General features: G+C 66.1%; 58 protein-coding genes (2 of these 58 running past the window's edge). 39 read left to right on the plus strand and 19 right to left on the minus strand.

Features of this window, described 5'->3' with window-relative positions; genetic code table 11:
- The 3 genes from hisN to AC5Y5O_RS21255 all read left to right on the plus strand — a co-directional run.
- Nucleotides 1–414, plus strand: the 3' portion of a protein-coding gene (gene hisN / locus AC5Y5O_RS21245; RefSeq protein WP_096285623.1) for a histidinol-phosphatase. Its footprint begins 369 nt before the window's first position; the window shows 414 of its 783 coding nt (coding positions 370–783); its start codon lies off the left edge, out of view; the stop codon is at nucleotides 412–414.
- Between the two features lie 77 nt (nucleotides 415–491).
- Complete coding sequence (locus tag AC5Y5O_RS21250) at nucleotides 492–1,889, plus strand: acyl-CoA dehydrogenase family protein (RefSeq protein WP_096285621.1); 1,398 nt, start codon at nucleotides 492–494, stop codon at nucleotides 1,887–1,889.
- A 25-nt stretch (nucleotides 1,890–1,914) separates the two neighbouring features.
- Nucleotides 1,915–3,123 (plus strand): acyl-CoA dehydrogenase family protein, encoded by a 1,209-nt coding sequence (locus AC5Y5O_RS21255; RefSeq protein WP_500027260.1) that lies wholly within the window; start codon nucleotides 1,915–1,917, stop codon nucleotides 3,121–3,123.
- A gap of 78 nt (nucleotides 3,124–3,201) precedes the next feature.
- On the opposite strand, the gene AC5Y5O_RS21260 is transcribed toward AC5Y5O_RS21255, so the two are convergent.
- Nucleotides 3,202–3,738, minus strand: coding sequence for a GNAT family N-acetyltransferase (locus AC5Y5O_RS21260; protein ID WP_500027262.1), 537 nt, complete (start codon nucleotides 3,736–3,738; stop codon nucleotides 3,202–3,204).
- The gene (locus AC5Y5O_RS21265) at nucleotides 3,738–4,595 is read right to left on the minus strand and encodes an oxidoreductase (protein ID WP_500027264.1); all 858 of its coding nucleotides are present in this window, start codon (nucleotides 4,593–4,595) and stop codon (nucleotides 3,738–3,740) included. Before AC5Y5O_RS21265 ends, AC5Y5O_RS21260 begins: the two co-directional genes overlap by 1 nt.
- 22 nt (nucleotides 4,596–4,617) lie before the next feature.
- Here AC5Y5O_RS21265 and AC5Y5O_RS21270 point away from each other — a divergent pair, with 22 nt between their 5' ends.
- The 27 genes from AC5Y5O_RS21270 to nuoN all read left to right on the plus strand — a co-directional run bounded on the left by AC5Y5O_RS21270 (nucleotide 4,618) and on the right by nuoN (nucleotide 31,608).
- Nucleotides 4,618–5,616, plus strand: coding sequence for an oxidoreductase (locus AC5Y5O_RS21270; RefSeq protein ID WP_500027266.1), 999 nt, complete (start codon nucleotides 4,618–4,620; stop codon nucleotides 5,614–5,616).
- A gap of 63 nt (nucleotides 5,617–5,679) precedes the next feature.
- Complete coding sequence (locus tag AC5Y5O_RS21275) at nucleotides 5,680–6,651, plus strand: NADPH:quinone oxidoreductase family protein (protein WP_096285612.1); 972 nt, start codon at nucleotides 5,680–5,682, stop codon at nucleotides 6,649–6,651.
- A gap of 145 nt (nucleotides 6,652–6,796) precedes the next feature.
- A complete protein-coding gene (locus tag AC5Y5O_RS21280; RefSeq protein WP_096285610.1) occupies nucleotides 6,797–7,912 on the plus strand; it encodes a homogentisate 1,2-dioxygenase in 1,116 nt (371 codons plus the stop codon).
- Entirely contained in the window at nucleotides 7,912–9,099 is a 1,188-nt protein-coding gene (locus AC5Y5O_RS21285) for an alpha/beta hydrolase family protein (protein WP_500027269.1), read from the plus strand. Before AC5Y5O_RS21280 ends, AC5Y5O_RS21285 begins: the two co-directional genes overlap by 1 nt.
- On the plus strand, nucleotides 9,096–10,295 hold the full coding sequence (locus AC5Y5O_RS21290) for a CaiB/BaiF CoA transferase family protein (protein ID WP_096285606.1): 1,200 nt from the start codon (nucleotides 9,096–9,098) through the stop codon (nucleotides 10,293–10,295). Before AC5Y5O_RS21285 ends, AC5Y5O_RS21290 begins: the two co-directional genes overlap by 4 nt.
- The gene (locus AC5Y5O_RS21295; protein ID WP_096285605.1) at nucleotides 10,292–11,200 is read left to right on the plus strand and encodes a hydroxymethylglutaryl-CoA lyase; all 909 of its coding nucleotides are present in this window, start codon (nucleotides 10,292–10,294) and stop codon (nucleotides 11,198–11,200) included. The genes AC5Y5O_RS21290 and AC5Y5O_RS21295 overlap by 4 nt, the downstream gene beginning before the upstream one ends.
- Nucleotides 11,200–11,829 (plus strand): TetR/AcrR family transcriptional regulator, encoded by a 630-nt coding sequence (locus AC5Y5O_RS21300; RefSeq protein WP_096285603.1) that lies wholly within the window; start codon nucleotides 11,200–11,202, stop codon nucleotides 11,827–11,829. Before AC5Y5O_RS21295 ends, AC5Y5O_RS21300 begins: the two co-directional genes overlap by 1 nt.
- 21 nt (nucleotides 11,830–11,850) lie before the next feature.
- Nucleotides 11,851–13,089 (plus strand): acyl-CoA dehydrogenase family protein, encoded by a 1,239-nt coding sequence (locus AC5Y5O_RS21305; RefSeq protein WP_096285601.1) that lies wholly within the window; start codon nucleotides 11,851–11,853, stop codon nucleotides 13,087–13,089.
- Nucleotides 13,086–14,159 carry a phosphotransferase family protein gene (locus AC5Y5O_RS21310; RefSeq protein WP_096285599.1) on the plus strand — a complete coding sequence of 358 codons (1,074 nt, stop codon included), beginning with the start codon at nucleotides 13,086–13,088 and terminating at the stop codon, nucleotides 14,157–14,159. Before AC5Y5O_RS21305 ends, AC5Y5O_RS21310 begins: the two co-directional genes overlap by 4 nt.
- The gene (locus tag AC5Y5O_RS21315; protein ID WP_096290926.1) at nucleotides 14,156–14,494 is read left to right on the plus strand and encodes a DUF6285 domain-containing protein; all 339 of its coding nucleotides are present in this window, start codon (nucleotides 14,156–14,158) and stop codon (nucleotides 14,492–14,494) included. The genes AC5Y5O_RS21310 and AC5Y5O_RS21315 overlap by 4 nt, the downstream gene beginning before the upstream one ends.
- Before the next feature lie 9 nt (nucleotides 14,495–14,503).
- Nucleotides 14,504–14,917 carry a nuclear transport factor 2 family protein gene (locus AC5Y5O_RS21320; protein WP_096285597.1) on the plus strand — a complete coding sequence of 138 codons (414 nt, stop codon included), beginning with the start codon at nucleotides 14,504–14,506 and terminating at the stop codon, nucleotides 14,915–14,917.
- 2 nt (nucleotides 14,918–14,919) lie between these two features.
- A complete protein-coding gene (locus AC5Y5O_RS21325; RefSeq protein WP_096285596.1) occupies nucleotides 14,920–15,456 on the plus strand; it encodes a YceI family protein in 537 nt (178 codons plus the stop codon).
- 30 nt (nucleotides 15,457–15,486) lie between these two features.
- Nucleotides 15,487–15,888, plus strand: a complete 402-nt coding sequence (locus AC5Y5O_RS21330; protein ID WP_085225798.1) for an Rv3143 family two-component system response regulator — start codon at nucleotides 15,487–15,489, stop codon at nucleotides 15,886–15,888.
- Nucleotides 15,889–16,123: 235 nt separating this feature from the next.
- Entirely contained in the window at nucleotides 16,124–16,501 is a 378-nt protein-coding gene (locus AC5Y5O_RS21335) for an NADH-quinone oxidoreductase subunit A (RefSeq protein ID WP_090600871.1), read from the plus strand.
- A gap of 8 nt (nucleotides 16,502–16,509) precedes the next feature.
- Nucleotides 16,510–17,064, plus strand: coding sequence for a NuoB/complex I 20 kDa subunit family protein (locus AC5Y5O_RS21340; protein ID WP_036467525.1), 555 nt, complete (start codon nucleotides 16,510–16,512; stop codon nucleotides 17,062–17,064).
- The gene (locus AC5Y5O_RS21345) at nucleotides 17,061–17,789 is read left to right on the plus strand and encodes an NADH-quinone oxidoreductase subunit C (RefSeq protein ID WP_500027281.1); all 729 of its coding nucleotides are present in this window, start codon (nucleotides 17,061–17,063) and stop codon (nucleotides 17,787–17,789) included. Before AC5Y5O_RS21340 ends, AC5Y5O_RS21345 begins: the two co-directional genes overlap by 4 nt.
- Nucleotides 17,789–19,114, plus strand: a complete 1,326-nt coding sequence (gene nuoD, locus AC5Y5O_RS21350; RefSeq protein WP_500027283.1) for an NADH dehydrogenase (quinone) subunit D — start codon at nucleotides 17,789–17,791, stop codon at nucleotides 19,112–19,114. Before AC5Y5O_RS21345 ends, nuoD begins: the two co-directional genes overlap by 1 nt.
- Nucleotides 19,111–19,884 (plus strand): NADH-quinone oxidoreductase subunit NuoE, encoded by a 774-nt coding sequence (nuoE, locus tag AC5Y5O_RS21355; RefSeq protein ID WP_500027285.1) that lies wholly within the window; start codon nucleotides 19,111–19,113, stop codon nucleotides 19,882–19,884. Before nuoD ends, nuoE begins: the two co-directional genes overlap by 4 nt.
- Nucleotides 19,881–21,227 carry an NADH-quinone oxidoreductase subunit NuoF gene (nuoF, locus tag AC5Y5O_RS21360; protein WP_500027287.1) on the plus strand — a complete coding sequence of 449 codons (1,347 nt, stop codon included), beginning with the start codon at nucleotides 19,881–19,883 and terminating at the stop codon, nucleotides 21,225–21,227. Before nuoE ends, nuoF begins: the two co-directional genes overlap by 4 nt.
- Nucleotides 21,227–23,644: an NADH-quinone oxidoreductase subunit G gene (locus AC5Y5O_RS21365; protein ID WP_500027289.1), complete on the plus strand. Its 2,418-nt coding sequence runs from the start codon at nucleotides 21,227–21,229 to the stop codon at nucleotides 23,642–23,644. Before nuoF ends, AC5Y5O_RS21365 begins: the two co-directional genes overlap by 1 nt.
- An 8-nt stretch (nucleotides 23,645–23,652) precedes the next feature.
- Nucleotides 23,653–24,912, plus strand: coding sequence for an NADH-quinone oxidoreductase subunit NuoH (nuoH, locus tag AC5Y5O_RS21370; RefSeq protein ID WP_500027340.1), 1,260 nt, complete (start codon nucleotides 23,653–23,655; stop codon nucleotides 24,910–24,912).
- Nucleotides 24,905–25,462 (plus strand): NADH-quinone oxidoreductase subunit NuoI, encoded by a 558-nt coding sequence (gene nuoI / locus AC5Y5O_RS21375; RefSeq protein ID WP_096285582.1) that lies wholly within the window; start codon nucleotides 24,905–24,907, stop codon nucleotides 25,460–25,462. Before nuoH ends, nuoI begins: the two co-directional genes overlap by 8 nt.
- A gap of 5 nt (nucleotides 25,463–25,467) precedes the next feature.
- Nucleotides 25,468–26,247, plus strand: a complete 780-nt coding sequence (locus AC5Y5O_RS21380) for an NADH-quinone oxidoreductase subunit J (protein WP_423790884.1) — start codon at nucleotides 25,468–25,470, stop codon at nucleotides 26,245–26,247.
- Nucleotides 26,244–26,543: an NADH-quinone oxidoreductase subunit NuoK gene (gene nuoK, locus AC5Y5O_RS21385; RefSeq protein WP_008259456.1), complete on the plus strand. Its 300-nt coding sequence runs from the start codon at nucleotides 26,244–26,246 to the stop codon at nucleotides 26,541–26,543. Before AC5Y5O_RS21380 ends, nuoK begins: the two co-directional genes overlap by 4 nt.
- 21 nt (nucleotides 26,544–26,564) lie before the next feature.
- Nucleotides 26,565–28,451 carry an NADH-quinone oxidoreductase subunit L gene (gene nuoL / locus AC5Y5O_RS21390; protein WP_500027343.1) on the plus strand — a complete coding sequence of 629 codons (1,887 nt, stop codon included), beginning with the start codon at nucleotides 26,565–26,567 and terminating at the stop codon, nucleotides 28,449–28,451.
- A complete protein-coding gene (locus AC5Y5O_RS21395) occupies nucleotides 28,448–30,019 on the plus strand; it encodes an NADH-quinone oxidoreductase subunit M (protein ID WP_500027293.1) in 1,572 nt (523 codons plus the stop codon). Before nuoL ends, AC5Y5O_RS21395 begins: the two co-directional genes overlap by 4 nt.
- Nucleotides 30,016–31,608 (plus strand): NADH-quinone oxidoreductase subunit NuoN, encoded by a 1,593-nt coding sequence (nuoN, locus tag AC5Y5O_RS21400; RefSeq protein ID WP_096285576.1) that lies wholly within the window; start codon nucleotides 30,016–30,018, stop codon nucleotides 31,606–31,608. Before AC5Y5O_RS21395 ends, nuoN begins: the two co-directional genes overlap by 4 nt.
- Nucleotides 31,609–31,672: 64 nt before the next feature.
- Here the strand turns inward: nuoN and AC5Y5O_RS21405 are convergent, their stop codons facing one another.
- The 7 genes from AC5Y5O_RS21405 to AC5Y5O_RS21435 form a co-directional block, all read right to left on the minus strand.
- On the minus strand, nucleotides 31,673–32,122 hold the full coding sequence (locus AC5Y5O_RS21405; RefSeq protein WP_096285574.1) for a hypothetical protein: 450 nt from the start codon (nucleotides 32,120–32,122) through the stop codon (nucleotides 31,673–31,675).
- 2 nt (nucleotides 32,123–32,124) lie between these two features.
- Nucleotides 32,125–33,384: a DUF58 domain-containing protein gene (locus AC5Y5O_RS21410; protein ID WP_096285572.1), complete on the minus strand. Its 1,260-nt coding sequence runs from the start codon at nucleotides 33,382–33,384 to the stop codon at nucleotides 32,125–32,127.
- 7 nt (nucleotides 33,385–33,391) lie between these two features.
- The gene (locus tag AC5Y5O_RS21415) at nucleotides 33,392–34,366 is read right to left on the minus strand and encodes an AAA family ATPase (protein ID WP_096290924.1); all 975 of its coding nucleotides are present in this window, start codon (nucleotides 34,364–34,366) and stop codon (nucleotides 33,392–33,394) included.
- 14 nt (nucleotides 34,367–34,380) lie between these two features.
- Nucleotides 34,381–34,863, minus strand: coding sequence for a hypothetical protein (locus AC5Y5O_RS21420; RefSeq protein WP_096285570.1), 483 nt, complete (start codon nucleotides 34,861–34,863; stop codon nucleotides 34,381–34,383).
- A complete protein-coding gene (locus tag AC5Y5O_RS21425; RefSeq protein WP_096285568.1) occupies nucleotides 34,860–35,786 on the minus strand; it encodes a DUF4129 domain-containing protein in 927 nt (308 codons plus the stop codon). The genes AC5Y5O_RS21420 and AC5Y5O_RS21425 overlap by 4 nt, the downstream gene beginning before the upstream one ends.
- Nucleotides 35,787–35,950: 164 nt before the next feature.
- Complete coding sequence (locus AC5Y5O_RS21430) at nucleotides 35,951–36,820, minus strand: SDR family NAD(P)-dependent oxidoreductase (RefSeq protein WP_096285566.1); 870 nt, start codon at nucleotides 36,818–36,820, stop codon at nucleotides 35,951–35,953.
- Nucleotides 36,817–37,419 (minus strand): TetR/AcrR family transcriptional regulator C-terminal ligand-binding domain-containing protein, encoded by a 603-nt coding sequence (locus AC5Y5O_RS21435; protein WP_096285564.1) that lies wholly within the window; start codon nucleotides 37,417–37,419, stop codon nucleotides 36,817–36,819. Before AC5Y5O_RS21435 ends, AC5Y5O_RS21430 begins: the two co-directional genes overlap by 4 nt.
- A gap of 57 nt (nucleotides 37,420–37,476) precedes the next feature.
- On the opposite strand from AC5Y5O_RS21435, the gene AC5Y5O_RS21440 reads away from it, so the two are divergent.
- Both AC5Y5O_RS21440 and AC5Y5O_RS21445 read left to right on the plus strand, forming a co-directional pair.
- Entirely contained in the window at nucleotides 37,477–38,610 is a 1,134-nt protein-coding gene (locus AC5Y5O_RS21440) for a phosphotransferase family protein (protein WP_500027298.1), read from the plus strand.
- On the plus strand, nucleotides 38,610–39,725 hold the full coding sequence (locus AC5Y5O_RS21445; protein WP_342929212.1) for an Rv3169 family protein: 1,116 nt from the start codon (nucleotides 38,610–38,612) through the stop codon (nucleotides 39,723–39,725). Before AC5Y5O_RS21440 ends, AC5Y5O_RS21445 begins: the two co-directional genes overlap by 1 nt.
- On the opposite strand, the gene AC5Y5O_RS21450 is transcribed toward AC5Y5O_RS21445, so the two are convergent.
- From AC5Y5O_RS21450 to AC5Y5O_RS21465, 4 genes are all read right to left on the minus strand, one after another.
- Nucleotides 39,708–40,394 (minus strand): GntR family transcriptional regulator, encoded by a 687-nt coding sequence (locus AC5Y5O_RS21450; protein WP_500027301.1) that lies wholly within the window; start codon nucleotides 40,392–40,394, stop codon nucleotides 39,708–39,710. The genes AC5Y5O_RS21445 and AC5Y5O_RS21450 overlap by 18 nt on opposite strands.
- Nucleotides 40,395–40,403: 9 nt before the next feature.
- Nucleotides 40,404–41,549 carry a 2-nitroimidazole nitrohydrolase gene (gene nnhA, locus AC5Y5O_RS21455; protein WP_500027345.1) on the minus strand — a complete coding sequence of 382 codons (1,146 nt, stop codon included), beginning with the start codon at nucleotides 41,547–41,549 and terminating at the stop codon, nucleotides 40,404–40,406.
- Between the two features lie 156 nt (nucleotides 41,550–41,705).
- Nucleotides 41,706–43,058 (minus strand): LLM class flavin-dependent oxidoreductase, encoded by a 1,353-nt coding sequence (locus tag AC5Y5O_RS21460; protein ID WP_500027302.1) that lies wholly within the window; start codon nucleotides 43,056–43,058, stop codon nucleotides 41,706–41,708.
- Nucleotides 43,055–44,302, minus strand: coding sequence for an MFS transporter (locus AC5Y5O_RS21465; protein WP_500027303.1), 1,248 nt, complete (start codon nucleotides 44,300–44,302; stop codon nucleotides 43,055–43,057). The genes AC5Y5O_RS21460 and AC5Y5O_RS21465 overlap by 4 nt, the downstream gene beginning before the upstream one ends.
- A gap of 174 nt (nucleotides 44,303–44,476) precedes the next feature.
- Here AC5Y5O_RS21465 and AC5Y5O_RS21470 point away from each other — a divergent pair, with 174 nt between their 5' ends.
- Nucleotides 44,477–45,823: a flavin monoamine oxidase family protein gene (locus tag AC5Y5O_RS21470; RefSeq protein ID WP_096285550.1), complete on the plus strand. Its 1,347-nt coding sequence runs from the start codon at nucleotides 44,477–44,479 to the stop codon at nucleotides 45,821–45,823.
- Here AC5Y5O_RS21470 and AC5Y5O_RS21475 read toward each other — a convergent pair.
- Nucleotides 45,818–46,777 carry an alpha/beta fold hydrolase gene (locus tag AC5Y5O_RS21475; protein ID WP_096285548.1) on the minus strand — a complete coding sequence of 320 codons (960 nt, stop codon included), beginning with the start codon at nucleotides 46,775–46,777 and terminating at the stop codon, nucleotides 45,818–45,820. The genes AC5Y5O_RS21470 and AC5Y5O_RS21475 overlap by 6 nt on opposite strands.
- A 191-nt stretch (nucleotides 46,778–46,968) precedes the next feature.
- Between AC5Y5O_RS21475 and AC5Y5O_RS21480 the strand changes: the two genes are divergently transcribed.
- Nucleotides 46,969–48,345 (plus strand): flavin monoamine oxidase family protein, encoded by a 1,377-nt coding sequence (locus AC5Y5O_RS21480; protein WP_500027304.1) that lies wholly within the window; start codon nucleotides 46,969–46,971, stop codon nucleotides 48,343–48,345.
- 26 nt (nucleotides 48,346–48,371) lie between these two features.
- Here AC5Y5O_RS21480 and AC5Y5O_RS21485 read toward each other — a convergent pair whose 3' ends face one another.
- A complete protein-coding gene (locus AC5Y5O_RS21485; protein ID WP_096285544.1) occupies nucleotides 48,372–49,244 on the minus strand; it encodes a helix-turn-helix transcriptional regulator in 873 nt (290 codons plus the stop codon).
- A gap of 107 nt (nucleotides 49,245–49,351) precedes the next feature.
- Between AC5Y5O_RS21485 and AC5Y5O_RS21490 the strand changes: the two genes are divergently transcribed.
- From AC5Y5O_RS21490 to AC5Y5O_RS21500, 3 genes are read left to right on the plus strand one after another with little or no spacing between them, the layout of a single operon-like run.
- The gene (locus tag AC5Y5O_RS21490) at nucleotides 49,352–49,804 is read left to right on the plus strand and encodes a hypothetical protein (RefSeq protein ID WP_500027305.1); all 453 of its coding nucleotides are present in this window, start codon (nucleotides 49,352–49,354) and stop codon (nucleotides 49,802–49,804) included.
- Nucleotides 49,788–50,492 (plus strand): TetR/AcrR family transcriptional regulator, encoded by a 705-nt coding sequence (locus AC5Y5O_RS21495; RefSeq protein ID WP_096285541.1) that lies wholly within the window; start codon nucleotides 49,788–49,790, stop codon nucleotides 50,490–50,492. Before AC5Y5O_RS21490 ends, AC5Y5O_RS21495 begins: the two co-directional genes overlap by 17 nt.
- A 25-nt stretch (nucleotides 50,493–50,517) precedes the next feature.
- Nucleotides 50,518–50,877, plus strand: coding sequence for a hypothetical protein (locus AC5Y5O_RS21500; RefSeq protein ID WP_096285539.1), 360 nt, complete (start codon nucleotides 50,518–50,520; stop codon nucleotides 50,875–50,877).
- Between the two features lie 40 nt (nucleotides 50,878–50,917).
- Here the strand turns inward: AC5Y5O_RS21500 and AC5Y5O_RS21505 are convergent, their stop codons facing one another.
- The gene (locus tag AC5Y5O_RS21505; protein WP_500027308.1) at nucleotides 50,918–51,352 is read right to left on the minus strand and encodes an SRPBCC family protein; all 435 of its coding nucleotides are present in this window, start codon (nucleotides 51,350–51,352) and stop codon (nucleotides 50,918–50,920) included.
- A gap of 365 nt (nucleotides 51,353–51,717) precedes the next feature.
- Here AC5Y5O_RS21505 and AC5Y5O_RS21510 point away from each other — a divergent pair, with 365 nt between their 5' ends.
- Nucleotides 51,718–52,116 carry a heme-binding protein gene (locus tag AC5Y5O_RS21510; RefSeq protein ID WP_096285535.1) on the plus strand — a complete coding sequence of 133 codons (399 nt, stop codon included), beginning with the start codon at nucleotides 51,718–51,720 and terminating at the stop codon, nucleotides 52,114–52,116.
- A gap of 118 nt (nucleotides 52,117–52,234) precedes the next feature.
- Nucleotides 52,235–53,287: a DNA topoisomerase IB gene (locus AC5Y5O_RS21515; protein WP_096290923.1), complete on the plus strand. Its 1,053-nt coding sequence runs from the start codon at nucleotides 52,235–52,237 to the stop codon at nucleotides 53,285–53,287.
- A gap of 6 nt (nucleotides 53,288–53,293) precedes the next feature.
- Here AC5Y5O_RS21515 and AC5Y5O_RS21520 read toward each other — a convergent pair whose 3' ends face one another.
- The 3 genes from AC5Y5O_RS21520 to AC5Y5O_RS21530 all read right to left on the minus strand — a co-directional run.
- Nucleotides 53,294–53,770: an STAS domain-containing protein gene (locus tag AC5Y5O_RS21520; RefSeq protein WP_096285533.1), complete on the minus strand. Its 477-nt coding sequence runs from the start codon at nucleotides 53,768–53,770 to the stop codon at nucleotides 53,294–53,296.
- A gap of 281 nt (nucleotides 53,771–54,051) precedes the next feature.
- Nucleotides 54,052–55,101, minus strand: coding sequence for a helix-turn-helix transcriptional regulator (locus AC5Y5O_RS21525; protein ID WP_500027311.1), 1,050 nt, complete (start codon nucleotides 55,099–55,101; stop codon nucleotides 54,052–54,054).
- Nucleotides 55,102–55,147: 46 nt separating this feature from the next.
- Nucleotides 55,148–55,707, minus strand: the 3' end of a protein-coding gene (locus AC5Y5O_RS21530) for a glycosyltransferase (RefSeq protein WP_500027313.1). Its footprint extends 631 nt past the window's final position; 560 of the gene's 1,191 nt are visible here — the last part of the coding sequence; its start codon lies beyond the right edge, outside the window — the gene reads right to left on this strand; its stop codon occupies nucleotides 55,148–55,150.

Consider the following 55,707-nt stretch of genomic DNA (forward strand, 5'->3'; position numbering starts at 1 on the left):
TGGTGGGCATCGGCCGGCCAGGGCGCATTCGCCTCGGTCGACGGCGCTGCGCCGCGGCGCTTGTCGGTTTCCTCGGTGGCACAACTGGATTCGGCGAGCCTGTCGTTTTCCAGCCTGTCGGGTTGGGCCGAACGCGGCCTGCGCGACCACCTCATCGAACTGACCGACGCCGTATGGCGGGTGCGGGCGTATGGAGATTTCTTCTCATATTGCCTCCTCGCGGAGGGTGCGGTGGATATCGCGGCCGAACCGGAAGTCTCGGTGTGGGATCTGGCCGCACTCGACATCCTGGTGCGCGAGGCCGGCGGGACATTCACCGGCCTGGATGGCATCGCGGGCCCTCATCGCGGCGACGCCGTGGCGACGAACGGCCTGTTGCACGAATATGTGCTGCGCCGCCTCGGTGTGAAGTAGCTAACAAGCACTCTTTATCTTACTCCGGAGTAAGATAGCCTCTTGACTGCATCGCCCCAACTACAGAGGCTGCTGAAATGACGGACACTGTCTCCGGCTCAAATACTTCCCATCCGCGCGGAAAACGGCGCGGACGCAACACCGGCGTCGGGATGCAACCGCACAGACGCACCGGGATCGACATCACCCTGGCGCTGCTTACCCCGCTGGTCGGCCAGGAATTTCTGGACAAATACCACCTGCGTGACCCGATGAACCGGGGCCTGCGCTACGGCACTAAGACGATCTTTTCCACCGCCGGTGCCGCTTCCCGCCAGTTCAAACGAGTCCAGAGCCTGCGCAGTGGACCCACCCGGCTGAAGTCCAGCGGCATGGACTACTACGACCTGCGGCCCGACGACGAACAGAAGATGATCGTCGAGACCCTCGAGGAATTCGCCGAAGAGGTGCTGCGGCCCGCGGCCCCCGAGGCCGACGAGGCGGCGAGCTACCGGCCCGACTTGATCGCCAAGGCGGCCGAACTCGGCATCACCGCGATCAACATCCCCGAGGACTTCGAGGGCATCGCCGCACACCGCTCGAGTGTCACCAACGTGCTGGTGGCCGAGGCATTGGCCTACGGCGACATGGGGTTGGCATTGCCCATCCTGGCGCCGGGTGGCGTGGCAGCCGCGCTGACCCACTGGGGCAGCGCGGACCAGCAAGCCAGCTATCTGCCCGAGTTCGCCGGCGAGAATGTCCCGCAGGCCTGCGTGGCCATTGCCGAACCCCAACCGCTGTTCGACCCCACCCGGTTGAAGACCACCGCTGTGCGCACACCGAGCGGGTACCGGCTCGACGGTGTGAAGTCGTTGGTCCCGGCCGCGGCCGATGCCGAGCTGTTCATCGTCGGCGCTCAATTGAACGGCAAGCCCGCACTGTTCATCGTCGAATCGGGCGCCAAAGGCCTTACCGTCAAGGCGGATCCAAGCATGGGTATCCGGGCCGCCGCGCTGGGTCAGCTCGAGCTCGCCGGGGTGTCGGTGCCGCTGAACGCCCGCCTCGGCGAGGAGGAAGCCACCGATGAGGACTACTCCGAGGCGATAGCGCTGTCCCGGCTGGGCTGGGCGGCGCTGGCGGTCGGCACCTCGCACGCGGTTCTCGACTATGTCATCCCGTACGTGAAGGAGCGCGAGGCGTTCGGCGAGCCCGTCGCTCGCCGTCAGGCCGTGGCGTTCATGTGCGCCAACATCGCCATCGAGCTGGACGGGCTGCGGCTGATCACCTGGCGCGGTGCCGCGCGTGCCGAACAAGGCCTTCCGTTCATCCGCGAGGCCGCGCTGGCCAAGCGGATCGGCGCCGACAAGGGCATGCAAATCGGCCTGGACGGCGTGCAACTACTCGGCGGCCACGGCTACACGAAAGAACACCCCGTCGAACGCTGGTACCGCGACCTGCGGGCCATCGGCGTCGCCGAGGGCGTCGTCGTTATCTGAGTCGTCCCCTAGCGAAAGATCAATCATGGCAATCAATCTGGAACTGCCCCGCAAGATGCAAGCGGTGATCGACAAGGCCCACCAAGGCGCCGCGGAGATGATGCGCCCGATCGCCCGCAAGTACGACGTCCACGAGCACGCCTATCCGGTGGAGCTGGACACCTTGTCCAACCTGTTCTCCGGCGCCGCCGAATCCAATGCCGTGGGACTCGCCGGCGCCGAGGCGTTCCGCAGCAGTGAGAGCAAGGAAGAAAACCGCAACGGCTCCAACATGGCGGCGGTGCTGCAGACGATGGAGGCCAGTTGGGGTGACGCGGCGATGATGCTGTCGATGCCCTATCAGGGTCTGGGCAACGCGGCGATCAGCGGCGTGGCCACCGACGAGCAGTTGCAGCGGCTGGGCCGAGTCTGGGCGGCGATGGCGATCACCGAACCCAGCTTCGGATCCGACTCGGCTGCCGTATCGACCACTGCCAAGCTGGACGGCGACGAGTACGTGATCAACGGCGAAAAGATCTACGTCACAGCGGGTTCGCGGGCCACCCATATCGTGGTGTGGGCGACCCTGGACAAGTCGCAGGGTCGCCCGGCGATCAAGTCGTTCATCGTGCCCCGCGAACATCCCGGTGTCACCGTCGAACGGCTGGAAAAGAAGCTCGGCATCAAGGGATCCGACACCGCCGCGATCCGGTTCGACAACGCGCGGATCCCGAAGGACAACCTGCTCGGCAACCCGGAAATCCAATCGGGCCAAGGATTTTCCGGTGTCATGGAGACCTTCGACAACACCCGGCCCGTGGTCGCCGGCATGGCCATCGGCATCGCCCGGGCCGCCCTGGAGGAGCTGCGCAAAATCCTGACCGAGGCCGGGGCCGAGATCTCCTATGACAGGCCCGCGCACGCCCAAAGCGCCGCTGCGGCCGAATTCCTGCGGATGGAGGCCGACTGGGAGTCGGCCTACCAGCTGACGCTGCGCGCGGCGTGGCAGGCCGACAACAAGATCCCCAACTCCAAAGAAGCGTCGATGGCCAAGGCCAAGGCTGGCCGAGTGGGCACCGACGTCACGCTGAAAGCGGTCGAATTAGCCGGCACCCCAGGCTATTCGGAGCAGTCGCTGCTGGAGAAGTGGGCGCGTGACTCGAAGATCATGGACATCTTCGAAGGCACCCAGCAAATCCAGCAGCTCGTGGTCGCACGCCGGCTCCTGGGCCTCTCCTCCGCCGAACTCAAGTAGCGAGTCCTCTTACGCCGAGCGTGAAGCCACTGCGAATTTCACGCCGTTTTTTCGCAGTGAGTGCACGTTCGGCGAGCGCTAACTGACGATCGGACGCGGCGGGTCGACCTCGTCCTCGGGCGCCAGCAGGTCGAGCTGCCACCACGTGACGTCGTGCCACGCGCCGAGTTTCCAGCCGACGCGCCGATAGTCACCGGCCGGGCGGAAGCCGAATGCCGCGTGCAGCGCGTTGCTGGCCTCGTTGGGTTGCGCGATGCCGGCGAACGCCCGCCGAAAGCCGCGCTGCGCCAACCGCTGTAGCAGTTCGGTGTAGAGCATCCGGCCACCCCCGGTGTGACGCCGGTCCTGGGCGACGTACACGCTCGTCTCAACCGACCATCGATAGGCGGCACGGGGATTGAACGTCTGCGCGTAGGCGTAGCCCGCGATGCACCCGTCGACCTCGAGCACCAGAAATTCATGCGTCGCAATCGCTTTGGCGATGCGCTCGGCGAACTCTGCTACCGTCGGCACCTCGGTCTCGAACGTGATCGCAGTGTCCAGCACGTACGGCCGGTAGAGGTCGGCGCACGCCGCGGCGTCGTCCGGAGTCGCGCGTCGAACGCGTGGCGGCATCAGGCAGCGACTGCGTTCAGCTGCTCGCGGGTGTCGTCGTCGAGTTCGATCGAGGCAACGTCGAGGTTCTCCTCGAGATGCCCCAGCGACGAGGTACCGGGGATCAGCAGCACGTTCGGCGCCACGCTCAGCGTCCATGCCAACGCGACCTGCGCGGGCGTGTGGCCGAGCCGTTGCGCCGCGCGCTGCACCAGCTCGTGACTGAGCACCGGGTTCGGCTGCACGAACGCCGCGCCCAACGGAAAGAACGGAACGAACGCGATTCCCCGCCTGGTGCACTCCTGAAGCACCGCTGCGGAGTCCCGGTCAATCAGATTGAAAGCGTTTTGCACACAGTCAATCTCGGTGCACTCCAGCGCATGCAGCAGGTGCTCGCGGTTGATGTTGCTCAGCCCGATGCCACCGATCAGCCCCTCGTCACGGGCATCGATCATCACCGAGAGCTGGTCATCGAAAAGCTGGCCGGGGCCGTCGCTTTCGAACAGTCGCAGATTGACCGCCGCCAGTTGGTCGACGCCGAGCGATCGCAAGTTCGTTTCGATGTCGCGGCGCAGCTCCGACGGCTCGTCGACCGGCAGCCAGGCGCCGGCGTCATCGCGGCGCCCGCCTACCTTGCTCACTAATGCCAGATCTTGCGGATACGGGTGCAGCGCCTCGCGGATCAACTCGTTGGCGACGTCGGGGCCGTAGAACTGGGCGGTGTCGATGTGGTTGACGCCGCGTTCGACGGCCCTGCGCAGCACCGCCAGCGCCTCGTCACGATCACGTGGCGGACCCATCACCCTGGGACCGGGCAGTTGCATAGCCCCGAAGCCGACGCGGGCTACCGAAAAGCGACCAAGGGGAAAGGGATCCATACGATGAGGCTAACGTCGTCGTATGGACACGTTTCAGGCGCTGGTAGCCCGTCAAGATGGTGATCGGATCACGGCGTCGGTCGAAACGCTCAGCCCGGCCGACCTGCCGCCCGGTGAGGTGACGATCCGGGTGTTGTATTCCAGCGTCAACTACAAGGACGCGCTGGCGCTGACGCCCAAGGGCGGCGTGGTGCGCGACTATCCGATCGTGCCGGGCATCGACCTCACCGGCGAAGTCGTCGAATCGCAGTCGCCGGACTTCAGCGTCGGAGACAGGGTGCTGGCCCACGGGTACGCGATCGGCACCGGCCATCACGGTGGCTACGCCGAGTACGCGCGACTGCCCGCCGACCAGGTGGTGGCGCTGGGAGCACTGAGCCCGCGTGAGGGTGCGGCCATCGGGACCGCCGGCTTCACCGCCGCGATGAGCGTGCAGGCCCTGATCGACTGGGGCATCGCGCTCGACGCCGGGCCCATCGTCGTCACCGGCGCCTCCGGTGGTGTCGGGTCGGTCAGCGTGGACCTACTCGCGGCGGCGGGCTATCAGGTGGTCGCGTCCACCGGTAAGGAAGCGGCCACCGCAATGCTGAAAGAGCTTGGCGCTGCTGAGGTTATCGGCCGGCTGCCCGCCGACCCCGATGCCAAGCCGCGACCGCTGGCCAAGGCGCGCTGGGCGGGCGCAGTGGATTGTGTCGGGGGCGCGACGCTCGCCGATGTGCTCAGCACGGTCGACTACGGCGGGGCGGTGGCGGCCAGCGGTCTCACCGGTGGGCCCGCGTTGCACACCACGGTGATGCCGTTCATCCTGCGCGGCGTCTCCCTGCTCGGCATGGACTCGGTGCTGATGCCCATTGCACGCCGACGCAAGTTGTGGGCGTTGCTGGGCCACTCGCTCAAGCCGCGGCACCTGGACACGGTCGCCAACGACGTCGATGTGAAAGACGTGGTCGAGATTTTGGATCAACTGCGCGCGGGCACCTACTCGGGCCGCGCGGTGGTACGTGTCGCCGGCGGATTCTGAGCTGGCAGTAGGCTATTCGAGCGCTGGGCGGAGGCGTCCGGCCCCATCGACAATGGAGGCAGCATGCGTGCAGCACGGGTGACGCGGCTAGACGGCCCAGACGCGATCGAGGTGGGCGAGGTCGACGAGCCCACCGGCGACGGGATCGTCGTCGAGGTGCATGCCGCCGGCGCCGCGTTCCCGGACGCACTGCTGACCCGCGGCCTCTACCAGTACCGGCCGGACCCGCCGTTCGTGCTGGGAGCCGAGATCGCCGGCGTCGTTCGTTCGGCTCCGGCGGGCGCTCACGTGGGTCCCGGCGACCGGGTCGTCGGCCTGACGATGCTGACCGGCGGTATGGCCGAGGTCGCGGTGCTCTCCCCCGACCGGGCGTTCAAGCTGCCGGACAACGTGAGCTTCGAGGCGGGCGCCGGACTGCTGTTCAACGACCTGACGGTGTACTTCGCACTGACGGTTCGTGGCCGCCTGCAACAGGGCGAAAGCGTGCTGGTGCACGGCGCGGCCGGCGGGATCGGAACCTCGACGCTGCGCTTGGCGCCGGCGCTCGGGGCCTCGCGCACGATCGCGGTGGTCAGCACGGAGGAGAAGGGCCGGATCGCCACCGCGGCCGGCGCGACCGACGTGGTACTGGCCGATAACTTCAAAGATGCGGTGAAGGAATTGACCGGCGGCCGCGGCGTCGACATGGTCGTCGACCCGGTCGGCGGTGACCGGTTCACCGATTCCCTACGCTCCCTTGTTCCGGGCGGACGGCTTCTGGTCGTCGGCTTTACCGGCGGCGAGATCCCCACGGTGAAGGTAAACCGACTGCTGCTCAATAACATTGACGTCGTCGGCGTCGGCTGGGGCGCATGGACGGCAACGCATCCCGGCGCGCTGGACGAACAGTGGGCCGGACTGGAGCGCCTGCTCACCTCGGGCAAGCTTGCGGCGCCGGAGCCGGAGGTTTACCCGCTGGACCAGGCCGCCGCGGCCGTCGCCTCGATGGAGAATCGCACCGCCAAAGGAAAAGTCGTCCTGCGCGTCCGCGACTAGCGGCGGCCGGTTCGAGGCGCGCCTGAGCGGGTCGCCCGGCTTTTGCGCGAAGCCAAGCCGGCAATAACGACGGCTCTTGTGCGTGGTCAAAAGAGAAAGTAATGTCACTTTCAGTTTTGGTCGCCTGACGTGCCCGGGAGTCGCCATGGAATCGTTCGTTCACCTGCGCAAAGGCAAGACGCCGCGCCGCCTGCACGCCGACCTTGACGGCCTCAAGGACGACGAGCTGGGCCGGGGCGGTTTCACCGGGCGCACGGCCAACATCTACCGCCGCCACGACCCCACCGCCTATCGAGCGTCCGGACCGCTGCGCCCGGTCGACGTGCTGTCCAGCGAGCTCAAGCCCAGCGATGCGACCGACGCCAACGGTGTGCCGCTGCTGATGTTCAGCAACGAGGACTGCCGCGTTCTGTTGAGCCGCCGCCGCGAGCCGATGCCCTACTTCGCCCGCTATGTCGACGGCGATCTGCTGTCGTTCGTCCACCACGGCACCGGACTGCTGGAGACCGAGTTCGGCCCGCTGCACTACCGCGAGGGTGACTGGGTCTACATCCCGAAGGCCTGCACCTGGCGTCAGGTGCCGGATCGCGAAACCACGCTGCTGATGATCGAGGCCACCGACGAGTTCCGGGTGCCGCCGCCCGGCCCGTTGGGCCGGCACTTCCCCTTCGATCCTTCGCAGGCCACCATTCCCGAGCCTGCTCCGATCGACGACCCCCCCGGGTTGGGGGCCCGCGACGAATACGAGGTCCAACTCTTCCACCGCGATGTTCTAGAAGGCGGCACGACCACGCTTGTCTACCAACATAATCCACTCGACGTCGAAGGATGGCGCGGCGACAACTTCGCGTTCACCTTCAACATCGACGACTACAACGTGATCACCTCCGACAGCGTTCACCTGCCGCCGACGGTGCACCTGTTCATGCAGGCGACCGGTGTCTACGTGATGAACTTCCTGCCCAAGCCCGCCGAGGGCGTTGCCGGCACCGAACGCACTCCCTGGTATCACCGCAACGTCGACTACGACGAAATCGCGTTCTTCCACGGCGGCTCGCTCTACGGCATCCCGATGCCGCCGGGCCTGATCACCCATGCGCCGCAAGGGGTTCACCACGGCGCGCCGGAGAAGGCCCGCGAACGAGCCCGCCGCAAGTTCGACGAGCACTCGCGGGTCGACTGGCAGGTTATCGCCGTCGACACCCGCAAGCGCCTGACACCCTCACCCGAAGTACTGGCCAACGATTTAGGACAACACTGATGAGTCAAGCCGTCAAGCACGACTACGACCGGATCCCGTATCTTGTTGCCTTCCAGAACAATTCCAGCGTCCGAGACGTTTACGGCGGGCTGGCCGAGATCACCGTGCTGGAGAGCTACCTGCTCAAGCCGAAAGACAAGCCGTCAGACACCGTCCTGGTGTTCATGCACCCGATCGGCGGCGGCGCCTATCTTCCGATGATCAACGCGCTGGCTCGGGCCGGCCACCACGTCATCTACTGCAACAGCCGGTTCCGCGGCACGGATTCGGCGTTGCTGATGGAGAAGGTCGTCGAGGATCTCGGGGAATGCATCAAGGACGCCAAGAACCGGCTGGGCTATCCCAAGGTGGTGTTGGCGGGATGGAGCGGGGGCGGCTCGCTGTCGGTCTTCTACCAGCAGCAGGCCCAGCACGCGACGATCACGTCGAGCCCGACCGGCGACGGACCGGACCTGACCAAGCTGGAGCTGCCGGCCGCCGACGGCATCATGCTGTTGGCCGCGCACATCAGCCGGCACGGCACGCTGACCGAATGGCTGGACGCGTCCATCCTCGACGAATCCGATCCCACCAAGCGCGATCCCGAGCTCGATCTGTACAACCCCGACAATCCCAACCAGCCGCCCTACACCCAGGAGTTCCTGGACCGGTACCGTCAAGCGCAGATCGACCGCAACCGCCGCATCACCGCATGGGCCAAAGAGAAGCTGGCTGATTTGACCGCTCAGGGCCGCCCCGACGACGAGTTCGGATTCGTCGTTCATGGCACGATGGCTGATCCCCGCTGGCTGGATCCCACCGTGGATCCCAACGAGCGCACGCCGGGCACCTGCTATCTGGGTGATCCTCAGGTGGTGAACATGAGCCCGGTCGGGCTGGCCCGCTTCTCGACGCTGCGCGGCTGGCTGTCGCAATGGAGCTACGACGAAGCCCGCGGCGACGGAGTGGACTGCGGTCGCGATATCGCCATCCCTGCGCTGGTGATCGGCAACCTGGCCGACGACGCCTGCACACCCAGCCACACCCGGCGGCTGTTCGAGGCGATCGGACATTCCGACAAGGAGATGTACGAAATCCCTGGTGCCACACACTATTACGCCGGTCCGGACCAGCGCGACAAGTTGCGCGAGGCCGTCAACGTCGTCACCGACTGGCTGATCCGGCACGAATTCGCGAGCTCGCCGTGACGGGTGCGCTGGACGGCATCCGGGTGCTCGAACTGGGCACCTTGATCGCGGGTCCGTTCGCCGGCCGCTTGCTCGGGGACATGGGCGCCGAGGTCATCAAGGTGGAGCCGCCGGGCGCCCCGGACCCGCTGCGCAACTGGGGTCAAGCCGAATACGAAGGGCACCACGTGTTCTGGACCGTGGCCGCGCGCAACAAGAAAGCGATCACGCTCGACCTGCGCAAACCGCACGGGCGCGAGCTGTTCCTCGAGCTCGTCGAGAAGTCCGACGTCGTGGTGGAGAACTTCCGCCCGGGCACTCTCGAGAAGTGGAACCTGGGCTACGACATACTCAGCGAACGCAACGCCGGCATCATCCTGGTCCGGGTGTCCGGTTACGGGCAGACCGGACCCGACGCGCACAAGGCGGGTTATGCCTCGGTGGCCGAGGCCGCCAGCGGACTGCGCCACCTCAACGGATTTCCCGGCGGCCCGCCACCCCGCCTGGCGCTCTCGCTCGGCGACAGTCTGGCCGGCATGTTCGGCGCCCAGGGCGCGATAGCCGCCCTGTACCGTCGCAGCGTCACGGGTCGAGGACAAGTCGTCGACGTCGCGCTGACCGAATCTTGCTTGGCCATCCAGGAATCCACGATTCCCGATTACGACGTAGGCGGCGTGGTGCGCGGACCGTCGGGCACCCGGCTGGAAGGTATCGCGCCGTCGAACATCTATCGCAGCGCCGACGATTCGTGGGTGGTGATCGCGGCCAACCAGGACACCGTGTTCGCCCGGCTGTGCGCGGCGATGGGGCGCCCGGAGCTGGCCGGCGACGACCGGTTCGCCACGCACACCGCTCGCGGGCGCAACCAGGACGAGCTCGACAAGATCATCGGCGCATGGGCCGCCGAGCGGCAGCCCGGAACCATCGTCGAAACCCTCAGTGCCGCAGGCGTGATCGCGGGCCCGATCAACACCGTCGCCGAAGTGGTCGAAGACCCTCAGCTGCGGGCACGCGGCATGCTGGTCGAGCACTATGACGAACGCATCGCACGTAATGTATTGGGACCCGGAGTTGTTCCGGTGCTGTCGGAATCGCCGGGCAGTGTCCGCCATGCGGGGCCGGCCTGCCCCGGACAACACAACGACGACGTCTACGCGGGGTTGCTCGGCAAGACCGCCGACGAGCTCGAGGCACTGCGCGGCGAGGGGGTGCTATGAACCGGCACGTCGATATCCGTGAGGTGGCGCTGCGCGACGGGCTGCAGATCGAAAAGCCAATCCCGTTGTCGGCCAAGCTCGAACTGCTCGCGGCGGTGGCCGCCACGGGTGTGCGCGAGGTGGAGGCGACGGCGTTCGTCTCCCCGACGAAAGTGCCGTCGATGGCCGATGCCGCCGAGCTCGCCGCCCAGCTGCACAACTACCCCGACATCGAATTCTCCGCCCTGGTTGCCAGCCCCAATGGCGCCAAGCGCGCGGTTGCCGCCGGGCTGCGCTCGATCGAATACGTGGTGGCCGCCGACGACACGTTCAGCATGGCCAACGTCGGGCGCACCAGCGTCCAGGCCACCGACCAGATCGACGAGATCGTCGCCATCGCGCACGGCGGCCCCTCAAGCCTTCCTGTCACCGTCGAGGTCGTCATCGCCACCGCATGGGACTCGCCGTTCGAAGGACCCACCCCGGCGCAGCGGGTTCTCGAGATCGCCGCGGCCGCCCGCGACCGCGGTGCCGACCGCCTGTCGATCGCCGACACGATCGGCACCACCACCCCGGGCCGGGTGAGTTCGCTGATCGCCCAACTGCGTCCGGTGATCGGCAACCTGCCGCTGGGAGCGCACTTCCACAACACCCGCGGCGCCGGGCTGGCCAGCGCCTACGCGGCGGTCAGCGCCGGCGTCACCCGACTGGACGCCTCGGTCGGCGGACTGGGTGGTTGCCCGTTCGCTCCGGGGGCCACCGGCAACATCGCCACCGAAGAACTGGTCTACCTGCTCACCGACAGTGGCATCGATGTGGACGTCGACCTGCAAGCCGCGATCGCCGCCGCCGCCGTCGCGAAATCGGCGGTGGGCCATGACCTGCCGAGCGCGCTACTGCGCGCGGGCGACCGGATCCGGAACTGATGGGTGTGTCCACCCCCGACGCGTCGCGGGCGCTGACCTCCAAAGGCCGCCAGACCAGGGAGGCCATCGAGCAGGCCGCGCGAAAACTGTTCGCCGAACGCGGCTTTCACGGCACCACGCTGGCCGACATCACATCGGCCGCCGGAAAGTCGCCGGCGGTTTTCTACCGGTACTTCGCCGACAAGGAAGACCTGCTGGCCGCGCTGGCGGAGTCGTTCCTGCACGATGTGGTGGCGCCGTCCGGGCTGAGCGTGCACCTGCCCGACTCTCCGGACGACAATGCGTTCTTCACCTCGGTGGTCACTGGGTACTGGAACATCTTCAAGCAGCACATCGGCATCATGATCGCCGTCGCCCAGCTGGCCACCACGCAGCAGCGGTTCGCGGCCGTGCAGAACGAGTTTCGAAAGTTCGGCATGGACATCGTGGCCTCATCGGTGCGACGCGCCCAGGAACAGGGCTACGGCAGCGAACTCAACCCGCAGCACACGGCGGCGGCCATTGCCCTGCTGTTCGAGAACTTCACCACCGTCTTCGTCGGGCAGTCTGGTCTCGGGATGCAGATCAGCGACGAGGACGCCATTGCGACCCTGTCGACGGTGTGGAAGAAAACTCTGTACGGCGCTTGAGCCTTTCCCAAGGAGACAACTGTGGATTTCACCCTGCCAGAACACCTTCCGGGCGTACTCGCCGAGATGGATGCCTTCATCGAGGCGGAGATCAAGCCGCTGGAACGCGAAAACATCCAGTTCTTCGATCAGCGCCGCGAGCATGCCCGCACCGATTGGGACAACGACGGCATCCCGACCGAAGAGTGGGAGAAGCTGCTCGCCGAGATGCGCCGGCGCGCCGACAAGGCCGGCTGGCTGCGCTACGGACTTCCGGCCTCGCTGGGCGGCCGCGACGGCACCAACGTCGACATGGCGGTGATCCGGGAACACTTGGCGCACAAGGGACTCGGACTGCACAACGACCTGCAGAACGAGTCGTCGATCGTCGGGAACTTCCCTCAGGTGATCATGATGGAGCGCTTCGGCACCGGCGAGCAGCGTCGGGTGTGGTCGGAGGCGCTTATCACCGGTGAGCGGTCCATGGCATTCGGACTGACCGAGCCGCAGCACGGATCCGACGCGACCTGGCTGGAAACCCATGCCCAGCTCGACGGCGACAGCTGGGTGATCAACGGCTCCAAGCGGTTCAACACCGGTGTGCACCGCGCCACCCACGACCTCGTCTTCGCCCGCACCTCCGGTGAGCCGGGACAAGCGCGGGGCATCACCGCGTTCCTGGTCCCGACCGACACCCCCGGATTCGAAGTCCCCTACTACTGGTGGACCTTCAACATGCCCACCGACCACGGTGAAGTCGAGCTGACCGATGTCCGGATCCCCGCCGATGCGGTCCTCGGCGAGGTCGACCGCGGCCTGGAGGTCGCCCAAACGTTCTTGCACGAGAACCGGATTCGCCAAGCCGCGAGCAGCCTGGGCGCCGCGCAGTATTGCATCGACCGAGCCGCCGAATACGCAGCCAAGCGCACGGTGTTCGGCAAGCCGTTGTCGGTCAATCAAGCCGTGCAATGGCCGCTCGCCGAGCTGCAGACCGAAGCGCAGATGGTGCGGCTACTAGTGCAATACGCCGCCTGGCACCTGGACCGCGACCACCACATGGAAGTGTCGGACAAGGTGTCGATGGCCAACTATCGCGCCAACCGGCTGGTCTGCGACGCCGCCGACCGCGCCATGCAGGTCTACGGCGGTCTGGGCTACAGCCGTCATGAACAGTTCGAGCACATCTACCGGCATCATCGACGCTATCGGATCACCGAGGGCGCTGAGGAAATCCAGATTCGCCGAGTGGCGCAGCGGCTGTTCAAGTTCGGCAAGCCGTGACCGGGGAACTGGGCGCCAAACTGGAAGCGGCGCTGGTGCCGGTACTGGGCGCCGGCACCACGATCGAGAACCTGCGCGCGCTGACCGGCGGCGCCAGCCGCACCACCTGGGCGTTCGACGCGGTCACCGGCAGCCAACGCCGCGCGCTGATCCTGCGCACCGGCCCACCCGACGACGTTCATGCCGGCATGGAGCTCGAAGCCCGTGCGCAGGCGGCGGCCGCGGCCGCCGGCGCGCCGGTCCCCCACATCCTCCTCGCCGATGATTCGGTTGCGGCACTGGGCAATCCGTTTCTCGTCTGCGATGAGATCAAGGGCGAGACCATCGTCCGGCGCATCCAGCGTCAGCTCGACACTCCCGACGGGCACGCGCGCCGCACCGAGCTGCTGCGGCAATGCGCGCAAGCGTTGGCCGCCATTCACCGGGCCGACCCGGACATCCCGGGCCTGGAGTACGAGGACCAGCTGGTGGAGTATCGCGAGCGCCTCGACGCGATGAACGACACCACCGCCACCTTCGAATGGGCCTTTCGCTGGTTGGCCGCGCACCGGCCGCAGCAATCGGCAACGGTGCTGGTGCACGGCGACTACCGGATGGGCAACCTGATCGTCGACGGATCCAACCTGGCCGCGGTGCTCGACTGGGAGCTGGTGCACCGCGGCGAGGCCTACGAAGACCTGGCCTGGTTCTGCATCCGCGCCTGGCGGTTCGGCGCTCCGGCCAGCCTCGGCGCCGGCGGCCTCGGCAGCATAGAGAGTTTCGTGCGCGACTACGAACGGGCCAGCGGAACCAGCGTCGACCGGGCGGCACTGCACTGGTGGCTGGTGTTGGCCACCCTGCGCTGGGGCGTGATCTGCCGCTTCCAGGCGGAGCGGCATTTGAGCGGTCAGTCGCGCTCGGTCGAGCTGGCGACGATCGGCCGCCGGGTCAGCGAAACCGAGTGGGACATCCTCAACCTGCTCGAAGCGCCCGGTGACGATGCACGCCGCGCAGCGGCGCGCGGTGGGGGCACCCCCAGCCGCGCGGCGGCGAGGGGGCGAGGCGGGCAATCAAAGGAGGCGCGGTGGTGATCGGCGCATACGGACGCCCGCTGGCTGCCGAACTCGTGGCCGCGGTGGCCGAGTTCCTGGAAACAGACGTCCGGGAGGCGACCACCGGACAGGTCAACTTCCACTCCCGGGTGGCCGCCAACGCATTGCGCATCGTCGAGCGCGAACTGCGCGACGAGAGTGAAGCGGAATCGCGAGACGCGCTGACCGGCTTGGGTTTCGGAGACGAGGAGCAGCTCGCCGCCGCCATCCGGGCCGGCGAGCTCGACGAGCGTGCCGGCGAGGTGCTCGCCGTCCTAAGAACCCTGGTGCGCAATCGGTTGGCGGTTGCCCACCCCGGGTACGACAGCGAATAGGAGCCTGCCATGCCCGCTGCAACCACCCAGGTCGTCCTCGACACGGCCGACCAGCTGTTCTCATCGATCGTCAGCGGCGACAAGGCCGCGGTCGATCGGCTGTGGAGCGACGACATCGCGGTATGGCGGGTGGGCGCCAGCCGGGACCCCTTCAGGACCGATGACAAGACCCGCGCGCTCAAAGTCATCGACTGGTTCATCGGTGTGACCACCGAACGTCGCTACGAGATCCTCGATCGCCGGCTTTTCGACGACGGATTGATCAGTGGCTTCGTTCAGCAGCACGTCCTGCACGCCACCGGCCATGCCGGTCAATCGATCTCCATGCGCGTTTGCATCGTGATCAGGGTGGGCACAAATGGTCTGATCGACCGGATCGACGAGTACTTCGACCCCGCCGAGATTGCGCCGCTGATGAGGTGACGATGACGACGCTGGAAACACTGTTGAATGATCCCGACCTGGCCGGGGGGTGGAAGATCATTCCCGACCGGTCGGCCGTCACCTTCAAGATCAGGAACATGTGGGGCCTGCTCACCGTCAAGGGCCGGTTCACCGAGTTCACCGGCGACGGACAACTCACCGGCCAGGGCTCGGTCTTCGGCCGCCTCGACATCCGTACCGCGTCGGTGCAGACCGGCATCGGCCGTCGCGACGAGCATCTGCGCTCGGCCGATTTCTTCGATGTCGAGCGGTTTCCTGAGATCAGCGTCGTCGTCACGGCGATTCACCCGACCGAGGGCAAGGGCGCGGACCTGCGGGCCAGCTTCACGATCAAGGGGATCAGTGCGCCGGTACCGCTGCCCGTCACCGTCACCGGAAGCGGCGACGGTTCGATCCAAATCTCGGGCGAAACCAGGATCGATCGATCCCAGTTCGGCATCGGCTGGAACAAGTTCGGCATGGTCGCGCCCGCGGCCAAGGCGGCGGCACAGGCCGTTTTCGTGCGGTCTGGCCGATAAAGCCGGTCGAGCACCAGTAGCATCTGCACCGTGCCCGACGCCACCATCGCTCTGCGGATACTCGTCTACAGCGACAACCCCAACACCCGCGACAAAGTGAAGCGGGCACTGGGTAAGCGGCTGCACCCGGATCTGCCGGAGTTGAACTATGTCGAGGTGGCTACCGGCCCGATGGTGATCCGCACCATGGACGAGGGCGGCATTGACCTGGCCATCCTCGACGGTGAAGCGACACCGACCGGCGGCATGGGAATCGCCAAACAGCTCAAGGACGAGCTCGAAACCTGCCCGCCGATCCTGGTGCTCACCGGACGCCCGGACGACGCGTGGCTCGCGACGTGGTCGCGCGCCGAGGCCGCGGTGCCGCACCCGATCGACCCGATCGTGCTGGGTCGCACCGTGCTCGGGTTGCTGCGCGCCCCCGCGATCTGAAGCTGACGACCTGCTCCTTTCCCGGTGCCGTTGCGGCGCCGTCTTTGCCGCGCCCCGAAAACGTGCCGGATCTCACACCGCAAACCACGCATTAGCACCACCCCGAGCACGTGCCCCAGCCGCCTCGACGCTATGTTGAAGATCACTGTGCCGGGCTACAGACCCAGTCCGTCACAGCAGCCCGGTCGCCGCCTGGTCGCTATATAGGCGGCCCCACGACGGATCTTGGAGCGAGTTGAACGTCTACATACCCATCCTGGTGCTAGGCGGAATCGCCGCCGCCTTTGCTGTGGGCTCGGTGGTGATCGCAAGCCTGGCCGGCCCGTCGCGCTACAACAAGTCGAAGATGGCGGCCTACGAATGCGGCATCGAGCCGACCGAAACGTCGGTGAGTGGGCCGCATGCGACGCCCGGGCAGCGGTTTCCGGTGAAGTACTACCTGACCGCGATGCTGTTCATCGTCTTCGACATCGAAATCGTGTTCCTGTATCCGTGGGCGGTCAGCTACGACGCACTGGGGATGTTTGCTCTGGTCGAGATGGTGGTGTTCATGCTCACCGTGTTCGTGGCCTACGCCTACGTGTGGCGCCGCGGCGGCCTGACATGGGATTGAGGTAACTCATGGGCCTGGAAGAACAGCTACCCGCCGGCATCCTGCTCGGCACTGTCGAGAAGATCGCCGGCTACGTCCGGAAGAACTCGTTGTGGCCGGCAACGTTCGGATTGGCGTGCTGCGCGATCGAGATGATGGCAACGGCCGGACCGCGGTTCGACATCGCACGGTTTGGGATGGAGCGGTTTTCGGCAACACCGCGCCAGGCCGACCTGATGATCGTGGCCGGGCGGGTGAGCCAGAAGATGGCCCCGGTGCTGCGCCAGATCTACGACCAGATGGCGGAACCGAAATGGGTGCTAGCCATGGGCGTCTGCGCCTCGTCCGGCGGGATGTTCAACAACTACGCGATCGTGCAGGGCGTGGATCACGTGGTTCCGGTGGACATCTACCTCCCCGGCTGCCCGCCCCGCCCGGAGATGCTGTTGTACGCAATTCTCAAGCTGCACGAGAAGATTCAGGAAATGCCGCTCGGCGTGAACCGCGAGCAGGCCATCGCTGAAGCCGAGCAGGCGGCACTGGGCGCCCGGCCCACCATCGAGATGCGTGGGCTGCTTCGATGAGCTCGCCGGAACAGGACCCTAAGGTAGCCGCCAGCGAAGTGGGCGGCGCGGTGCCCTCGTCCGACGAAGAAGTGATCAACGTGCGCCGCGGCATGTTCGGCATTTCGGGTTCGGGTGATACCTCCGGTTACGGACGCCTGGTGCGGCAGATCACGCTCCCGGGCAGTAGTCCCCGGCCGTACGGCGGTTATTTCGACGATGTGGTCGACCGGCTGGCCGATGCATTGAAGGCCGGCGACATCGAATTCGAAGACGCGATCGAGAAAGTCGTCGTCGACCGCAACGAACTGACGTTGCACGTGCGCCGGGAGGCGCTGCCCCATGTCGCCCAACGCCTGCGCGACGAACCCGAATTGCGCTTCGAGATGTGCCTGGGCGTCAGCGGGGTGCACTACCCGCACGAGACCGGCCGCGAATTGCACGCCGTGTACCCGTTGCAGTCGATCACGCACAATCGCCGGGTCCGGCTGGAAGTGTCTGCGCCCGATGGTGATCCGCACATCCCGTCGCTGTACGGCATCTACCCGACCAACGACTGGCACGAGCGCGAGACGTACGACTTCTTCGGCATCATCTTCGACGGGCACCCGTCGCTGACCCGCATCGAGATGCCGGACGACTGGCACGGCCATCCGCAGCGCAAGGACTACCCGCTCGGCGGCATTCCCGTCGAGTACAAGGGAGCACAGATACCCCCGCCCGACGAGCGGAGAGCGTACAACTAATGAGCACAATCACTGACTCGACGCACGATGGTGGCGCCGAAACTGTCGTCGTCGCCGGCGGACAGGACTGGGGACAGGTCGTCGAGGCCGCCCGTGCCGCGGATCCCGGTGAACGCATCGTCGTCAACATGGGCCCTCAGCACCCGTCCACCCATGGGGTGTTGCGGTTGATTCTCGAGATCGAAGGTGAGACCGTCACCGAGGTCCGCTGCGGAATCGGCTACCTGCACACCGGAATCGAGAAGAACCTCGAATACCGGTACTGGACGCAGGGTGTCACGTTCGTGACCCGGATGGACTACCTGTCACCGTTTTTCAACGAGACCGCCTACTGTCTCGGTGTCGAGAAGCTGCTCGGCATCACCGATGAGATCCCGGAGCGGGTCAACGTCATCCGCGTGATGATGATGGAGCTCAACCGGATCTCCTCGCATCTGGTCGCGTTGGCCACCGGCGGCATGGAGCTGGGCGCGATGACGCCGATGTTCGTTGGCTTCCGGGGACGCGAGATCGTCTTGACCCTGTTCGAAAAGATCAGTGGGCTGCGGATGAACAGCGCCTACATCCGCCCCGGCGGGGTGGCGCAGGACTTGCCGCCGGGCGCCGAAGCCGACATCGTCGAGGGCCTCAAGGGGCTCAAGCAGGTGCTGCGCGAAATGGGCGATCTGCTCAACGAAAACGCCATCTGGAAAGCGCGCACCGAGGGCGTCGGCTATCTCGACCTGACCGGCTGCATGGCGCTGGGCATCACCGGACCGATCCTGCGCTCCACCGGTTTGCCGCACGACCTGCGCAAGAGTGAACCCTACTGCGGGTACCAGGACTACGAGTTCGACGTGATCACCGCAGACACGTGTGACGCCTACGGGCGCTACATGATTCGCGTCAAGGAAATGTGGGAGTCGATCAAGATTGTCGAGCAATGCCTGGACAAGCTGAAGCCGGGACCGCACATGGTGGAGGATCGCAAGATCGCCTGGCCCGCCGACCTGAAGGTAGGACCCGACGGCATGGGTAATTCGCCCGAGCACATCGCCAAGATCATGGGCGGCTCGATGGAAGCCTTGATCCACCACTTCAAGTTGGTCACCGAGGGCATCCGGGTGCCGGCCGGCCAGGTCTACAGCGCGGTGGAATCACCCCGCGGAGAGCTCGGCGTCCACATGGTCAGTGACGGCGGAACCCGGCCTTACCGAGTGCATTACCGGGATCCGTCCTTCACCAATCTGCAGTCGGTCGCCGCGATGTGCGAGGGCGGTATGGTCGCCGACCTGATCACCGCGGTCGCCAGCATCGACCCGGTCATGGGCGGAGTCGACCGATGAGCGCACCGGTGGGAGGCTCCCCGGGCTCGGGCGAGCGGGTGTTCATCCGGCTGGGACCGCCGCCCGAAGAACCCAACCAATTCGTGACCGAGGGTGCGCCGCAGTCGTATCCGCCGGAGGTCCGGGCGCGGCTGGAGGTCGAAGCCAAGGAGATCATCAGCCGCTATCCCGACAAGCGCTCCGCGTTGTTGCCGTTGCTGCACCTGGTCCAGGCAGAGGATTCCTACCTGACACCGGCCGGCCTCGAATTCTGCGGCGAGCAAGTCGGATTGACCGGCGCCGAGGTGTCGGCGGTGGGTAGCTTCTACACGATGTACCGACGCGGCCCGACCGGCGATTACCTGGTCGGCGTCTGCACCAACACGCTGTGTGCTGTGATGGGCGGCGACGCCGTGTTCGACTCCCTCAAAGAGCATCTCGGCATCGGCAACGACGAGACCACCGACGACGGCTCGGTCACGTTGCAGCACATCGAATGCAACGCGGCATGCGACTTCGCGCCCGTGGTGATGGTCAACTGGGAGTTCTACGACAACCAGACACCGGAGTCGGCGCGCGAGCTTGTCGACTCGTTGCGGGCCGGCAAACCCAAGGCGCCCACCCGCGGCGCGCTGTGCAAGTTCCGCGAGACCTCACGGATTTTGGCCGGCCTGCCCGACGAGCGCCCCGACGAAGGCCAGGGCGGTGCCGGCGCGGCCACTTTGGCCGGGCTGCAGGTCGCCAAGGAGAAGGGCATGGAAGCCCCGCCGGCTCCCGGAGGCAACTCATGACCACCCCGCTGACCCCGGTCATCAGCCGCTACTGGGACGACCCGAAGTCGTTCACGCTCGAGACCTACCAGCGTCACGACGGCTACCAGGCGCTGAAGAAGGCCCTGAAGATGGAGCCCGACGCGGTGATTGGGGCCGTGAAGGACTCGGGCCTGCGCGGTCGCGGCGGCGCAGGCTTCTCGACCGGCACGAAGTGGTCGTTCATCCCGCAGGGCGACTCCGGCCCGGCCGCCAAGCCGCACTACCTGGTCGTCAACGCTGACGAGTCCGAACCCGGTACGTGCAAAGACATTCCGCTGATGCTGGCGACGCCCCACCTACTGGTGGAAGGCGCCATCATCGCCTCCTACGCCATCCGGGCCAGCCACGCCTTCATCTACGTGCGCGGCGAAGTGGTGCCGGTGCTGCGCCGGCTGCAGAACGCGGTCGCCGAGGCTTACGCTGCAGGCTATTTGGGCCGCGACATCGCGGGCTCGGGCTACGACCTGGAGCTGGTGGTGCACGCCGGTGCGGGCGCCTACATCTGCGGCGAGGAAACCGCACTGCTGGAGGGTCTGGAGGGCCGGCGCGGGCAGCCCCGGCTACGCCCGCCGTTCCCTGCCGTGGCCGGGCTTTACGGCTGCCCCACGGTGATCAACAACGTCGAGACCATCGCCAGCGTGCCGCCGATCATTCTCAACGGCGTCGAATGGTTCCGGTCGATGGGCAGCGAGAAATCGCCCGGCTTCACGCTGTACTCGCTGTCCGGACACGTCACTCGCCCCGGTCAGTACGAGGCGCCGCTGGGCATCACACTGCGCGAATTGCTCGACTACGCCGGCGGCGTCCGCGCCGGGCACCGTCTGAAGTTCTGGACACCGGGCGGCTCCTCGACGCCGCTGCTGACCGACGAACACCTCGACGTGCCACTGGATTACGAGGGCGTGGGCGCGGCCGGCTCGATGCTGGGTACCAAGGCGCTGGAGATCTTCGACGAGACCACCTGCGTGGTGCGCGCGGTGCAGCGCTGGACGTACTTCTACAAGCACGAGTCGTGCGGCAAGTGCACGCCGTGCCGCGAGGGCACGTTCTGGCTGGACCAGATCTACACACGGCTCGAGACGGGCAAGGGCACCCACGAGGATCTCGACAAATTGCTGGACATCTCCGATGCGATCCTCGGAAAGTCGTTCTGCGCGTTGGGCGATGGTGCGGCCAGCCCGGTGATGTCGTCGATCAAGTATTTCCGCGACGAGTACATCGCCCACGTCGAAGGGGGCGGCTGCCCGTTCGACCCACGAGACTCCATGCTGACGGCAGGGCCGAATGGCCGGAAAGAGACCCGGAAAGAGACACAGCCCTGATGACTAGCGCGGCCAAAACCGAGACCGGTGGCGAAACAACGCCGCCCGACATGGTCAAGCTGACCATCGACGGCACTGAGATCACAGTTCCCAAGGGGACTCTGGTGATCCGGGCGGCCGAGTTGATGGGCATCCAGATTCCGAGGTTCTGCGACCACCCGCTGCTCGACCCGGTCGGCGCGTGCCGACAGTGCATGGTCGAGGTGGAGGGGCAGCGCAAGCCCATGGCGTCGTGCACCATCGTGTGCACCGACGACATGGTGGTGCGCACCCAGCTCACCTCCGAGGCCGCGGACAAGGCCCAGCACGGTGTGATGGAACTGCTGCTGATCAACCACCCGCTGGACTGCCCGATGTGCGACAAGGGTGGCGAATGCCCACTGCAGAACCAGGCAATGTCCAACGGCCGCAGCGATTCTCGTTTCGAAGACGTCAAGCGCACCTTCACCAAGCCGATCAACATCTCCTCGCAGGTGCTACTTGACCGCGAGCGGTGCATCCTATGTGCGCGCTGCACGCGCTTCTCCGAGCAGATCGCCGGCGATCCGTTCATCGACATGCAGGAGCGCGGTGCCCTGCAGCAGGTCGGCATCTACGCGAACGAGCCGTTCGACTCCTACTTCTCGGGCAACACCGTGCAGATCTGTCCGGTGGGCGCGCTGACCGGCACCGCGTACCGATTCCGGGCCCGCCCATTCGATCTGGTCTCCAGCCCCAGCGTGTGCGAGCACTGCGCCGGCGGCTGTGCCGAGCGCACCGACCACCGGCGCGGCAAAGTGCTGCGCCGGCTCGCCGGCGACGACCCCGAGGTCAACGAGGAGTGGAACTGCGACAAGGGTCGGTGGGCTTTCCGCTACGACACCCAGCCCGACGTGCTCACCACTCCCCTGGTCCGGGACGCCGACGGCACGCTGCAGCCCGCGTCGTGGGCGCACGCGATCGTGGCCGCAACGCAGGGATTCGAAGCAGCGCGCGGGCGCACCGGTGTGCTGGTCGGCGGCCGCGGTACCTGGGAAGACTCCTACGCCTATTCGAAGTTCGCACGAATTGTGTTGGACACCAACGATATCGACTTCCGTGCTCGCCCATCGTCGGCCGAAGAGGCGGAGTTCCTCTCGGCACGCATCGCGGGCCGCCAGCTCACGGTCACCTTCTCCGATCTGGAATCGGCGCCGGTGGTTGTGCTGGTCGGCTTCGAGCCCGAGGACGAGGCGCCAATCGTATTCCTTCGGCTGCGCAAGGCCGCCCGCAAGCGCGGCGTGCCGATCTACGCGGTCGCTCCGTTCGCCACCCGTGCCCTGACGAAGATGTCGGGCCGGCTGCTGCAAACCGTGCCGGGTGCCGAACCAGTCACGCTGGACGGCCTGGCCGGCGGCGAGGTCGGCGAGCTGCTGTCCAAGCCCGGAGCGGTCATCATGGTCGGCGAACGGCTGGCCACGGTACCGGGCGGATTGTCCGCGGCGGCCCGCCTCGCGGATGCCACCGGGGCCCGGCTGGCCTGGGTGCCGCGGCGCGCCGGCGAACGTGGCGCGCTCGAAGCCGGGGCACTGCCCGGGCTGCTGCCCGGCGGTCGCCTGGTCGCCGACAACGCCGCCCGCGCAGAGGTGGCCGCGGCGTGGAACGTCGACGAATTGCCTTCTGCCCCAGGGCGTGACGTTGACGGCATTCTGGCCGCAGCGACGGACGGAAGCCTGGGCGCGCTGCTGGTCGGCGGTATCGAGCCCGCCGACTTCGCCGATCCGGATGCCGTATTGGCCGCGCTGGATGCCGCCGACTTCGTCGTCAGCCTGGAACTGCGGCACAGTGAGGTCACCGAACGAGCCGACGTGGTGTTCCCCGTCGCGCCCACCACACAGAAGGCGGGCGCATTCGTCAACTGGGAAGGCCGATTCCGGCCCTTCGAACCCGCGCTGCACGGCAGCACCCAACGAGCCACTCAGTCCGACCACCAGATCCTGGACACGCTGGCCGACGAAATGGGTGTTTACCTTGGCATGACCGGCGTCCAAGCGGCCCGCGAGCAGGTCGCGGCGCTGGGCAACTGGGAGGGCGATCGCGCAAGTGGCGCAACGGTTGAAGCTCCGCAGCCACCGCAGCCCGGGCAAGGCGAAGCCGTGCTCACCGGCTGGCGCATGATGCTCGACAACGGCCGGGCCCAGGACGGCGAACCGTATCTCGCGGGGACGGCACGCAAACCCGTGGTCCGGCTGTCGGCCGGGACCGCGACTGAGATCGGCGCGGCCGAGGGCGACACGGTCACGGTCAGCACATCGCGCGGATCAATCAGCCTGCCGCTGAACATCACTGACATGCCCGACCGGGTGGTGTGGCTACCGCTGAACTCACCGGGCTCGGCGGTGCAGCGGGACCTGGGTGTGACCGTCGGCAACATCGTGCGAATCGGAGTGGCTTCATGACGGACACGTTGAGCGCCTTCGGACACGACACGTGGTGGCTGGTGCTCGGCAAGGCGCTGGCCATTTTCGTCTTCTTGATGCTGAATGTGCTGCTGGCAATCCTGCTCGAGCGCAAGATACTTGGCTGGATGCAGCTGCGGCCCGGCCCCAACCGGGCGGGCCCCTGGGGCGCCCTGCAGAGCCTGGCCGACGGAATCAAGCTGGCGCTCAAGGAAAGCATCACGCCCCGCGGCGTCGACTGGTTCGTCTACATGGCGGCGCCGGTCATCTCGACGATCCCGGCGTTCACCGCGTTCTCGTTCATCCCGTTCGGGCCCGAGGTCTCGGTGTTCGGTCACCGCACGCCGCTGCAGCTGACCGACACGCCGGTCGCGGTGCTGTTCATCCTCGGGCTGTCGGCGATCGGCGTCTACGGCATCGTGTTGGGCGGCTGGGCATCCGGTTCCACCTACCCGCTGCTGGGCGGGGTGCGGTCCACCGCGCAGGTCATCTCCTACGAGGTGTCGATGGGCCTGTCGTTCGCGGCCGTCTTTTTGTTCGCCGGCACCATGTCGACGTCGGGAATCATCAAGGCGCAGGACGGCGTTTGGTACATCTTCCTGCTGCTGCCGTCGTTCATCATCTATCTGATCTCGATGGTCGGCGAAACCAACCGCGCCCCCTTCGATCTGCCCGAGGCCGAGGGTGAACTCGTCGCCGGCTTCCACACCGAGTACTCGTCGCTGAAGTTCGCGATGTTCATGCTGGCGGAATACGTGAACATGATGACGGTTTCGTCGCTCGCCACGCTGATGTTCTTCGGTGGCTGGCATGCGCCGTGGCCACTGAACATGTGGGACGGCGCCAACACAGGCTGGTGGCCCGTGCTCTGGTTCACCGCAAAGATGTGGGTCTTCCTGTTCATCTACATGTGGCTGCGAGCCAGCCTGCCCCGGCTGCGCTACGACCAGTTCATGGCACTGGGCTGGAAACTGCTCATTCCCGCGTCGCTGGTCTGGGTGCTGATCGCGGGCATCATCCGCACGCTGCGCAACGAGGGCTACGCCCATTGGACTCCGCTGCTGGTGGTCAGCAGCCTCGTCTTCGCCGTGGCGCTGGTGTTGTTGCTGCGCAGGCCATTCAGCACGCCGGGCAATCGCGCGCTGGCGCGCGAGTTGCGCAAGCGCAGCGACGCCTTACCGCTGCCCCCGGCATTCCCGACACCACCGCTGCCGGGCAAGGTTCTGACACCGGCGGTCGGTGCGAGCAAGGAGAAAGCACATGGCTAAATTCCTCGACGCCGTGGCCGGATTCGGCGTGACATTCGCAGCGATGTTCAAAAAGACTGTCACCGAGGAGTATCCGGAGAAGCCCGGCCCCGTCGCACCGCGCTATCACGGTCGTCACCAACTCAACCGGTACGCCGACGGGCTGGAGAAGTGCATCGGCTGCGAGCTGTGCGCCTGGGCCTGCCCGGCCGACGCGATCTACGTCGAGGGCGCCGACAACACCGATGAGGCACGGTTTTCGCCGGGAGAACGTTACGGCCGGGTCTACCAGATCAACTATCTGCGCTGCATCGGCTGCGGTCTGTGCATCGAGGCCTGCCCGACACGCGCGCTGACGATGACCAACGACTACGAGATGGCCGACGACAACCGTGCCGACCTGATCTACGAAAAGGACCGGCTGCTAGCGCCGCTGCTGCAGAACATGCTCGCGCCGCCGCATCCTCGGACCGAGGGCGCTACCGACAAGGACTACTACCAGGGCAACGTCACCGCGGATGGCTTGAGGGCGAGGAACGACGCCAAAGATGCGGTCGGAGAAGCAAGGTGAGCACGATACTTGCCGCCAACCTGGCGAGCGACGTCATCGTTCGCACCTCCACCGGCGAAGCCGTGGCCTTCTGGCTGCTGGGCGCTCTGGCCGTGATCGGCGCGATCGGGGTGGTCACGGCCGCTAACGCCGTGTACTCCGCGATGTTCCTCGCGATGACGATGATCATCCTGGCGATCTTCTACATGATCCAGGACGCGCTGTTCCTGGGTGTGGTTCAAGTCGTGGTCTACACCGGTGCGGTGATGATGCTGTTCCTGTTCGTGCTGATGCTGATCGGCGTGGACTCCGCGGAATCACTGAAGGAAACGCTGCGCGGACAGCGCGTCGCGGCGGTCATCACCGGAGTAGGGTTCGGCATCCTGCTGGTCGCCGCCATCGGCAAGGTGACGACCGGGGGCTTCGTCGGACTGACCACCGCCAATGCCAACGGCAACGTCGAAGGCCTGGCGGCACTGATCTTTTCGCGATACCTGTGGGCCTTCGAGCTGACCAGCGCGCTGCTGATCACTGCCGCGGTCGGGGCGATGGTGCTGGCGCACCGCGAGCGTTTCGAACGCCGCAAGACCCAGCGCGAACTCTCGGAAGAACGGTTCCGGTCCGGTGGCCGTCCGACCCCGCTGCCCAACCCCGGCGTCTACGCACGCCACAACGCGGTGGACGTGGCCGCGTTGCTGCCCGACGGCTCCTACGCGGACGATTCGGTGTCGAAGATGCTGCGAACCCGGGGTGCGGACGGCAAGGAAACTCCCCGCCGGCAAGCCATCAAAGGCGGCACATCGTGAATCCGGCTAACTACCTTTACCTTTCGGCACTGCTCTTTACGATCGGGGCGGCCGGTGTGCTGTTACGCCGCAACGCCATCGTGATGTTCATGTGCGTCGAGTTGATGCTCAACGCCGTGAACCTGGCGTTCGTCACCTTCGCGCGCATGCACGGCCATCTGGACGGGCAGATGATCGCGTTCTTCACGATGGTGGTGGCCGCGTGCGAGGTCGTCATCGGCCTGGCCATCATCATGACGATTTTCCGTGCCCGCAAATCGGCGTCGGTCGACGACGCGAACCTACTCAAAGGGTAGAAGAACGCCGCCGTGACAAACATCGCACACTTGACCTGGTTGCTCGTGGCACTACCACTGGCGGGTGCCGCAATCCTGCTGTTCGGTGGCAGACGTACCGACGCGTGGGGGCATTGGCTGGGCGTCCTTGCCGCGCTGGGGGCGTTCGGGGTGGGCGCGACGCTGCTGTCGGAATTGCTGGGCCGCGACAGTGAGCACCGCGCCATCCACCAGACGGTGTTCACCTGGATCCCGGTCGACCAATTCCAGGTCGACTTCGGACTGCAGATCGACCAGCTCTCAATCTGTTTCGTGCTGCTGATCTCCGGGGTGGGATCGCTGATCCACATCTATTCGGTCGCCTACATGGCCGAAGACCCGGACCGCCGAAGGTTTTTCGGCTACCTCAATCTCTTCCTGGCCTCGATGCTGCTGCTGGTCGTCGCCGACAACTACCTGGTGCTCTACGTCGGCTGGGAAGGCGTCGGCCTGGCGTCCTATCTGCTGATCGGTTTCTGGTACCACAAGCCGTCGGCGGCCACGGCCGCCAAGAAGGCGTTCGTGATGAACCGGGTCGGCGACGCCGGTCTGGCCGTCGGCATGTTCATGATGTTCAGCACGTTCGGCACGCTGTCCTACGCCGGTGTTTTCGCCGGTGCGCCCGCCGCCAGCAAGGGCGTGTTGACCGGGATGGGGCTGCTGCTGTTACTGGGTGCCTGCGCGAAGTCCGCGCAGGTCCCGCTGCAAGCCTGGTTGGGTGACGCGATGGAGGGCCCGACGCCGGTGTCCGCGCTGATCCACGCCGCGACCATGGTGACCGCCGGTGTGTACCTGATCGTGCGGTCCAACCCGATCTACAACCTCGCTCCCGGAGCGCAGTTGGGCGTGGTCATCGTCGGCGCCGTCACCCTGCTGTTCGGGGCGTTCATCGGCTGCGCCAAGGACGACATCAAGCGGGCGCTCGCCGCGTCGACGATGAGCCAGATCGGTTACATGGTCCTGGCTGCGGGACTCGGTCCCGCCGGATATGCGTTCGCGATCATGCACCTGCTCACGCACGGCTTCTTCAAGGCCGGGTTGTTCCTCGGATCGGGCTCGATCATTCACGCGATGCACGAAGAACAGGACATGCGCCGCTACGGCGGGCTGCGCGCCGCCCTGCCCATCACCTTCATCACCTTCGGCCTGGGCTACCTGGCAATCATCGGCGTACCGCCGTTCGCAGGCTTCTACTCCAAGGACGCCATCATCGAGGCGGCGCTGGGCGCCGGCGACCTCCGCGGTTACACGCTGGGCGCGGCGGCGCTGCTGGGCGCAGGCATCACCGCGTTCTACATGACTCGGGTGATGCTGATGACCTTCTTCGGCGAAAAGCGTTGGGCGCCGGGCAGTCACCCGCACGAGGCGCCCGCCCTGATGACTGGGCCGATGATCCTGCTCGCGTTCGGCTCGGTGTTCGCCGGCGGCCTGTTCGCCATCGGAGGCACCCTGCCGCGCTGGCTGGAACCGGTCGTCGGCGCGCACGAGGAAAGCACGCACGCCCTTCCGGCCTGGATCAGCACCACGCTCGCGCTCGGCGTCGTCGCGGTAGGGATCGCAGTGGCTTATCAGAAGTACGGCAGGGCGGACATCCCCAGAGTGGCTCCCGTTCAGGTGTCGGCGCTCACCACGGCCGCGCGAAGAGACCTCTACGGCGACGCCTTCAACGAGGAGGTATTCATGCGCCCTGGCGCGCAGTTGACCGACACGCTGGTCGAAGTCGACGACGCGGGGGTGGACGGCTCGGTCAACGCGCTGGCCGCGCTGGTCAGCCGGACCTCGAATCGGTTGCGGGGGCTGCAAACCGGCTTCGCGCGCTCCTATGCGCTGTCGATGCTGGCCGGCGCCACCTTGCTGGTCGCCGCGATCCTGGCGGTGCAACTGTGGTGACTAACGTTCCGTGGCTGAGCGTGCTGTGGCTGGTCCCGCTGGCCGGTTCCATCCTGATCATCCTGATGCCTCCCGGCCTGCGACAGCTCGCCAAGTGGACCGGCGTGGTCGTCAGCATCCTGACGCTGGCGGTCGCACTCGTCGTCGCGATCAGTTTCAAAACCGGCGGCGCCCCTTACCAATTCCTGGAAAAGCATCCCTGGATTCCGTCCTTCGGCGCCGGCTACAACCTCGGCGTGGACGGCATCGCGGTCATCCTCGTGCTGCTGACCGCGATCCTGATTCCGCTGCTGCTGGTCGCGGGCTGGAACGACGGTGGCGAGGGCACCCGGGGCGTACACGCCTACGTAGCCTTGACGCTGGCCATCGAGTCGATGGTGCTGATCTCGGTGATCGCGCTAGACGTGCTGCTGTTCTACGTGTTCTTCGAGGCCATGCTGATCCCGATGTACTTCCTGATCGGCGGCTTCGGCAAGGGAACCGGGCGATCGCGGGCCGCGGTGAAGTTCTTGCTGTACAACCTGTTCGGCGGTCTGATCATGCTCGCCGCGGTGATCGGCCTGTACGTGGTCACCGCCCAGCACGGTGCGGGCACATTCGACTTCCGTGAAATAGTGACCGGCATCTCCTCGGGCCGCTTCGCCGGCGTGGACCCCGCGGTGTTCAAGGCGCTGTTCCTGGGCTTCATGTTCGCCTTCGCCGTCAAGGCCCCGCTGTGGCCGTTCCACCGCTGGCTGCCCGACGCGTGCGTCGAGGCCACGCCGGCGACCGCGGTCTTGATCACCGCGGTAATGGACAAGGTCGGCACCTTCGGGATGCTGCGTTACTGCCTGCAGCTGTTCCCTGATGCGTCAACGTATTTCCGCCCGCTGATCGTGACGCTGGCCATCATCGGGGTGATCTATGGCGCGATCGTCGCGATCGGCCAGAAAGACATGATGCGCCTGATCGCCTACACCTCGATCTCGCACTTCGGCTTCATCATCGCCGGCATCTTCGTGATGACAACCCAGGGACAAAGCGGCTCAACGCTGTACATGCTCAACCACGGCCTGTCCACGGCGGCGGTCTTCCTGATCGCCGGATTCCTGGTCACCCGGCGCGGCAGCAGGTTGATCGCGGACTACGGCGGCGTGCAGAAAGTGGCGCCGATTCTGGCCGGCACCTTCATGGTCTCGGCCATGGCCACCCTCTCGCTGCCCGGCCTGGCACCGTTCATCAGCGAATTCCTGGTGCTGTTAGGCACTTTCAACCGGTACTGGCTGGCGGGCACGTTCGGAGTGACCGCCCTGGTGCTGGCGGCGATCTACATGCTGTGGCTCTATCAGCGGGTGATGACCGGTCCGGTGGCCGAAGGCAACGAACGAATCACCGATCTGCGGTTGCGCGAGCTCGTCGTCGTCGCACCGTTGATGGCGCTGCTGTTCGTCCTCGGCGTCTATCCCAAGCCGGTGCTCGACATCATCAATCCTGCTGTGGACCACACCATGGTCACCATCGGTCAGCATGATCCCGCGCCGAGCGTGCTCGTGAGCGCACCCCGTACAGCCGAAGGACCGCACCGATGACCCTTCCCACCCCTAGCGTCGAGTACTTCCTGCTCTGCCCGATGCTCATCGTCTTCGGTATCGCGGTGGTAGGAGTACTGGCTGAAGCGTTCCTGCCCCGCAACATTCGCTATGTCTCCCAGGTGACGCTGGCCCTCGGTGGTTTGATCGCTGCGTTCGCCGCCGACATCGTGGTCAGCCGCTCGCTTCCGGCGTCCGGTCGCAGCGGGGTGTTGGGCGCGGTGGCCATCGACCGCCCGACGCTGTATCTGCAAGGCACCGTGGTGCTGGTGGCCCTGTTGGCCGTCATCTTCATCGCCGAACGCACCAACGTCGCCGCGACAGCCAACAAGGTGAAGGTAGCCGCGGGAGTTTCGACGGCTTCGGGATTGGACGCCTTTACCCCGCAGGCATCGGCGGTCCCCGGAAGTGACGCCGAGCGTGAGGCCGAACGGGCCGGAGCCGCGCAGACCGAACTCTTCCCGCTGCTGATGCTGTCGGTCGGCGGCATGATGGTGTTCCCGGCGGCCAATGATCTGCTGACGATGTTCGTCGCGCTGGAAGTGCTGTCGCTGCCGCTGTATCTGATGTGCGGGCTGGCGCGTCACCGCCGGCTGCTGTCGCAGGAAGCGGCGATGAAGTACTTCTTGCTCGGTGCCTTCTCGTCGGCGTTCTTCCTCTACGGGGTGGCGCTGATCTACGGTGCGACCGGAACGCTGTTGCTGCCGGGCATCCGGGATGCGCTTGCGGCCCATGGTGACAGCTCGATGGCATTGGTCGGCGTCGCGCTGTTGTCGGTCGGCCTGCTGTTCAAAGTGGGCGCGGTGCCGTTCCACTCGTGGATTCCCGACGTATACCAGGGTGCACCCACACCGATCACCGGGTTCATGGCGGCGGCCACCAAGGTCGCGGCTTTCGGTGCGCTGCTGCGCGTCGTCTACGTCGCATTGCCGCCGCTGCACGAGGAATGGCGTCCGGTGCTGTGGGCGATCGCGATCCTGACCATGGCCGTCGGTACCGTGACCGCGGTCAACCAGGCCGACGTCAAACGCATGCTTGCCTATTCGTCGGTCGCCCACGTCGGTTTCATCCTCACCGGTGTGATCGCCGACAACCACGCCGGTTTGGCGGCCACTCTGTTCTACCTGGTGGCCTACAGCTTCAGCACGGTCGGCGCGTTCGCCATCGTCGGCCTGATTCGCAACTCCGACGGCGTCGAGGACGCCACGCTGTCGCACTGGGCGGGGCTCGGGCAGCGTTCTCCCATTGTGGGCGTGATGCTTTCGATGTTCCTGTTGGCCTTCGCCGGTATCCCGTTGACCAGCGGATTCATCAGCAAGCTGACGGTGTTCCAGGCCGCCGCGCAGGGCGGCGCCGTGCCATTGGTCATCATCGGTGTGATCGCCAGCGGGGTCGCCGCCTACTTCTATGTCCGGGTGATCGTGCTGATGTTCTTCACCGAACCGACCGACGACACCCCACAGGTGGTCGCGCCCGGGATCCTGAGCAAGATCGCGATCGCGCTGTGTGCCGCGATCACCGTTATTCTGGGGATCTTCCCGCAACCGCTGCTCGATCTCGCGGATCACGCCGCGCAGTTGCTGCAGTAACCGTCTGATTGCGGCCTCCACCCCGCGCACTCACGACCGCGTCGTGGTCACGCCCAACGAGTGATCAGCTCAAGAACGGACGTGTCGCGAGTACGTAGATCGCCAGCACCGCCAGCGGCGCCGCCAACGGTACCCATGGCAGGTGCAGGGGGAATGCCATCGCCACCACGCCCACAAGGGTAAATCCCACGGCGCCAACCAATGTCGGCCAACTCGCCATCGCGAACGCGTCCGGCATTCCAGCCGCGTATCGGCATACCAGGTAGGCAGCCGCGCACAACCCCGAAAGTCCCACGAACGTATAGGAGGGATCGGAGATCGCGATCGCGGTCACGCACAGCAGCACGGCAACCGTCGCGGCGGGCCGAAAGACGATCCCGAGCGCCACCGCGGCCAGCGCCGTCATCCCGGCGCCCAGCGCCAGGCCGTGGGCGTCGACGGCGGCCAGGCCGACCATCAGCAGGCCGAAGGCCATCGCCAGAGCATGGACTCCCAGGCGCGCGATAGACGACATGGCTACCCCCGCAGCCGTCCGCGCACGCGGTGGCGGCGATCCGGCATCACACCCATCGACTGCTCCAGCGGGTGATCTTTCTGCCAGGAGACGATGTCGACGCCGATGGTCGCCATATCGCGATACATGGCGGCCCGCTGCAACGCCCACAGCCGGTCCACCAGCGGGTCCTGTTCGCCTTCGAACGGTGAAGCATCGAGAGTGTCGACGGCGATCACGACATGACCGCGCTTGCGTAGATCGATCAGCGCCAGCGCGAATTCCGTGTCGAGCAGGGTGGAGAACGCGATGACGATGGCGCCGGCCGGGACCGCCGCACGCGGAGCCAGTGTGCCGGTGGTGTTTTCGAATCGATCGCCCGCAGCCAGCACCGTATCGAGGATCCGGTAGAACTGGCGCTGACCGATATCGGCGCCGAGCCAGCGCGGGCGATTGCCACCGAGCGCCACGATTCCGGCGCGATCGCTGTAGCGCAGCGCGGCCTGCACCACCTGAGCCGCACCGCGCACCACTCGCTCGGTGGCATCGGTTGCCGGGCCCGCCGGCTGCCGGTACCCATCGATCAGCACCACGACGTCGGCGGCACGGTCGGTCAACCGTTCCGTCACGTGCAGCTGACCGCGCCGCGCGCTCACCGGCCAATTCACCGCCCGCAATTGATCACCCGGAACGTAGGGCCGGATATCGGCATACTCGACGCCCGGACCGACATGCCCGGTCAGGTGAGCGCCGAGACGGTCGAGCAACTCGGTTCGCGGGATGGGCGTCGGCTGCGGTGGCGTCAGCGGAAACACGATGACATCGGCGGCATCGACGATCGCCGTCCCGGTGAGCAACCCACCGCGGGCCACCGCGTCGACCCGGGCGCGGATCGCGTATCGGCCCCAGCGCTGCGCCACGGCGGCAACCGTTTTCGCGTGCGAAGAATCCGAATCGACAACCTCGAACTGCAGGCCCTCGACGGCGGGAACCGTGAGCTCGACCGCCCAGACATTGGGCGCCCCAGCTTCCTCGGTTGCCGATAGCCTGACCCGCGCCGGCTCCCCTTCGAAGCACCGCTGTGACTCCGGTTCTGCCTGCACATAAATCTTCGGGACCGGGTGTTGCCAGCTGATCGAGCACAGCACGCCGAGCAGCGGCGCCGCGAACGCGATGAGCTGCCAATGCGCACCGATCACAGCGGCAACGAGGGCAACGCCACCGCAGGTCGCGATCGCCCGCGTCAATGGCGCAGCGCGCCAGCGGAACTCGGCCTCGATCATGACAAGCTCATGGGGTGCCCTCGCCGGTGCGTGGTACCGGCAAGCGTCGCAACAGTTCTCCGACGACATCGGCACCCTGAATCTTGCGAACCCACATCTCCGGACGCAGGGTAATTCGGTGCGCGACAGCCGCTACCGCGAGCGCCTTGACGTCCTCGGGGATCACATAGTCACGGCCAAGCAACAGCGCCCGCGCCCGGGCGAGCTGAACCAGGTCGAGTTCGGCACGCGGGCTCGCGCCGACGGCGACCTGCGGATGGCGGCGCGTGGCGGTGGCCAGTGACACCACATAACGAAGGACATCCTCGTGCACCGTCACCTGCTCCACCGATTCGCGCATCGCCAGTAGGTCCTGGGCGTCGACCACCTGATTGACGGTCGGTTCGGCCGAGCCGCGTTCCAGACGGCGGCGCAGCATCGAGGTCTCGTCGCGCTCGGAGAGGTAGCGCAGTTCCAATCGCATCGCGAAGCGATCCAGCTGCGCCTCCGGCAGCGGGTAGGTGCCCTCGTATTCGATCGGGTTGTCGGTCGCCAGAACAATGAAAGGCATTGGCAACTTGTGGGTTTCGCCGTCGATGCTGACCTGCCCTTCGGCCATCGCCTCGAGCAGCGCCGCCTGAGTCTTGGGGGGTGTGCGGTTGATCTCGTCGGCGAGCAGCAGATTGGTGAAGATGGGCCCGGCCCGGAATGCGAAATGGCCCGACTGCATGTCGTAGATCGTCGACCCGAGCAAGTCCGCGGGCAGCAGGTCCGGTGTGAACTGCACCCGGGTGAATCGCAGACCCAGCGCGGCGGCAAAGGATCTCGCGATCAGTGTCTTGCCGAGCCCGGGCAGATCTTCGATGAGGACGTGGCCGCGCGCCAGGACGGCGGTGAGGATGAGGGTCAGCGCGGAACGCTTGCCCACCACCACGCGCTCGATTTCGTCGAGCACCGCCTCGCAGTGTGCCGTGGTCGTACTGGCCGGCAAAGCGGTCGGCATCGCCGCACCCCCTGTCATACCTGCTCCAACCTGCGGAGGATTTCTTCGAACGCGGCCCGGCCAGGACCGGGCTGGTGGTCAGCGGAGCGCTCGATGTTGTTGGGATTGACCCATTCCCACAGTTCGGCCCCGAACAGCATCCGGCCGGTCGACTGAAAAGCCGCCGGGTCCTTGGCCAGTCGTTGCCCGGTCGCGATTTCGTACCTGCGGGCAAGCATCGGACGCAGATGCCGGTCCCAGTCCGTACGGCTGGACTCGGACCAGCGAATCGTCGTCTCGGTGGTGGCCAGCCAGCGGCGCAACGAATCCCCGAGGTCGTCGGGGTCCAAATCGGCCGCGGGTTCGGTCCCCTGTCCCAGCAGCCGACGAATATTGAGCAACACCAGGGCCAGTGCGACACCCGACGCGACCAGCACCCAGGAGCGATCGTGCACGACCAACACCAGCAGCTCCGCTCCGGCGATGAAGCAAACCCCTAGAGCTATCAGCCTTTTCATACCGCACTCCGAAGTTCCGCAAGAACCAGGCGCAGCACCTCGACCGCGACGTCGCGATGCCCCTCGTTCATCACATGCGGGCTGAACCGTGCTTCCTCGAACAGGTTCACCAGCTGAACGGCGTTATCGATATGCAGCGCACGGAGTTCGACCGCGCGGGCCAATACCTCGGTCGGTGTGTCGAAGTCCTGGGGGGCGGCTCCGGGAACATCGGCGAGCTCACGTTCCATCGCGGCATAGCAGGCGATGATCGCCTGCCGCGGTTCGCGCCCGCGGTCGGCCATCTCGGCCAACCCCAGTTCGGCGGCTCGCACCAGAGATTCCGAAGGCCGTGCCGGCGGCACATATTCGGCGCTGTCATCAGCGGCGGTGTGCAGCGTCGGGGCGCGCAATCGTCGCCGCGACATGACGAATGTTGCGACGACGAGGAGCAGCATCATCGCAACGGTGGCCGCCAGCAGAATTCCCAGCATGTTGCCGTTCTGCGGGGCCCGGTGCCGCGACGTGGGTGCGGGGGCGGTTGGCGCGCCGCCGGTGTCCGGTGCGTGCTGCGCGGGAGGCGCCCCGTGCGGCAGCGATAACCGGGCCAGCAGCATCGCGATCAGCAACCACGCGACGATCACCGCGAGTCCGATCAGCACCACGCGCCAGCTCGGCCGCCCTGCGCGGGTACCGAGCATCCCGGAGAGGTCACCCGCCTTCGGTGCCACCGCGCGTGGATCCCGAAGTCGCGCGATGACCGCGACCGCGAGCATCGCAAGTGCCGCACTGAGCAGGACAACGACGAATACCAGCGCCGCTCGGCCGCCGCCTTCCGCGCGCGCCGCATGATCGCGGGCCGGAAGGTATCCGCGCAGGGCGGCGGCAACCACGATCAACAGCACGATGAGCGCAACGACGCGCCCTGTCGGCTTATCGGGCATTGGCACACCACTCGCCGGTTTTCCTATGCCGTTGCGGCACAGGCTTGATTCATACTCGCACGTCGGGCAGCGGTGTGGCCAGCGACAACCGGCAGCCAGGGCACTGCCGCGGGGAACCGCAGCGCCCGACGCGCGAACCTGACCTCACTCGGCGCAAATTTGGCCTAGGCAGGATCAAACGGCCGGAAGCTGCCGTCGAGCACCTCGTGATGACCGATGGTGCGACCGGTGACGGTCGCGGGGTCCACAAGTGCCAATTGAGCTGCCGCCCTGGCGAATTCGTCTTCAGTTGCCGTGTCGTCGAAGTTGGTGGCGTAGTAGGACAGGCCAGGCGTCATGATCGGCTTCGACGGTGCCAACGCGTTGACGGCGATGTTGTGGTCGGCCAGGTCAAACGCCGCGCACTGGGTGAGATGCTCGAGCGCCGCCTTCGAACCACCGTAGCCAGGCAGGACACCGCCGCTGCGGTCCGGATAGGGTCCGTTGCCGGGCAGCCGAGAGGCCACCGAGGTGATGTTGACGATCGAGCCGCCCCGGGCCTCGATCATGTCCGGGGACACCAGCTGCATCAACTCGTAGGCCGCAAACACCGCGATGTCGAAGTGGCGGCGAAATGCGGACAACGGCGTGCTGACGAAACCCGGCCAGCCGGGTTTGGCGGCGCCGGCCGGTCTGGCGGCCTTCACCCGCGGCTGTGCACCGGGCACCGGCGGTCGTCCCGGAGCGGTGAAGGCCGCATTGTTGATCAGAACAGTGATGGGGCCCAATGCATCTCGCGCCTCACTCACCAGCCGGGCGACGTCGTCGCGGTCGGTCAGATCGGCGCGGACCGCCACCGCGCGCCCACCCGCCACTTCGATGGCGGCCACGGTCTCGCCGATGGTTCCCGGCAGCCGGTCATCCCACACCTGCTCGGTGCGCCCGGCCACCGCGACCGCCGCGCCCTCGGCGGCAAGCGCCAGCGCGATCGCCCGGCCCAAACCACGGCTGGCACCGGTGACGATCGCCGCGCGCCCGGCGAGTCGCAGCGTCATCGCGTCACCCCGTGCACGACGATCGCGGTGGTCTGATCCACCCACGCCTCGTCCAGCTTCTCGTCCGGGCGCAACAGCATCCGCAGCATCGTCGCTCCCCCAATCAGCTCGATCAACCGGTCCGGATCGACATCGGGATGCGCTTCACCTCGATCGACGGCCTCGCGCAGCCGCACCTGCACCGCGGTGAACAGGTCACTGAAGCGCGACATCACCCGCGCGTTGAGGTCTGGGTCGGCCGACATGTCCGCGACCAGCCCGGGCAGCGCGGCGCGCACCACCGGGCTGGTGAACACATCCCGCGCCGCCGCGATCATCATCCGCAGGTCGGCGGTGAAGTCGCCGGCCGGCGTCTCCAGCGCGCTGGGCGCGGTCGGAAAGGCCGCTTCGTGCACCAACTCCGCCTTGCTCGACCACCGGCGATACAACGCCGACTTGGTGGTGCCCGCCCGCTCGGCGACGGCGGCCAGCGTCAAGTTCGAATAGCCGATTTCCACAAGCAGTTCCGCCGTCGCCGCAAGGATGGCAGAGTCAATACGCGGGTCCCTGGGGCGCCCGGCACCTGGGGCCTTGTCAAGGCCGGACGGGTCTGCTTTCATAACGCTACCTACCGTATCGTAATTGCCGCGAAAGGTCTCAAAGAATGGAGGCACCCCGTGGCCAATGAACCTGTGCTCGACAACGTCGACCGACTTCAGCGCTCCAGCCGCGACGTCACGACGCTACCGGCGGTGATGTCGAATTGGCTGGCCACGGTGCTGCCCGACGGCGCGAACCCCGCGGTCACGGTCGAAAGTGGGGTCGACTCGACGGGCATGTCGTCGGAGACCATCATCCTGACCGCCCGCTGGCACGAAGGCGGGCAGCCGACCGAGCAGAAGCTGGTCACGCGGGTCGCGCCGAGCGCCGAGGACGTGCAGGTCTTCCCCACCTACCGGCTTGATCACCAATTCGATGTGATCCGCAAGGTCGGCGAACTCACCGAGGTCCCGGTCCCGCCGGTGCGCTGGCTCGAGCCCACCGGCGAGGTTCTGGGCACGCCGTTCTTCGTGATGGACTACGTCGCCGGTGACGTGCCGCCCGACGTGATGCCCTACACCTTCGGCAACAACTGGTTTGCCGACGCACCGGTCGAGCGGCAGCGCGAACTCCAGGACGCCACCGTCGGCGTACTGGCGAAGCTGCACTCAATCCCCAACGCGGAGAGCACGTTTGGATTCCTGTCCGAGGGCCACGGCGATACCGCGCTGCGCCGGCACTACAACTGGGTGCGGGACTGGTACGACTTCGCGGTGCCCGACATCGGTCGATCGCCGCTGCTGGAGCGCACTTTCAGCTGGCTGGAAGACAACTGGCCGACGGAGGTGGACGCGCGCGAACCCGTGCTGCTGTGGGGTGACGCCCGGGTAGGCAATGTGTTGTACCGCGACTTCCAACCGGTAGCGGTGCTGGACTGGGAGATGGTGACGCTGGGCCCGCGCGAGCTCGATGTCGCGTGGATGATTTACGCGCACATGGTTTTCCAGGAGCTCACCGGGCTTGCCGGATTGCCGGGACTGCCCGATGTGATGCGCGAGGAGGACGTCCGCGCCACCTACGCGCGCCTGGCCGGCGTCGAAGTAGGTGAGCTGCGCTGGTTCTACGTGTATTCCGGCGTGATGTGGGCGTGTGTGTTCATGCGCACCGGAGCGCGGCGAGTGCACTTCGGCGAAACCGACAAGCCGGACGACGTCGAGTCGTTGTTCTACCACGCCGGATTGATGAAACGTCTTATCGGAGAGGACCAGTAATGCTCGGACCGCTCGACGAATACCCGGTACACCAGATTCCGCAGCCGATCGCGTGGCCCGGCTCCTCGGACCGCAACTTCTACGACCGGTCCTACTTCAACGCCCATGACCGCACCGGCGACATCTTCTTGATCAGCGGCATCGGCTACTACCCCAACCTCGGTGTCAAAGACGCATTCGTGCTGATCCGCCGCGGCGACACCCAGACCGCGGTGCACGTGTCGGACGCGATCGACCAAGACCGCCTCAACCAGCACGTCAACGGCTACCGGGTCGAGGTGATCGAGCCACTGCACAAGCTGCGGATCGTCCTCGACGAAACCGAAGGTATCGCAGCCGATCTCACCTGGAAGGGCCTGTTCGACGTCGTCCAGGAACAGCCGCACATCCTGCGGTCCGGCAACCGGGTCACGCTGGACGCGCAGCGGTTCGCGCAGCTGGGCAGCTGGAGCGGACACGTCGTGATCGACGGCGAGGAAATCATCGTCGACCCCAACACCTGGCTGGGCAGCCGCGACCGGTCGTGGGGCATCCGCCCGATCGGCGAGGCTGAGCCGGCCGGACGGCCCGCCGACCCACCGTTCGAGGGCATGTGGTGGCTATACGTACCAATGGCTTTCGACGACTTTGCGATCGTGTTGATCATCCAGGAGGAGCCCAACGGGTTCCGCTCGCTCAACGACTGCACCCGGATCTGGCGCGACGGCCGTGTCGAGCAGCTGGGCTGGCCGCGGGTCAAGATCCACTACACGTCCGGCACCCGCATTCCGACCGGGGCCACCATCGACGCGACCACTCCGGACGGCTCACCGGTCCACTTCGACGTCGAGTCCAAATTGCCGGTGCCCATTCACGTCGGCGGCGGCTACGGTGGCGATTCGGACTGGATCCACGGCACCTGGAAGGGCGAGAAGTACGCCGAACGCCTGACCTACAACATGACCGACCCGGCAATCATCGGGCGTGCCGGTTTCGGGGTGATCGACCACGTGGGTCGCGCGGTCTGCATCGAGGGCGACAAGCCGCCGGTCGAGGGGTGGGGCCTCTACGAGCACGGCGCCCTGGGCCGCCACGACCCGTCGGGGTTCGCCGACTGGTTAACGGTTGCGCCGTAACCGTTTTGCTCCGCGGCCATCGGTCGGGCTCCCGTGACAGTAGGACATCACATGCTCACGGACCAGGGTATCGACGTTCGGGTCACGTCTGGCGAACGCTTCGACGATCGCGATGTGATCGTCGACGTTTGCGTGTAACTCGGTGCGCAACAAGCGAATCGACAAATTCGTCCACACCTCGATGCCCAGCGATTCCCAGACCGCCAGCAGCACCCGGTTGCCCGCACTGGCGACGATCTCGCGATGGAAGGCAACGCCGGCCCGAACTTGCATGCCGACGTCACCCAAGTCGGCCGCCTTGCGAATCTCGTCGGCATGCCGATGCAATGCGGTCACGTCGCCGTCGAGTCGTTCGACCGCAAGTGATGCGGCGAGGCCTTCCAAAGCCGCTCGCACGGGGTACATCTCCAACAGGTCATCGGGACCTATGTCGCGAACACGCGCACCCTTGTTGGGCTCCGAGCTGACCAGCCGCAGCCCTTCCAGATCCCGCAGCGCTTCACGAACAGGCGCTTGGCTGACGTTCAGGTCGGTGGCGACCTGCCGTTCGACAATCCGGTCGCCGGGTTGCCACCGACCGCTGATCAACCCGTCGAGCAGCACACCCAAAATCTGTTCACGCAGCGGCATACCACGCACCTCGGGCCGTGCGTCAGACGTGTTGGACACCGCCCCACTTTAGGCCGAGCGCCACGCCCGGTTCCGAACATCCGCCAGAGTCGGCCCGGGTTCCCGGTTGATCTGCATCACCCGGCACTTGATGCCTCCGCACGCCTTGCGGATTTCAGTACCGGTCACCTCGATGACCTCGACGCCGGCGGCCCGGATTTTCTCGTTCGTGGCGTGACAGTCCGCGTGTGCGAGCACCTTGCCGGGCTCCAGCAACAGCACGTTGCATGGAGCCAGAAAATCGCGCTGCTCCTGTCCGTCGGCCTCGATCAGTTCGAAGTTGTTGTCGTACAACCAGGTACGCGCCTCCCAGTCCAGCGCCGCCGGAGACACAACCAGCTTTCCGACGTCGATCGCGTTAATGTTGATGTCCGGATGAGCGCACGCGCCGGTCGCTTGGTTGAAAAAGCCTTCCACGGCCGGTCTCAACTGCAGGTTGTAGAACTCGCTCGTACCACTCGTCTTGGAGATGGCGTTGACGAATTGTTCCGTCCCACGCTGATCGTAAGAGGCGGACAAGCAGGTGACCAATACCTCCTCGGCGATCATGTTGCATGCCCCCGGCTCCATGGCGCCTTCGGTGATGGCGATGAGCGGAGGGATGTTGAGGGTGTTCCAGGCCCACTTGGCCAGGTACTCGGTCACCCCGACCATGCCGGGCAGGAACCCGAAACGGGAGATGACGGAACCCCCGCGCCAGATCGAACCCCACGACAGAAACACATGGCCCATCAGCGGACCGTACGGATTGGTCGGCTCCTCCGGATAGTCGATCCAATGCACAGTAATGCCGCTGTCCTCGAATGCCGTTGCGAGTTCCTCGGTTTCGCGCTGAAACGCCAACAAGTCGACCGGTCCGCGATCCGGTACCCCCATCAGCGCCTGGAAGAACGCCGGATTTTCCCTGTACTGCGAACTCTGATCGTGGAGCGTGTGCTTGGTCGGCATGTGCAAGGCGACCTCGGTCAGCCGACCGATTCCGTTGAAGCCGAACGATCGGCCCGCCACTGCCTCGGCTTGATAGGTGCGGTAGTCCACCTCGTGGGTGGCACGCACGAACTCGTAGGTGCTGTTCCCGTCCCGATAGTGCGGGATGTCCGTCAGCCGCCAATCGTCATAGGCGCGGCGGAATTTGGGCGTGTCCAGGGTTGTCATCGATTCCTCGGTTCGCATCGGTGGGACCTCACCCGCCTACTTTGATCGATGATCGATCATTTGTCAAAGGCCCGGTGTGCTGCGTTACCCCACCGTGGGCTCCTCGGGACATATTGAGCCGTATCAACCGGACAACGCGACGTCGGCGGGAAACCGTCAGCGACGGTACGCCGCGCCAGGGTGGTCGGCAGCCAGCAGCGGTCCCTTACCGCCCAGCCGTTCGCGCAGCGTGCAACGCGGGACCTGATCCGGGACCCGTCCGCGGCGACGCAGTTCGGGCACAACCAGTTTCGCGAAGTCCACGAAGGTGCCCGGCGTCGTCACGTAGGCGAGGTTGAACCCGTCGACGTCGGCCTCCTCGACCCAGCGCTCGAGTTCGTCGGCGACCTCGCCGGGTGAGCCCACCAGCAGCGGCCCGCGCCCGCCGATGCCGATCTCTTCGGCGAGTTCCCTTGCCGTCCAGGTGCGCTCATCGGTGGTGAAGGAGGCCAGCGCGGACCGGTTGGCGTCTGTCTCGCTGTAACGCAGCGGGCCGTCGTCACCCAGCTCGGCCAGGTCCACCCCGGTCCAGCCGCCGAAGAGCGCCAAAGCGCCAGTCGTGCTGACGTATTCACGGTATTCAGCTAACTTGGCCACGGCTCGCTCGTGCGTCTCGGCGACGATCGGGGTCACCATGGTGAAGACCTTGATGGAACGCGGATCCCGGCCCAACCCCGCAGCGGTCTCGCGCAGCGCCCGCACCGGGCCGCGCACGATTTGGGGTGTCGGGCCGGAGATGAACGCGGCCTCGGCGTTGGCGGCGGCAAATTGGACACCGCGCGGCGAGGCGCCGGCCTGGAACAGCACCGGTGTGCGCTGCGGAGACGGTTCGCACAGAAACGGTCCCGGAACCGTGAAATAACGGCCTTTGTGCTCGATGTCGTGCACCTTGGCCGGATCGGTGAACACACCGCGTACCGGGTCGCGCACCACCGCGTTGGCCTCCCACGAAGCTTCCCAGAGTTTGTAACAGACCTCGAGGTACTCATCGGCGATCTCATAGCGCTGGTCATGCGGAATCTGGGCGTCGAGGCCGAGATTGCGTGCCGCACTGTCCAGATACGAGGTCACGATGTTCCACGCCACCCGTCCGCCGGTTAGGTGATCCAGTGTCGACAACCTGCGTGCCAGCGCGTAGGGCTGCTCGTAGGTGAGCGACAACGTGATCCCGAAGCCGAGCGTCTCGGTCACCGCCGCCATCGCGGAAACGGCGGCGGTCGGGTCGTTGACCGGAAACTGCGCGGCGTCTCGCACCGCGGCATCGCGAGACCCGCCGTACACGTCGTACACGCCGAGCACGTCGGCGAGAAACAACGCGTCGAAGCCGCCGGCCTCCAGGATTTTGGCCAGTTCGGTCCAATAGCCGAGTTCGCGATACCGATAACCGCGGTCCTCGGGGTGACGCCACAGCCCGGCCGACTGGTGCCCGACACAGGCCATGTCGAAGGCATTGAGGTAGATCCTGTTCATCGTGCCCACTCGATTTGGTCCCCGTACGTTTCCCGTGCCGCGTAGGCCGCGGCGACCGTGATAGCCGCCAGCACCGCGAAATACCCCACGATCAACCACGGTCTACCGCCGCCGGCCACCAGCAGAGCCGCCGCGATCAACGGCGCGAAGCCTCCCGACAGCACGGCTCCGATTTGATAACCCAGCGACGACCCACTGTAACGCAGCCGGGTGTCGAAGAGTTCGGCGAACCAGGCGGCCTGCGGCCCGTACATCGCGTCGTGAACAACGTTGACGCCGAACACGATTGCGAGCACCACCGCGATGGCTGACCCGCTTGCGGCGGCGACGAAAAACAACGCCAGCGCGACCACCCCCGCCAGCGCGCCGAACAGATATGGGGGCCGGCGACCGATTCGATCGGACAACAATGCCCAGCCTGGCGTGCTGAGCAATCCGAGTGCCGACGATATCAGCACCGCGATCAATCCGACGCCGCTGCCCTTGCCGAACGAATCCTGCAGGTAGGTAAGTGAATACGTGGTCAGCAACACAAAGAGTGCAATTTGGGACATTCGTAACCCGGTGGTGATCAACACATTACGGGGCTGGCTGCGCAACACCTCCAGCACCGGCAACGTCGAGAGGTCGTCGCGCTCTTTGAGACGCTCGAAAATGGCGGCGTCACTGAGCCGCAGCCGGATGAACAGCCCGATCCCCACCAGAACGGCACTGAACAGAAAGGGTATCCGCCATCCGAAAGCCAGGAACGTGTCCGCGCCGCACACCTTGCGGGTCAAAAAGAAGATTGACGTCGCCAGCAACATGCCGGCCGGGGAACCGAGCTGGGTGAAGCTGCCGAACAATCCACGGCGCCCGGGCGGTGCATGCTCAACCGAGAGCACGGCCGCGCCTCCCCATTCGGCGCCGACCGCGAGTCCTTGCAGCACCCGTAACGCGGCCAGCAGCGCCGGTGCGGTCACCCCCACCGCGGCGTAGGTCGGCAACAGCCCAATCGCGGTGGTGACGAGCCCCATCGTCAGCAAGGCGGCTACCAGAACGGCCTTGCGCCCCAACCGGTCCCCGAAGTGACCGGAGATCACGGCACCGATCGGTCGGGCGCCGAACCCGGCCGCATAGGTGGCGAAGGAGGCCAAAGTCCCGGCTGTTGACGAAACATGAGGAAAGAACAGCGGTTTGAACACGAGCGCGGACGCTGTCGCGTAGAGGTAGAAGTCGTACCACTCGATCGTGGTGCCGATCATGCTGCCCAGAGCTACGGTTCGCAGCTGTGGTCTTGTATTAGCCGTAGCGGCCGGCTCAGTGGCAATCACGTGATCGCAGATTAGGCAGTTCGCCGCCGCGGGCATACGGTTGCCATCGCCGTGATGCGAACGTCCTCTACCGCGGGCGTGTCACCATGCGGTTGACTAGGGGGTGTGACGATGCCGTCGTGGACTGTCGATGTTGCGGTGGTCGGCGCGGGGTTTGCCGGTCTCGCCGCGGCGCGGGAGCTGACGCGACAGGGTCACGACGTGGTGGTGTTCGAGGGTCGCGACCGCGTGGGCGGGCGCGCGTTCACCGGTAGCGTCGCGGGATTGCCGGCGGATATGGGCGGCGCGTTCGTCGGCCCCACCCAAGATGCGGTGCTGGCGCTGGCGGCCGAACTGCAGATCCCGACTACGCCTACCTACCATGACGGCAAGAACGTCATCCAATGGCGCGGCTGGACACGTTCCTACCACGGCACCATCCCCAAGCTTTCGCTGACGGGGTTGCTCGACATCGCCCGGCTGCGTTGGCAATTCGAAAGAATCGCGCGCAGCATTCCGGTCGACGCACCGTGGCGGGCACAGCGCGCCCGCCAGCTCGATGAGGTGTCGTTCGGACAGTGGTTGCGTTCGGTGCGCGCCAGCGCCTCGTCGCGCGACCTGATGGCCATCATGGCCCGGGTCACCTGGGGATGCGAACTTGAAGACGTGTCGATGTTGCACGCCGCGCGCTACATCCGGGCCGCGGGCGGTCTGGACCGGATGCTCGACACCCAGGACGGCGCCCAGCAGGACCATTTCCCGGGCGGCACCCAGCAAATCGCCCGGTCGGCGGCCGACGAACTGGGCGCACGCGTCGTGCTGAATGCCCCGGTGCACCGCATCGAACGGCACGGTTCCGGCGTGACGGTCACCTCCGATGCGGGTACGGCCGACGCCGGGTTCGTCATAGTCGCGATCCCGCCGGCTCATCGCGGGGCCATCGAGTTCACCCCCCCACTACCCGTCGAGTACCAGCGTCTGGTCGAACAGTGGCCGCAGGGCCGGCTCAGCAAGGCTTTCGCGGCATATTCGACACCGTTCTGGCGAGCCAACGGACTCTCGGGACAGGCGCTGTCCGACAAGGGACCGGTGTTCATCACCTTCGACGTCAGCCCGCAGGCCGACGGGCCGGGAATCCTGCTGGGCTTTGTCGACGCCCGGGCGTTCGATTCACTGCCCACCGACCAACGCCGCCGCGACGCCTTGCGCTGCTTCGCGTCGCTGTTCGGCGAGGAGGCCCTTCAGCCACTCGACTATGTGGATCATCGCTGGGGCACCGAGGATTTCGCTCCGGGTGGCCCGACCGCGGCGGTGCCGCCGGGGTCGTGGACGCGGTTCGGGCGCTGGCTGCGCGAACCGGTCGGACCGATTCACTGGGCTGGCACCGAGACCGCCGACGAGTGGACCGGGTTTTTCGACGGGGCGGTCCGGTCCGGCCTCCGAGCGGCCGCCGAGATCACCGCCCTGCTATGAGCTGATCTGCGCGACCGGCAGGGTGATGGATTCGGCCAGTGACCGCAGCTGGCCGGTGACCTCACGGTGGTGCTCCAACATCGAGCAGTGACCGCCGGGCAGCTCGACCAGGCCGACCACGTTGGGCGCGGTGCGGGCGATCTCGCGGGCCGCGGCGATCGGTGTCAGGCGATCTTCTTCGCTGCCGATGACCAGGGTTGGCACCGTCAACCCGGTCAGGTCCAGGTACCGCGACCCCAGGGATTCGACGAGCATCCTCGTGCAACCGCCGCGCCCGGCGGCTGGTGTCCGCGCGAACAAGTCGTGGATCAGTGTGGCGGCACTCGGGTCGGCGTCCTTTCCAACCGCGAGCATTGCAATCAGGCTGCGAGTGGCCAGCAGCGCCGGACCCGGAATCGGGACGCCGCCGAACACGTTGATCAACCCGCGCGCGGCGAGCGATCGCGCCGGCGACAGCCGCCCCGGCACCGAGAACAGCCTGACCTGGCGCACCAGGTCGCCGGTGGTCGTGTTGATCAACGCCACGGCATCAGCGCGCCGGTGGACCTTGTGGCGGTAGCGGGCCGACCACGCGGCAATCGTGATCCCGCCCATCGAGTGCCCGGCGATGACGGCGCGCTCATGCGGCGCCAACGTCGCGTCCAACACGCAATCCAGATCGGACGCAAGGTGTTTCAGGCTGTATCCGCCGCGGCGCGGAACCCCGCTTCGGCCGTGGCCGCGGTGGTCGAACGCGATCACCCGGTATTCGGAGGCCAACTCCGCGATCTGGTAGGCCCACGCCCGGATCGCGCAGGTGATGCCGTGAGTCAGCACGATCGGATAGCCGTCCGGCGGCCCGAAGACCTCCGCGTGCAGCGGGGTGCCGTCGACCGCGCGGACGGTCAGCGTGCGGCTCGACGGCAGTACGCCGGGCAGCGGGTCAATCCCACGTGTCGTTCGCCGAGCACTCATCGCCAGCTCCCCCCGTCGAACACGGCCCCGTCGCCGCACTCTGGATGCAGCGATCTTATAACGGCACGAGCGTCCAACTATGCAATTTCGGCCAACCCGCGCGCCCGGATCACAGCACACAATTCGTCGTTAACTGGCAAACCCCGGCACCGCGCCGGTTGCGGTGTGAGAGGCTGACTGTCATGTCCCCGATGTCCCGTCGGGCGGTGCTCACAGCAACGATGAGCGCGGTCACTGGCGGGCTGCTGGCTGCCTGCGCACCGGGTGAACATTCGGTGTCACCACCACCCCCGCCGCCGGAGATCAAACCGGACACCGGGTCGGTCCTGATCGTGGGTGCCGGCATGGCCGGCTTGGCCGCCGCGCGCCGCCTGGTCGACGCGGGATGGCCGGTGCGCCTGATCGAGGCCCGCGACCGCATCGGCGGTCGTGTCTATACCAACCGCGACTGGGGTGTGCCGATCGAGATGGGCGCGTCCTGGATCCACGGCACCGCCAGCGACCCGATGATGGAACTGGCTCACGACGCGCACGCCGAGGTCATCCCGACCGACTACTACGGCTGGGCGAAGCTCGCGGTGGATCGCCGGCTGCCGGCAACGGGCTACGACGCCGACTCCTGGCGCCAGTTCGTCGAACGGGCCTGCGATCGGGTCACCGGCGGGAGCCTGGGCGCCGCCGTCGACGCCGCGGCCAAGCGCGCGGAGCTTTCGGGTTCGGATCGCACCCAGCTGGCATTCTTTGTCGCCACCGAGATCGAGGACGAATACGCGGCCGGCGCAGACCAGCTCTCCGCCAACACATTTGACACCGGCGACTACGCCGACGGCGACCAGGCGGTGATCACGAACGGCTACGACGCCCTGCCGAAGCTGCTGGCCGACGGACTTCAGATCGTCTTTGGCACGCCGGTCACCGCGATCACTCGACGTGACAGCTCCGTCACCGTGCACGCCGGAAACCAGTCCTTCGAAGGCCCCGCTGCGATCGTCACCGTCCCTCTCGGAGTGCTCAAAGCCGGTGCGATCGCCTTCGATCCCCCGCTCCCCGACCAACATGCTCGCGCCGTGAACGCCCTGGGATTCGGCGTGCTGTCGAAGACCTTCTTCCGGTTCAACCGGCGAACATGGAAGACGGACAACGCCTTCTACCTCTTCATGGGCACCGACCCGGGCGCGTGGGCGCAGTGGTTCACCCTGTCCAACAGCGCCGGACCGATCGTGGTGGCCTTCAATGCCGGCGAACGCGGCCGGGCGGTGGAGGCGTCCTCGGCAGCCGATGTGACCGCCCGGGCGCTGCCGATCGCTCGCCAGCTGTTCGGCGACGACGTCGCGCCGGTGGAAGTCCGGACCTCGAATTGGAGCACCGACCCCTATGCGCGGGGCAGTTACTCATTCCACGCGCCCGGTTCCGGGCTCGACGATCGCCGCTGCCTGCGGGACCCGATCAGCGATCGGCTTTACCTGGCGGGCGAGGCTGCCGACACCAAAAACCCGTCCACCGTTATCGGGGCCGTGGTCAGTGGACGCTATGCCGCCGACCAACTGATGCGCCGGATTAAGAGCTAGCGCGAAACACCAAAGCGCTCAGTAGTTTAGGTGGACGCCGCATTTGAATCGCGCGCGGTCACCGTCCAGCTGGCGAGCAGCCGCAGCGCCTCGTCAGAAGGTGAACCCGGTTCGGCTGTATAGCCGATCAACGACAGCCCACCGACGCCGGCGATGTCGAAGACGTTGTAGGTCAGTTCCAGTTCACCGACCTCGGGATGCCGGAATCGCTTGGAGCCGTGGCGATGTGACTTGACGTTGTGCGCCGCCCAACTCGAGCGGAAGGGCTCGCTGCGCGATCCGAGCTCCCCGACCAGGTCGGTGACGGCCGGTGAATCGGGGGCGCGCGCCGCCTCGGCCCGCAGCAGCGAAACGACGTCGTCGGCTTCGCGGTCCCACTCGGGAAAAAACCGCTCGGCCGCGGCGTCGAGAAACATGAATCGAGCCAGATTCGGTGTCGCCCTGGCACGGGCGAAGACGGGTGCGTAGAGCGCGCGCCCGAGCGTGTTCGCGGTGACCACATCGAGGTGGCCGTTGATCACGATCGCGGGCGCGGTGACCATGCTGTCCAGCAATGCCTGCACCCCCGCCGGGATGGTTCGGCCCGCGGGAGAAACCGATCGGCTCCGGGCGCCCTTGCTGGTGACGGCACGAACCAGGTCGAACAAGTGAGTTTCCTCTGCCTCACCGAGTTGCAGGGCGCCGGCGACCGCATGCAGGACGTCGTCGGAGACACCGGCCACATTCCCCCGTTCTACCTGCGTGTAGTAGTCGATGCTCACACCGGCCAGCCGAGCCACTTCCTCACGTCGTAGCCCGGGCACGCGGCGGCGCCGCCCCGGCGGCAGGCCGACCGCCTCGGGGGTGATCCTCGCCCGTCGCGACATCAAGAAGTCCTTGATGTCCTTGGCAACGTCCATCTCTCCCGGATACCCCGCCGGCGGGCAAACATCCATACGACATTACCGACCATCGGTCTTGTATACCGACCACTGGTCGGTTATCGTTCTCGGCCGTGGAGGTAGCAATGAACCAGCCGGATCCATCGCGGTTTCGTACCCGGATGTTCGCGCGCGCGTTCGGACCGTTCTTTCTGATCGTGCCGACGATCGTCGCGTTTCGCGCGACCTCACAAATGCCCGTACTGCTCGACGAGTTCAGCCGAGATCCTATGTGGCAGTGGGCGCTTGGGGCGCTGCTGCTGATGTGGGGCAGCGTCATCATCGCCTTTCATCAGTATTGGCGAAGTGTCGCAGCGGTTCTGATTTCACTGCTGGGGTGGTTTCTCGCGATCCGCGGGATACTCGTCCTGGCGATTCCCGACGTATACGACTCGGCCGGCAAGTCGCTGCAGGAAAATGCCATACCGGTAGTGCGCGCCATCTTCGGCGCCATCGCATTGGTCGGCCTGTACCTGACCTACGTGGGCTGGATCGCGAAGCCCACCGTGCCGGACCACTCCGATGCCGCGAGTAGTTAAGCACCCCGACGTACGCCGTGCCGAGATCCTGGATCGCGCTGCGGCGCTGTTCGTTGCGCGCGGCTACGAGAACGTCAGCCTCAACGAGCTGATCGCCGACGCCGGTGTCTCCAAAGGCGCTTTCTACCACTGGTTTCCGTCGAAGGACGCGCTCATCACAACGCTGGCCGAGCGCAGCGCCCACACACAGCTCGCCGCCATCGAAGAGGCGATCGCGCGTTGCGACGGCAATGCGCTGGATCGGCTCAACACGCTGCTGCGGGCGGGTTTCGACGTCAAGATGCAGACCGGCACACCCGAGCAGCTGGCGGCGATGGTCTCGCTGCTACGGCCCGAGAACGCGCATCTGTACGGGCGCATCGTCACGGTGAGCGAGCAGTTGACGCAACCGCTGCTGACCCGGTTGATCTCCGACGGAGTGGCCGAGGGCATTTTTCACACCTTCGACCCCGAGGGTGTCGCCGACATGATTCAAGGTCTGGCCGCGCGCCTGCACTCCAACGTCATCCAGATCGCCGACGCGACCGATGAGCCCAGCAGGCAGCATGCCATCGATGTCTTGACCACCAGGTTCAAACTGCACGGGGTGGCCGCCGACCGGATTCTCGGCCTACCCGACGGCAGCATCATCGCGCTCAACCGCGCGCAGGTCGAGACGATGGTGGCGGCTTTGCCGCGCGATTACTGAGGCGTGGATTGGGCATAGGTGTTACATGACGGCTAACCATCCCCCGCAGCAGAAACAGCGTTCGACTGCCGACACCATCGCCACGATCACCATGTTCGTGCTCGCCGGGATCGCGGGAGCGCTGACCATCACGTTTTCCTTCTTTTTCGCGATGGCGACCGATTCGTGCGCGGGCAACCGGTGCGACACGTCGGCGCTCGATTGGGCCTACGTGGTGACCTGGGGCGGCGTCGGCGTCGCGGCCATCATCGCCATCGGCGGCGTCATCATCGCGGCTGCGCGCAAGCGGGTCATGTGGGTGTGGCCGACCGCTGCGCTCATCGTGATCATCGTCGCGGTCGTTATCGGCTCACAGCTGGCCGACTCGGTCGCCCCACATCACTGACGAGCGAGCCGATAGCCTTGCGCTACCAAGCAACTCGACGTTACGTCTCGAGCGCCTTCGCGCACGCGTCCAGGATTGCGAGGAAACTCCCGCGCAGCAGTCGGCGGCTGACCGCTTCCAGCACTTTTCCTCCGGCCGCGGCCGGATGGGTGTAGTTGGTCAGCCAGTCGATGTGCGTCCCATCGCCCGCGGCCGTGAACGTCAGGGTGCCACCGTCGTGCTTGAACGGTGGGATCGACTTGACGATCAGGTAGGTATAGCTGTGCGGCCGGTCATAGGCCGTGAATTCCTCACGGAAATAGGTGCCGATGCCGATCACCTCGCGCAGCGCTCCGGGCTCCGGGCCAGACGTGCCTTTGGCCCAATAGCCCTTGAGAACCAACGGCGCGGCGGCCAAATTGACGGGGTCGGCCAGCCAGTCGAAGACCTGCTCGAGTGGCGCGGCGATCATACGTTCCACGTGGATCTCGACCATCAGAACTCCCGCCCGGCAGTTACGGCATTGACCGCACGCCATGCTAGCCGCGGGCCGGGCCACGCGGCATCACGCACGGGCTGGCAACGGCAGACATCTTTGCGGGGACACACGACACCGCGATCGGCGCCTTAGAGAAATCATAAGGTGATGTTGCTGGCACCCGCTTCAGTTGGTCACGATTTGGTCACAAGGTGCGGGTACTGACTGCCTGGGCGTGACCAAGCCGAGAACTGTTGTCCATCCAAGCGTTAGCTACACGCACGATCGGCAGGTTGCCCACATCATCCTTAGCTACCTTGGACTCCGGGGAGTCGGGAGTCCCCGCGAATCAATTCGGATCGATTCGAAGGACAACACTGATCATGAATTTCAGCAGTATCGTCGCGCGCCGGCGCGTCGCCGGCATGAGCGCCGGTTGCCTGCTCGGAGGAATGGCCCTGGGCCTCGTCGCCGCGCCGTCAGCCACCGCCGCACCCGACTGCAGCCCCGCGGGTGTCAACGCCACGGTTTCCTCGGTACAGGGCGCGGCCGAGCAGTACCTCGCCGCGCACCCCGGTGCCAACCAGGTTGTCAGCGCGGCCTACGGACAGCCCCGGGGGGAGGCCGCCTCCAGCCTGCGCGGCTACTTCACCGCGCACCCGCAGGAGTATTACGACCTGCGCGGCATCCTGGCGCCGATCGGCGACACCGAGCGCCAGTGCAACGTGTCGGCCCTGCCGGGCAACCTGGAATCGGCCTACCACGAATTCATGGCAGGCTGATTCCGCGCCAAACGACCCGCCACACTGCCGTGGCGGGTCGTTTGCTTGTGCGGTTGAACTGGTGTCAACCGCAGCGCGGGTGGGTAATTTCCAGTCAGCCACGGGACTGGAGGTGATGATGCGGCTGCGCCGAAGCACCCTGAGCAACCCCGGAATCGCGCGCAAGCGCCGGGGCAAGGGCTTCACCTACGTCGGGCCTGACGGCAACCCGCTGACCGACGAAGCCGCCCTACAGCGCATTAAGGACCTGGTGATCCCACCGGCGTGGAAGAAAGTGTGGATCTCGCCGCACCCCAACGGACATATCCAGGCCGTCGGCACCGACGCAGCGGGACGCCGCCAGTATCTCTACCATTCCGCGTGGCAGCAGGAGCGGGCCGAGGAGAAGTTCGACCGCGTCCTGGACATGTCCACGCGGTTGCCGGAATTCCGTGCCCGCATCGTCGCCGACCTCGGTGATCGTGGCGCCTCCCGAGATCGCGTGCTGGCGCTGGGACTGCGACTGCTGGACCGTGGCTATTTCCGCTCCGGTGGTGAGCAATACGCCGACGAACACGAGTCCTACGGAATTGCCACGCTGCTGTGTGAGCACGTGACTGTGCATCGCGACGCGATCGAATTCGACTATCCCGCCAAGAGCGGGGTGCAGCGCACCGTTGCGGTCAAGGATGCCGACGTCGTCCGTGCGGTGCGCTCGCTGATGCGACGCCGCGGCAGCGGTGAACGATTACTGGTGTACCGCAACGCATCCGGATGGACTGAAATTCGCGCCGAGGACCTCAATGCCCGGTTCAAAGAGCTCGTCGGCGGCGAATTCACCGTCAAGGACCTGCGCACGTGGCACGGAACAGTGCTGGCGGCCGCCGCATTCGTCGATGCCGACCCGCCCGTATCCCAACGCGTGACCAAACGCGTTGAGGCCGCGGTGATGAAGGAGGTCGCCGAGGGACTGGGCAACACTGCGGCGGTGGCACGCGGCTCGTACGTCGATCCGCGTGTCGTCGTCGGCTACGAGCAAGGACTCACCATCGGGGCCGCCGCGCAGCGCGCCGAGCGTGCGCGTCGGCCCGACGCGGCGCAGGAGATACTCGAGAAGGCGACTCGCATGTTGATTCGTAGAGTAGCCAAGGGCGACAAGGTGTCTCATTCCGCGCTGGCGAAGACGGCGTAGCCCGCGTCAGGCGGTTTTCCGTTGAGGTTCGTGTTGGCGCGCTGCGCCCCTATGGCACCGACGCCGCGCCTGTATCCGGTCGTCGACCAGCTGAAGTCCCTCCGGGACCGAATCGACAAGCGGTAGACCGTGGTTGGGGACCACGCGGGTAAGACGATCCAGCCGCGCGCCGGTGACCACACTCCAGTGGAGGTGGGCCCGCCGGTGTTCGCAGTTGAGGACAAGCAGCATCCGAAATCCAGCCATGCCAAGGAAATCCAGCTCGCTGAGGTCCAGGATCAGAGGAGCTTTCAGCCGCGAATAGCGGCGGATCGCGTCGCCCAGCAGGTCGGCGTTCGATGCGTCTATTTCACCGTCCACGCGCAAGACGGTTGCCAAACTGCGCGCGTGCACATGTAATTGCGCCCCAGCGCAATCGATCAGATGGCGGCAACGTGGTTGCCCACGAAAGTCTGGTGCATGTCGAAAAGGTAAAGCAGTCATGTAATTGCGCCCATCTTGAGTGGATTGGCGACAGGGCGGGTGACAACGATGTCCAGGTGGCCCCGAAGATGTCGGCAGCTGTGGACTCAACCTGACCAGAGCCTAGCGACAATACCTGAGTCCCGCATGCTCGCATGACGGCACACGCCCATGTGCAATATCAGAATGGCAAGCTACGCAGTAGGTTTCCCATCGGCAATTTGAGCTGACAAATACCAGCGGTTCGCCGCGCGACATCGTTATCCCTCAAACGAAGTTGATTCGATGCGCCGCACGACGCGCTAGTCCAGTTGCCTCAACGTGGTATGCGGGCTCTGGCCATAGGTCTGCCGGTACTGCACCGCGAAGCGACCGGTGTGTACGAAGCCCCACCGCTGTGCGATCTCGCCGACCGTAGTCGTGGAACGGTCGCTGGATAACAGGTCCAGATGCGCGCGGTGTAGCCGAACGCGCCGCATGTATCGCGTCGGAGTGGTGTCGAGTTGGTGTTTGAACAGGTATTGCACCGCCCTGGGCGTCAGGCGCAATGCGGCCGCGACATCGTGGATCCCTACGTCGCTCGCCGCGTTTCGGTGGATGAATGAAACAGCGTCTTTTAGTGCTTCCGGTACCTCCGGGTCGCTCAGCACGTCGCTGTCCGCGGTCAGGGTGGACGGGTAGCACTCGAGCAGTGCGGTCGCCATTACGGCGGCCGCCGATGCGGCGATCAGCGGCTGTTGCGCCGTATCGGCCGACGACAGCGTGGCCGTGACGTAATCCATTGCCCGGTGCCAGGCCCGGGCGGCGGCGAGCGAGCGCGGGCGCGGGTCCAAGAACCGGATCTTCTGCGGCAACGGCGCATGGTGACCGGCGGCGACCTTGCGCAGCACGTCTTCCCCGATGCTGACGACATCGAATTGCGCGGAATTGATTTGGAGCACACAGGGCATACCGTCGGCGACGAGCACCGGGTACTCGGACTCGCTGGCCGCGGTTATGGCGGTGGATAACGAACCGGCACGGGGTTGGATCACGAGAACCGATGTCGCCCCGGGAATTTCGCACCTGACCCGGCCCTGAATCAGAACCTCGTCGAAATGCAGCGAGCCGGTATCGCAACGCCGGTGGGTAACGGCCGATCCTCTGGCGAGACCCATGACTTGCCAACCCGGCGTGTAGGCGGCGGCAAAGAAGCGACGCGCTTGGCCCGGATCGAACGTGCGAAATTGCTCGTGCCGAAGTGCGGCCGGCCGTGACAACCTTCCGGGGTCACGGGCGGCCCCGTAGTCGGCATTGCGCGATTCAGGCGATCCATCGGATACGCCGACGGACTTTTCGGCGACGCTGGTCATGACTTCGCCGTCGGTGTAGTGAAGTCACCGAAAGACTGCGTACCGGTCACCGTGTGACCTCTTCCATCGCCTTCGCTTGCCGTCCCGACGGCAAGTGTCCCGCACTGAGTCTCCCATAAATGGCCAGGGAGTCCAGCGCAATCCGATCCCACGTGTAGCGTGACATTGCCCGGCTTCTGCCCCCCGCGCCCATGCCCTCACAACGAAACCGTTCCGCGGCAAGCGTTCTCAAGGCAGTCGCCAGTTCTTTGGGGCTGTCGTCCGACAACAGATGGCCAGTCACATCGGTGACGACGACATCATTGAGCACACCGACGGGCACGCCGACTACGGCGACTCCGCTCGCCATGGCCTGCAACGCCGCCGTCGCCCGCGGCGGCCGGCGCGGTGTGCACGCGACGACGTCGACGGATCGCAACAACATCGGCAATTCGCTATCGGGAACGGCACCCAGGAATCGCACTCGGTCGGCCACCCCCAACTCGATGGTGAGTTGTTTCAGCTTCGCTCGCGCCTCGTCGTTTCTGCGGTTGGTCGACTCGGTTTCCGCGACCACGACCTCGGCCGCCGGGACCCGGGGCAAGGCCTGGATTGTGATGTCAAAAC

It is taken from the genome of Mycobacterium sp. NGS40 (assembly GCF_059812735.1).

Bases quoted from the DNA above. Each gene is read 5' to 3' on its own strand.
- AC5Y5O_RS21480 (WP_500027304.1), top strand. From the start codon at position 46,969: ATGTCCCGTCGGGCGGTGCTCACAGCAACGATGAGCGCGGTCACTGGC.
- AC5Y5O_RS21325 (WP_096285596.1), top strand. From the start codon at position 14,920: ATGACGACGCTGGAAACACTGTTGAATGATCCCGACCTGGCCGGGGGG.
- AC5Y5O_RS21275 (WP_096285612.1), top strand. From the start codon at position 5,680: ATGCGTGCAGCACGGGTGACGCGGCTAGACGGCCCAGACGCGATCGAG.
- AC5Y5O_RS21520 (WP_096285533.1), bottom strand. From the start codon at position 53,770: ATGACTGCTTTACCTTTTCGACATGCACCAGACTTTCGTGGGCAACCA.
- AC5Y5O_RS21300 (WP_096285603.1), top strand. From the start codon at position 11,200: ATGGGTGTGTCCACCCCCGACGCGTCGCGGGCGCTGACCTCCAAAGGC.
- AC5Y5O_RS21505 (WP_500027308.1), bottom strand. From the start codon at position 51,352: ATGGTCGAGATCCACGTGGAACGTATGATCGCCGCGCCACTCGAGCAG.
- AC5Y5O_RS21250 (WP_096285621.1), top strand. From the start codon at position 492: ATGACGGACACTGTCTCCGGCTCAAATACTTCCCATCCGCGCGGAAAA.
- AC5Y5O_RS21260 (WP_500027262.1), bottom strand. From the start codon at position 3,738: ATGCCGCCACGCGTTCGACGCGCGACTCCGGACGACGCCGCGGCGTGC.
- AC5Y5O_RS21255 (WP_500027260.1), top strand. From the start codon at position 1,915: ATGGCAATCAATCTGGAACTGCCCCGCAAGATGCAAGCGGTGATCGAC.
- AC5Y5O_RS21460 (WP_500027302.1), bottom strand. From the start codon at position 43,058: ATGAACAGGATCTACCTCAATGCCTTCGACATGGCCTGTGTCGGGCAC.
- nnhA (WP_500027345.1), bottom strand. From the start codon at position 41,549: ATGACAACCCTGGACACGCCCAAATTCCGCCGCGCCTATGACGATTGG.
- AC5Y5O_RS21285 (WP_500027269.1), top strand. From the start codon at position 7,912: ATGAGTCAAGCCGTCAAGCACGACTACGACCGGATCCCGTATCTTGTT.
- AC5Y5O_RS21445 (WP_342929212.1), top strand. From the start codon at position 38,610: ATGCTCGGACCGCTCGACGAATACCCGGTACACCAGATTCCGCAGCCG.
- AC5Y5O_RS21500 (WP_096285539.1), top strand. From the start codon at position 50,518: ATGACGGCTAACCATCCCCCGCAGCAGAAACAGCGTTCGACTGCCGAC.
- AC5Y5O_RS21425 (WP_096285568.1), bottom strand. From the start codon at position 35,786: ATGCCCGATAAGCCGACAGGGCGCGTCGTTGCGCTCATCGTGCTGTTG.
- AC5Y5O_RS21415 (WP_096290924.1), bottom strand. From the start codon at position 34,366: ATGCCGACCGCTTTGCCGGCCAGTACGACCACGGCACACTGCGAGGCG.
- nuoI (WP_096285582.1), top strand. From the start codon at position 24,905: ATGGCTAAATTCCTCGACGCCGTGGCCGGATTCGGCGTGACATTCGCA.
- AC5Y5O_RS21475 (WP_096285548.1), bottom strand. From the start codon at position 46,777: ATGAGTGCTCGGCGAACGACACGTGGGATTGACCCGCTGCCCGGCGTA.
- AC5Y5O_RS21465 (WP_500027303.1), bottom strand. From the start codon at position 44,302: ATGATCGGCACCACGATCGAGTGGTACGACTTCTACCTCTACGCGACA.
- AC5Y5O_RS21270 (WP_500027266.1), top strand. From the start codon at position 4,618: ATGGACACGTTTCAGGCGCTGGTAGCCCGTCAAGATGGTGATCGGATC.
- nuoF (WP_500027287.1), top strand. From the start codon at position 19,881: ATGACCACCCCGCTGACCCCGGTCATCAGCCGCTACTGGGACGACCCG.
- AC5Y5O_RS21485 (WP_096285544.1), bottom strand. From the start codon at position 49,244: ATGGACGTTGCCAAGGACATCAAGGACTTCTTGATGTCGCGACGGGCG.
- AC5Y5O_RS21410 (WP_096285572.1), bottom strand. From the start codon at position 33,384: ATGATCGAGGCCGAGTTCCGCTGGCGCGCTGCGCCATTGACGCGGGCG.
- AC5Y5O_RS21340 (WP_036467525.1), top strand. From the start codon at position 16,510: ATGGGCCTGGAAGAACAGCTACCCGCCGGCATCCTGCTCGGCACTGTC.
- AC5Y5O_RS21420 (WP_096285570.1), bottom strand. From the start codon at position 34,863: ATGAAAAGGCTGATAGCTCTAGGGGTTTGCTTCATCGCCGGAGCGGAG.
- nuoE (WP_500027285.1), top strand. From the start codon at position 19,111: ATGAGCGCACCGGTGGGAGGCTCCCCGGGCTCGGGCGAGCGGGTGTTC.
- nuoN (WP_096285576.1), top strand. From the start codon at position 30,016: ATGACCCTTCCCACCCCTAGCGTCGAGTACTTCCTGCTCTGCCCGATG.
- AC5Y5O_RS21280 (WP_096285610.1), top strand. From the start codon at position 6,797: ATGGAATCGTTCGTTCACCTGCGCAAAGGCAAGACGCCGCGCCGCCTG.
- AC5Y5O_RS21405 (WP_096285574.1), bottom strand. From the start codon at position 32,122: ATGTCGTCTATCGCGCGCCTGGGAGTCCATGCTCTGGCGATGGCCTTC.
- AC5Y5O_RS21430 (WP_096285566.1), bottom strand. From the start codon at position 36,820: ATGACGCTGCGACTCGCCGGGCGCGCGGCGATCGTCACCGGTGCCAGC.
- AC5Y5O_RS21265 (WP_500027264.1), bottom strand. From the start codon at position 4,595: ATGGATCCCTTTCCCCTTGGTCGCTTTTCGGTAGCCCGCGTCGGCTTC.
- AC5Y5O_RS21515 (WP_096290923.1), top strand. From the start codon at position 52,235: ATGCGGCTGCGCCGAAGCACCCTGAGCAACCCCGGAATCGCGCGCAAG.
- nuoD (WP_500027283.1), top strand. From the start codon at position 17,789: ATGAGCACAATCACTGACTCGACGCACGATGGTGGCGCCGAAACTGTC.
- AC5Y5O_RS21365 (WP_500027289.1), top strand. From the start codon at position 21,227: ATGACTAGCGCGGCCAAAACCGAGACCGGTGGCGAAACAACGCCGCCC.
- AC5Y5O_RS21510 (WP_096285535.1), top strand. From the start codon at position 51,718: ATGAATTTCAGCAGTATCGTCGCGCGCCGGCGCGTCGCCGGCATGAGC.
- AC5Y5O_RS21525 (WP_500027311.1), bottom strand. From the start codon at position 55,101: ATGACCAGCGTCGCCGAAAAGTCCGTCGGCGTATCCGATGGATCGCCT.
- AC5Y5O_RS21490 (WP_500027305.1), top strand. From the start codon at position 49,352: ATGAACCAGCCGGATCCATCGCGGTTTCGTACCCGGATGTTCGCGCGC.
- AC5Y5O_RS21320 (WP_096285597.1), top strand. From the start codon at position 14,504: ATGCCCGCTGCAACCACCCAGGTCGTCCTCGACACGGCCGACCAGCTG.
- AC5Y5O_RS21345 (WP_500027281.1), top strand. From the start codon at position 17,061: ATGAGCTCGCCGGAACAGGACCCTAAGGTAGCCGCCAGCGAAGTGGGC.
- AC5Y5O_RS21495 (WP_096285541.1), top strand. From the start codon at position 49,788: ATGCCGCGAGTAGTTAAGCACCCCGACGTACGCCGTGCCGAGATCCTG.
- AC5Y5O_RS21295 (WP_096285605.1), top strand. From the start codon at position 10,292: ATGAACCGGCACGTCGATATCCGTGAGGTGGCGCTGCGCGACGGGCTG.
- AC5Y5O_RS21435 (WP_096285564.1), bottom strand. From the start codon at position 37,419: ATGAAAGCAGACCCGTCCGGCCTTGACAAGGCCCCAGGTGCCGGGCGC.